Origin of the sequence: Duganella sp. FT27W (assembly GCF_009295655.1) — a bacterium.
GTDB classification, from domain to species: domain Bacteria; phylum Pseudomonadota; class Gammaproteobacteria; order Burkholderiales; family Burkholderiaceae_D; genus Rugamonas; species Rugamonas zoogloeoides.
In genome coordinates, this window is record NZ_WHIV01000002.1 from 564,145 (window position 1) to 621,815 (window position 57,671).

Annotated in this window: 48 protein-coding genes (2 of these 48 only partly in view); 16 read left to right on the forward strand and 32 right to left on the reverse strand. The window is 64.3% G+C overall.

Going from position 1 to position 57,671, the window contains the following annotated elements; translation table 11 throughout:
* The 5 genes from F8197_RS08695 to rpsF all read right to left on the reverse strand — a co-directional run.
* Positions 1-1,167 carry the 5' portion of a replicative DNA helicase gene (locus F8197_RS08695; RefSeq protein WP_019922637.1) on the reverse strand. The gene continues 219 nt to the left of window position 1, outside the view, so only the first 1,167 of its 1,386 coding nucleotides appear in the window; its start codon is at positions 1,165-1,167; its stop codon lies beyond the left edge, outside the window.
* Positions 1,168-1,285: 118 nt separating this feature from the next.
* Positions 1,286-1,738, reverse strand: coding sequence for a 50S ribosomal protein L9 (rplI, locus tag F8197_RS08700; RefSeq protein ID WP_019922638.1), 453 nt, complete (start codon positions 1,736-1,738; stop codon positions 1,286-1,288).
* Positions 1,739-1,772: 34 nt separating this feature from the next.
* Entirely contained in the window at positions 1,773-2,063 is a 291-nt protein-coding gene (gene rpsR, locus F8197_RS08705) for a 30S ribosomal protein S18 (protein ID WP_019922639.1), read from the reverse strand.
* Positions 2,064-2,078: 15 nt separating this feature from the next.
* Entirely contained in the window at positions 2,079-2,384 is a 306-nt protein-coding gene (gene priB / locus F8197_RS08710; RefSeq protein ID WP_056141885.1) for a primosomal replication protein N, read from the reverse strand.
* A gap of 18 nt (positions 2,385-2,402) precedes the next feature.
* Entirely contained in the window at positions 2,403-2,792 is a 390-nt protein-coding gene (rpsF, locus tag F8197_RS08715; RefSeq protein ID WP_019922641.1) for a 30S ribosomal protein S6, read from the reverse strand.
* Between the two features lie 155 nt (positions 2,793-2,947).
* On the opposite strand from rpsF, the gene F8197_RS08720 reads away from it, so the two are divergent.
* Together F8197_RS08720 and lexA are read left to right on the forward strand one after the other, a co-directional pair.
* Positions 2,948-3,763 carry a DUF5695 domain-containing protein gene (locus tag F8197_RS08720; protein ID WP_152881549.1) on the forward strand — a complete coding sequence of 272 codons (816 nt, stop codon included), beginning with the start codon at positions 2,948-2,950 and terminating at the stop codon, positions 3,761-3,763.
* A gap of 151 nt (positions 3,764-3,914) precedes the next feature.
* The gene (gene lexA, locus F8197_RS08725) at positions 3,915-4,553 is read left to right on the forward strand and encodes a transcriptional repressor LexA (protein WP_056140332.1); all 639 of its coding nucleotides are present in this window, start codon (positions 3,915-3,917) and stop codon (positions 4,551-4,553) included.
* Positions 4,554-4,584: 31 nt separating this feature from the next.
* Here the strand turns inward: lexA and F8197_RS08730 are convergent, their stop codons facing one another.
* From F8197_RS08730 to F8197_RS08785, 12 genes are all read right to left on the reverse strand, one after another.
* Positions 4,585-5,829 (reverse strand): cystathionine gamma-synthase family protein, encoded by a 1,245-nt coding sequence (locus F8197_RS08730; protein ID WP_152881550.1) that lies wholly within the window; start codon positions 5,827-5,829, stop codon positions 4,585-4,587.
* 6 nt (positions 5,830-5,835) lie between these two features.
* On the reverse strand, positions 5,836-7,362 hold the full coding sequence (gene purF, locus F8197_RS08735) for an amidophosphoribosyltransferase (RefSeq protein ID WP_019922644.1): 1,527 nt from the start codon (positions 7,360-7,362) through the stop codon (positions 5,836-5,838).
* Positions 7,363-7,425: 63 nt separating this feature from the next.
* On the reverse strand, positions 7,426-7,914 hold the full coding sequence (locus F8197_RS08740; RefSeq protein ID WP_056140341.1) for a CvpA family protein: 489 nt from the start codon (positions 7,912-7,914) through the stop codon (positions 7,426-7,428).
* A 28-nt stretch (positions 7,915-7,942) separates the two neighbouring features.
* The gene (locus F8197_RS08745; protein WP_152881552.1) at positions 7,943-9,085 is read right to left on the reverse strand and encodes an SPOR domain-containing protein; all 1,143 of its coding nucleotides are present in this window, start codon (positions 9,083-9,085) and stop codon (positions 7,943-7,945) included.
* Between the two features lie 22 nt (positions 9,086-9,107).
* On the reverse strand, positions 9,108-10,397 hold the full coding sequence (gene folC, locus F8197_RS08750) for a bifunctional tetrahydrofolate synthase/dihydrofolate synthase (protein WP_056140347.1): 1,290 nt from the start codon (positions 10,395-10,397) through the stop codon (positions 9,108-9,110).
* Between the two features lie 89 nt (positions 10,398-10,486).
* Positions 10,487-11,359 carry an acetyl-CoA carboxylase, carboxyltransferase subunit beta gene (gene accD / locus F8197_RS08755; RefSeq protein WP_152881553.1) on the reverse strand — a complete coding sequence of 291 codons (873 nt, stop codon included), beginning with the start codon at positions 11,357-11,359 and terminating at the stop codon, positions 10,487-10,489.
* A 167-nt stretch (positions 11,360-11,526) separates the two neighbouring features.
* Positions 11,527-12,324 (reverse strand): tryptophan synthase subunit alpha, encoded by a 798-nt coding sequence (gene trpA, locus F8197_RS08760; protein WP_152881554.1) that lies wholly within the window; start codon positions 12,322-12,324, stop codon positions 11,527-11,529.
* Positions 12,325-12,430: 106 nt separating this feature from the next.
* Positions 12,431-13,678, reverse strand: a complete 1,248-nt coding sequence (trpB, locus tag F8197_RS08765) for a tryptophan synthase subunit beta (RefSeq protein ID WP_152881555.1) — start codon at positions 13,676-13,678, stop codon at positions 12,431-12,433.
* On the reverse strand, positions 13,662-14,366 hold the full coding sequence (locus tag F8197_RS08770; protein ID WP_152881556.1) for a phosphoribosylanthranilate isomerase: 705 nt from the start codon (positions 14,364-14,366) through the stop codon (positions 13,662-13,664). Before F8197_RS08770 ends, trpB begins: the two co-directional genes overlap by 17 nt.
* A 10-nt stretch (positions 14,367-14,376) precedes the next feature.
* Positions 14,377-15,180 carry a tRNA pseudouridine(38-40) synthase TruA gene (gene truA, locus F8197_RS08775; RefSeq protein WP_152881557.1) on the reverse strand — a complete coding sequence of 268 codons (804 nt, stop codon included), beginning with the start codon at positions 15,178-15,180 and terminating at the stop codon, positions 14,377-14,379.
* A 348-nt stretch (positions 15,181-15,528) separates the two neighbouring features.
* Positions 15,529-18,195 (reverse strand): FimV/HubP family polar landmark protein, encoded by a 2,667-nt coding sequence (locus F8197_RS08780; RefSeq protein ID WP_304506163.1) that lies wholly within the window; start codon positions 18,193-18,195, stop codon positions 15,529-15,531.
* Between the two features lie 273 nt (positions 18,196-18,468).
* Positions 18,469-19,491 carry a hypothetical protein gene (locus F8197_RS08785; RefSeq protein WP_152881558.1) on the reverse strand — a complete coding sequence of 341 codons (1,023 nt, stop codon included), beginning with the start codon at positions 19,489-19,491 and terminating at the stop codon, positions 18,469-18,471.
* Between the two features lie 394 nt (positions 19,492-19,885).
* On the opposite strand from F8197_RS08785, the gene F8197_RS08790 reads away from it, so the two are divergent.
* The 3 genes from F8197_RS08790 to F8197_RS08800 are packed head-to-tail and all read left to right on the forward strand — an operon-like array spanning position 19,886 to position 21,517.
* A complete protein-coding gene (locus F8197_RS08790; protein WP_152881559.1) occupies positions 19,886-20,410 on the forward strand; it encodes a phage tail protein in 525 nt (174 codons plus the stop codon).
* A gap of 53 nt (positions 20,411-20,463) precedes the next feature.
* Positions 20,464-20,955 (forward strand): phage tail protein, encoded by a 492-nt coding sequence (locus tag F8197_RS08795; protein ID WP_152881560.1) that lies wholly within the window; start codon positions 20,464-20,466, stop codon positions 20,953-20,955.
* Positions 20,956-20,965: 10 nt separating this feature from the next.
* The gene (locus tag F8197_RS08800) at positions 20,966-21,517 is read left to right on the forward strand and encodes a phage tail protein (protein ID WP_152881561.1); all 552 of its coding nucleotides are present in this window, start codon (positions 20,966-20,968) and stop codon (positions 21,515-21,517) included.
* A gap of 60 nt (positions 21,518-21,577) precedes the next feature.
* On the opposite strand, the gene F8197_RS08805 is transcribed toward F8197_RS08800, so the two are convergent.
* On the reverse strand, positions 21,578-23,767 hold the full coding sequence (locus tag F8197_RS08805) for an HlyD family efflux transporter periplasmic adaptor subunit (protein ID WP_152881562.1): 2,190 nt from the start codon (positions 23,765-23,767) through the stop codon (positions 21,578-21,580).
* Positions 23,764-24,249, reverse strand: coding sequence for a GNAT family N-acetyltransferase (locus F8197_RS08810; protein WP_152881563.1), 486 nt, complete (start codon positions 24,247-24,249; stop codon positions 23,764-23,766). The genes F8197_RS08805 and F8197_RS08810 overlap by 4 nt, the downstream gene beginning before the upstream one ends.
* 423 nt (positions 24,250-24,672) lie before the next feature.
* Here F8197_RS08810 and F8197_RS08815 point away from each other — a divergent pair, with 423 nt between their 5' ends.
* Genes F8197_RS08815 through F8197_RS08835 form a run of 4 tightly spaced genes read left to right on the forward strand, consistent with a single transcriptional unit; the run spans position 24,673 to position 39,909 of the window.
* Positions 24,673-35,739: an Ig-like domain-containing protein gene (locus F8197_RS08815; protein ID WP_193333378.1), complete on the forward strand. Its 11,067-nt coding sequence runs from the start codon at positions 24,673-24,675 to the stop codon at positions 35,737-35,739.
* A gap of 56 nt (positions 35,740-35,795) precedes the next feature.
* The gene (locus tag F8197_RS08820) at positions 35,796-37,730 is read left to right on the forward strand and encodes a TolC family protein (RefSeq protein WP_193333379.1); all 1,935 of its coding nucleotides are present in this window, start codon (positions 35,796-35,798) and stop codon (positions 37,728-37,730) included.
* A gap of 35 nt (positions 37,731-37,765) precedes the next feature.
* The gene (locus F8197_RS08830) at positions 37,766-38,533 is read left to right on the forward strand and encodes an efflux RND transporter periplasmic adaptor subunit (protein WP_193333380.1); all 768 of its coding nucleotides are present in this window, start codon (positions 37,766-37,768) and stop codon (positions 38,531-38,533) included.
* A 32-nt stretch (positions 38,534-38,565) separates the two neighbouring features.
* Entirely contained in the window at positions 38,566-39,909 is a 1,344-nt protein-coding gene (locus tag F8197_RS08835; protein ID WP_152881568.1) for an HlyD family efflux transporter periplasmic adaptor subunit, read from the forward strand.
* Between the two features lie 69 nt (positions 39,910-39,978).
* On the opposite strand, the gene asd is transcribed toward F8197_RS08835, so the two are convergent.
* The 7 genes from asd to F8197_RS08870 all read right to left on the reverse strand — a co-directional run bounded on the left by asd (position 39,979) and on the right by F8197_RS08870 (position 47,387).
* Positions 39,979-41,106: an aspartate-semialdehyde dehydrogenase gene (gene asd / locus F8197_RS08840; protein ID WP_152881569.1), complete on the reverse strand. Its 1,128-nt coding sequence runs from the start codon at positions 41,104-41,106 to the stop codon at positions 39,979-39,981.
* 25 nt (positions 41,107-41,131) lie between these two features.
* Positions 41,132-42,202 carry a 3-isopropylmalate dehydrogenase gene (gene leuB, locus F8197_RS08845; RefSeq protein ID WP_152881570.1) on the reverse strand — a complete coding sequence of 357 codons (1,071 nt, stop codon included), beginning with the start codon at positions 42,200-42,202 and terminating at the stop codon, positions 41,132-41,134.
* A 13-nt stretch (positions 42,203-42,215) separates the two neighbouring features.
* The gene (leuD, locus tag F8197_RS08850; protein ID WP_152881571.1) at positions 42,216-42,863 is read right to left on the reverse strand and encodes a 3-isopropylmalate dehydratase small subunit; all 648 of its coding nucleotides are present in this window, start codon (positions 42,861-42,863) and stop codon (positions 42,216-42,218) included.
* Positions 42,864-42,894: 31 nt separating this feature from the next.
* A complete protein-coding gene (locus F8197_RS08855) occupies positions 42,895-43,026 on the reverse strand; it encodes an entericidin A/B family lipoprotein (protein ID WP_019922671.1) in 132 nt (43 codons plus the stop codon).
* A gap of 17 nt (positions 43,027-43,043) precedes the next feature.
* A complete protein-coding gene (leuC, locus tag F8197_RS08860) occupies positions 43,044-44,447 on the reverse strand; it encodes a 3-isopropylmalate dehydratase large subunit (protein WP_152881572.1) in 1,404 nt (467 codons plus the stop codon).
* 202 nt (positions 44,448-44,649) lie between these two features.
* A complete protein-coding gene (locus F8197_RS08865; RefSeq protein ID WP_152881573.1) occupies positions 44,650-46,554 on the reverse strand; it encodes a chemotaxis protein CheA in 1,905 nt (634 codons plus the stop codon).
* On the reverse strand, positions 46,554-47,387 hold the full coding sequence (locus tag F8197_RS08870) for a protein phosphatase CheZ (RefSeq protein WP_152881574.1): 834 nt from the start codon (positions 47,385-47,387) through the stop codon (positions 46,554-46,556). The genes F8197_RS08865 and F8197_RS08870 overlap by 1 nt, the downstream gene beginning before the upstream one ends.
* A gap of 362 nt (positions 47,388-47,749) precedes the next feature.
* Between F8197_RS08870 and F8197_RS08875 the strand changes: the two genes are divergently transcribed.
* The 6 genes from F8197_RS08875 (at position 47,750) to F8197_RS08900 (ending at position 52,229) form a co-directional block, all read left to right on the forward strand.
* A complete protein-coding gene (locus F8197_RS08875) occupies positions 47,750-48,220 on the forward strand; it encodes a universal stress protein (protein ID WP_056140383.1) in 471 nt (156 codons plus the stop codon).
* A 91-nt stretch (positions 48,221-48,311) separates the two neighbouring features.
* On the forward strand, positions 48,312-48,956 hold the full coding sequence (locus tag F8197_RS08880; protein WP_026637433.1) for a response regulator transcription factor: 645 nt from the start codon (positions 48,312-48,314) through the stop codon (positions 48,954-48,956).
* 280 nt (positions 48,957-49,236) lie between these two features.
* On the forward strand, positions 49,237-50,031 hold the full coding sequence (locus F8197_RS08885; protein ID WP_019922677.1) for a Crp/Fnr family transcriptional regulator: 795 nt from the start codon (positions 49,237-49,239) through the stop codon (positions 50,029-50,031).
* A gap of 217 nt (positions 50,032-50,248) precedes the next feature.
* Positions 50,249-50,422, forward strand: a complete 174-nt coding sequence (gene hemP, locus F8197_RS08890) for a hemin uptake protein HemP (RefSeq protein WP_373922135.1) — start codon at positions 50,249-50,251, stop codon at positions 50,420-50,422.
* A gap of 114 nt (positions 50,423-50,536) precedes the next feature.
* Positions 50,537-50,875: a hypothetical protein gene (locus F8197_RS08895; protein WP_019922679.1), complete on the forward strand. Its 339-nt coding sequence runs from the start codon at positions 50,537-50,539 to the stop codon at positions 50,873-50,875.
* Between the two features lie 16 nt (positions 50,876-50,891).
* Positions 50,892-52,229, forward strand: a complete 1,338-nt coding sequence (locus tag F8197_RS08900; RefSeq protein WP_152881575.1) for a DUF2325 domain-containing protein — start codon at positions 50,892-50,894, stop codon at positions 52,227-52,229.
* Between the two features lie 62 nt (positions 52,230-52,291).
* Here the strand turns inward: F8197_RS08900 and F8197_RS08905 are convergent, their stop codons facing one another.
* From F8197_RS08905 to F8197_RS08925, 5 genes are read right to left on the reverse strand one after another with little or no spacing between them, the layout of a single operon-like run.
* Complete coding sequence (locus F8197_RS08905; RefSeq protein WP_152881576.1) at positions 52,292-53,656, reverse strand: sulfite reductase subunit alpha; 1,365 nt, start codon at positions 53,654-53,656, stop codon at positions 52,292-52,294.
* A complete protein-coding gene (locus F8197_RS08910) occupies positions 53,653-54,690 on the reverse strand; it encodes an FAD:protein FMN transferase (RefSeq protein WP_193333381.1) in 1,038 nt (345 codons plus the stop codon). Before F8197_RS08910 ends, F8197_RS08905 begins: the two co-directional genes overlap by 4 nt.
* Before the next feature lie 5 nt (positions 54,691-54,695).
* Positions 54,696-55,520, reverse strand: coding sequence for a DUF4198 domain-containing protein (locus tag F8197_RS08915; protein ID WP_152881577.1), 825 nt, complete (start codon positions 55,518-55,520; stop codon positions 54,696-54,698).
* Positions 55,521-55,532: 12 nt separating this feature from the next.
* Positions 55,533-56,048 carry a DUF2271 domain-containing protein gene (locus F8197_RS08920; protein ID WP_019922684.1) on the reverse strand — a complete coding sequence of 172 codons (516 nt, stop codon included), beginning with the start codon at positions 56,046-56,048 and terminating at the stop codon, positions 55,533-55,535.
* 27 nt (positions 56,049-56,075) lie between these two features.
* The gene (locus F8197_RS08925; RefSeq protein ID WP_152881578.1) at positions 56,076-56,750 is read right to left on the reverse strand and encodes a PepSY-associated TM helix domain-containing protein; all 675 of its coding nucleotides are present in this window, start codon (positions 56,748-56,750) and stop codon (positions 56,076-56,078) included.
* Positions 56,751-56,936: 186 nt separating this feature from the next.
* Here F8197_RS08925 and F8197_RS08930 point away from each other — a divergent pair, with 186 nt between their 5' ends.
* Positions 56,937-57,434 (forward strand): pyridoxamine 5'-phosphate oxidase family protein, encoded by a 498-nt coding sequence (locus tag F8197_RS08930; RefSeq protein ID WP_152881579.1) that lies wholly within the window; start codon positions 56,937-56,939, stop codon positions 57,432-57,434.
* A 16-nt stretch (positions 57,435-57,450) separates the two neighbouring features.
* Here F8197_RS08930 and pdeM read toward each other — a convergent pair whose 3' ends face one another.
* On the reverse strand, positions 57,451-57,671 hold the 3' end of the coding sequence (gene pdeM / locus F8197_RS08935) for a ligase-associated DNA damage response endonuclease PdeM (protein ID WP_152881580.1). Its footprint extends 475 nt past the window's final position; only the last 221 of its 696 coding nucleotides appear in the window; its start codon lies off the right edge, out of view; the stop codon is at positions 57,451-57,453.

The following is a 57,671-nucleotide window of genomic DNA, read 5'->3' on the forward strand; positions in this document are numbered from 1 at the left end:
GTCGGACATGATGGGGCGTTTGTTGGGGCGTTGTTCCAGCGAGCGGTTCAGCTGCGACAGCGCGATCACCGGGCAGCCGAGTTCCTTGGCCAGGCCCTTGAGCGAGCGCGAGATCTCGGAAATTTCAGCGGTACGGTTGTCGCCCTGCTTGGAACCCTGCATCAGTTGCAGGTAATCGACGATGATCAGGCCGAGCTTGCCGCACTGGCGCGCCAGGCGGCGCGCGCGGGCGCGCATCTCGATCGGGTTCAGTGCCGGGGTTTCGTCGATGAACAACTGGGCGTCGTTCATCTTCTGGATTGCATGCGTCAGGCGCGGCCAGTCTTCGTCGTTGAGGCGGCCGGTACGCAGGCGGTGCTGGTCGAGCTGGCCAACCGAACCGAGCATACGCATGGCCAGCTGGGCGCCGCCCATCTCCATCGAGAAGATTGCCACCGGCAAGCCGGCTTCGATCGCGACGTTCTCGCCGATGTTGACCGAGAACGCGGTTTTACCCATCGATGGACGACCGGCGACGATCACCAGGTCGCCGCCCTGCAGGCCCGACGTCATACGGTCGAGGTCGATAAAGCCGGTCGGCACGCCGGTAATCTCGGACTGGTTGTCGCGCGAATACAGTTCGTCGATGCGCTCGACCACTTGCGTGAGCAGCGGCTGCACTGCGAGCCAGCCAGCGGCGCCACGGGCGCCCTGCTCGGCAATGGCGAAAATCTTCGATTCGGCCTCGTCGAGCATCTGCTTGACTTCCTTGCCTTGCGGGCTGAACGCCTGGCCCGAGATTTCGTCGGCTACGGTGATCAGCTGGCGCAGGATCGAGCGATCGCGCACGATCTCGGCATAGCGGCGGATGTTCGCTGCCGATGGCGTATTTTGCGCCATGGCGTTCAGGTACATCAGGCCGCCGACGTCGTCGGCCTTGCCCAGTTGCGTCAGCGTTTCGAACACGGTGATCACGTCGGCCGGCTTGGACGCGTTGATCATCTTGACGATCTGTTCGAAGATGATGCGATGATCGTAACGGTAGAAATCGTCCGGGTTCATCATGTCGGCGATACGGTCGAACGCGGCGTTATCGCGCAGCAGGCCGCCAATGACGGACTGTTCTGCTTCGATGGAATGCGGCGGGACGCGGAGCGAATCGACTTGCGGATCGGAGGGGGCGTTCATGGCGCGAATTATACCTGCTTAGGCAGTGCAACAAAAAAAACGGGGCGAAAAAAAGCCGGGCGAGCCCGGCTTTTTTTCATGGTATTGCTTACTTGACAGGCCGAAGCCCGATCAAGTCTTAGGCAGCTTCGCCCACAACAGCAACGGTCACTTCAGCGATCACGTCGGTGTGCAGAGCAACGCTCACTGGGAACTCGCCGGTGGTCTTCAGAGGACCGGTTGGCAGGCGCACAGCCGATTTCTCGACAGCGAAACCAACTTTGGTCAGCGCTTCAGCGATGTCGAAATTGGTGACCGAGCCGAACAGACGGCCGTCAACACCAGCTTTTTGCGAAACGGTCACGGTCATGCCGTTCAGTTTCTCGCCTTGAGCTTGAGCAGCAGCCAGTTTAGCGGCAGCAGCTTTTTCCAGTTCAGCGCGCTTGACTTCGAATTCCGCAACGGCAGCAGCGGTAGCGCGGCGAGCCATTTTTTGCGGGATCAGGAAGTTACGTGCGTAACCGTCTTTGACTTTAACGACTTCACCCAGGTTGCCCAGGTTAACGACTTTTTCCAACAGAATGATTTGCATAGTTCTTCTCCAGATGCTTGTCTAAACTACGCAATTAAGCGTGGTGCAGATCGGTGTATGGCAGCAGGGCCAGATAACGGGCGCGCTTGATCGCGGTGTCCACTTGACGCTGGTAGTGCGCCTTGGTGCCGGTCAGACGTGCTGGCATGATCTTGCCATTTTCCTGGACGAAGTCTTTCAGGGTGTCTACGTCTTTGTAGTCCACTTGCTCAACGCCAGCGGCGGTGAAGCGGCAGAACTTCTTGCGCTTGAACAGTGGGTTTTGTTGCTTACGCTTTTCTTTAAGCTTGAGCTTGTTTTTGTCGAACTTTTTACCGAATGCCATGTGAGGCTCCTGTATTTAAATTGAGCTGTCCGTGACAGCACTAAAATCAATGATGTGAAACACCAGGCTTTTGCTATTGCGCGTCTTCTTGTTCAGGAAACCGGTGAACTGGTACACCCCGCCCAGCGGCGCCGCGTTGAACTTGCCTGAAATCTCGCCTGCGGCAACCGCAGAAATTTCAAACTCGCTCAACCGGGCGATTCCCGCCTCCATTTGCTGCGACCGATGCTGGAGTACAGCATTGATGATCGGCATGCCTGCCGGGGTGTAACGCAAGGCGTCACGTTCGGCAATGAGGGCAGTGAACTGGAGCTGGTTCAGCTCGGTTCCTTGAAACAATTAGGCTGCGGCAGGAGCTGGAGCAGCTGCTGGGGCTTCGGTGCGATGCGATTTGGCAGCATCTTCACGTTGTACCGACTTCATCATTGGCGAAGGAGCGGTTTCCGCTTTCTTCAGCTTGACGGTCAGGTGACGCAGCACGGCATCATTGAATTTGAATGCGGTTTCCAGCTCGACCAGGGTCTCGTTGTCGCATTCGATGTTCAGGCAGATGTAGTGTGCTTTGGCCAGTTTCTGGATCGAGTAAGCCATCTGACGACGGCCCCAATCTTCAACACGGTGCACGGAGCCACCGCGGGTCGTTACAGTGGTTTTGTAACGTTCGATCATCGCGGGCACTTGCTCGCTCTGGTCCGGGTGGACGATAAATACGATTTCGTAGTGACGCATGAAAACTCCCTTAAGGACTTGTGAATATAGCCCACCCTGGCGTCAAGACAGGTGTGGGAAGAGGTAAGCCCGCGACTATAGCAGCTTTTTCAGCGGAACGCCAGCATGGTGTTGCCGGTGCTACAGTGCGATTTTCTTGTCCTGGGAACACGATCATGAAGCATCTGATTGCACTTGCAGCGCTGCCCGCCCTGCTGTTCTCTCCGCCCGGTCTGGCTGCTGCACCGCACGAAGCGGCGCCCATCAAGACCCGCGCCTACAGCACCCCTGCCCTGCTGTTCGCGCTGCGCACCGACACCCAGACCCTGGCGCGCCTCACGCCCGTGCTCGACCCCAGCTTCGATTTCGTGCCCGGCCCGCGCGAAGATGCGCGCCAGGGCAATGGCTACCGCCACCTGGGCGACTTGGCCCTGACCGTCCGCACCGGCGATGGCGCGCAGCGCTCCTACACCTCGTTCGAGGCGCGCCGGCCGATCCGCATACTGCCCGCAGGCCGGGCGCTGGCCGCTGCCGACATCAGCGCCAGCATGGGCGCCGAGATGGGCGCCAGCGCACCGCTGGCGGTGGAACGGCGCTGGCTCAACGAACGCGGCACGCTGGTGCTGCGCTTTACGCTGATCAACCGGGGCCGGCAACCGGTGCAGGTGGTGTCCGCCAGCATGCCGATTGTGTTCGAGCAGCATGGTTTCGGCGCCACTGCCGAGGAACGGCAGGCCAGCAGCAGCACCGTCAAGCCGCGCCCGGGCGCGCTGGGCTCGGTGGAAGTGGCGCGCGCGAACGGCCAGGCACCGGCGCTGCGGCTGCAACCGGACGGCCGCACCCGGCTCGATAGCTGGCAAGACATGCCAAGCGGGCAACTGCAGGGCGAACAGTACGCCAGCTGGGTCACCAGCGGGTTTACCCTCAAACCGGGCGCCAAACGTGACATCGGCGTGCGATTCGTGATCCAGCCGCAAGGGGCAACGCGCTGATTTCTCATAGGGGAGCGCGACAAACTCCCCTGTGCAACAACTTTTTTCACATTATTTCGCTCAAAGCAAGAAATTCCCTTGCATTGGCGGTCATACTGTACAAAAATACAGACTGTCTATATACACAGCCCATTTTTTACTGACCACGCCCATGATCAAGCTCACCGCACGCCAGGAACAAATTCTCAATCTGATCAAGGACGCCATCGAAAACACCGGCTTCCCGCCCACGCGCGCCGAGATTGCCAACGAACTGGGCTTCAAGTCGGCCAACGCCGCCGAGGAACATTTGCAGGCGCTGGCGCGCAAGGGCGCGATCGAAATCGCTGCCGGCACCTCGCGCGGCATCCGCCTGCTCGGTGTGCATGCCGAACCCTCGACGTCCAAAATGCCTGCCGCGCTGATGATGTCGCTGCCGCTGATCGGCCGCGTGGCTGCCGGTTCGCCGATTCTGGCGCAGGAAAACCTGGAAGCGAGCTACAACGTCGATCCGGCCATGTTCTCGGCCAAGCCCGACTACCTGCTCAAGGTGCGCGGCGAATCGATGCGCGACGCCGGCATCATGGATGGCGATTTGCTGGCCGTGAAAAAAATCGACAGCGCCAAGAATGGCCAGATCGTGGTGGCGCGTATCGGCAACGAGGTAACGGTCAAGCGCTATCGCAAGACGGGGTCGCTGGTGGAACTGCTGCCGGAAAACCCGGAGTTCAAGATCATCAAGGTCGATCCCGAGGCGGACGAGTTTGCACTGGAAGGCCTGGCAGTAGGCCTGATGCGCACCTGGCACTAAAAAATATGGACCGCCGCGGCGGTCCATTGTTTTAACAACCTTCCAGCGCGCAGCTGAAGTCTTCCAGCAGGTCGTCCTCATCCTCGATGCCGACCGACACCCGTATCAGCGACTCCGCAATCCCCATCGATGCACGCCGTTCGGCGCCCATTTCAAAGAAGATCGTGTGCGCCACCGGGATGATCAGGGTGCGCGTGTCACCAAGGTTCGACGCCGGGATCGCCAGCTTGAGGCGATTGAGGAAGTCGAAGCAATCGATGCCATCTTTCAGCTCAAAGCTCAGCAGCGAACCGTGCTTGCGGAACAGCTCGGCGCTGATGCCATGCTGGGGATGCGACGCCAGGCCCGGGTAGTACACCGCCGCCACCCGCTCGTCCGATTCCAGCAATGTGGCCAGCGCCAGCGCGTTGCTGCTGGTGCGTTCCATGCGCAGCGCCAGGGTTTCGGCGCCGACGGCAATGTGGTGCGCCGCCTCGGGCGCCAAGGACGAGCCGAAGTCGCGCAGCGCCTTGGCGCGGATTTGCGCCAGGCCCCATTGCACCGGCTGCGCCTTTTTATAGTTCTCGTAGATGTTGGGGAACCGGGTCCAGTCGTACGCGCCGGTGTCGGTCAGGCTGCCGCCGAGTGCATTGCCGTGGCCGCCGATCGACTTGGTCAGCGCATTGACCACCAGGCCGGCACCGACCGATTTCGGCCGGAACAAATACGGCGTGGTCATGGTGTTATCGACCACGTACAGGATGCCGCGCGCCTGGCACAGTTCACCAATGCGCTTGAGGTCCGCCACCTGCGTGCGCGGGTTGGCGATGGTTTCGACAAACACCACGCGGGTGTTGTCGGTGATCGCCGCCTCGACATTGGCAACATCGGTGGCATCGACAAACGACACGCCCACGCCCTGCGCCATGGTGGTTTGCCACAGGCTGTTGGTGTTACCGAACAAGAACGACGACGACACCACGTGGTCGCCGGTGCGCAGCAGCGCCTGGAACACGGCGCCGATCGCGCCCATGCCGGTAGCGAAGCAGATCGTGCCCACGCCCTGCTCCATCTTGTTCACCTTGTCTTCCAGCGCGGCGATGGTCGGGTTGCCCTGGCGACCGTACCGGAAGCCCGGCTCCTTGCCCTGGAATACCGAGGCCAGCTGGCGCGCATCGGCATAACCGAACGCGACCGACGTATGGATCGGCTTGTGCAGCGAACCGTGCTCGATGCCCTTCTGGCGGTCGTTGTGCAGGATGGTGGTGGTGAAACCGTAGTTTTTCTTGTCTGTCATGGACGATCAGCCCTCGGCGGCGGCCAGGTTCAGGTTCAGCTGCGAACGGCCCGCGTCTTCCGGCTTGGCGGCCTTGGTCGGGTTGTTGCGCTCGTTTTCGAGCTTGTCCAGGTACTCGCGGCTGACGTCGCCGGTGATGTACACGCCGTCGAAGCACGACGCTTCAAAGCTGGTCAGCGCCGGGTTGACGTCGGAAATGGCTTGCTTGAGCGCATCGATGTCCTGGTACACCAGGGCGTCGGCGGTGATCTCGCGGCACACTTCTTCCACCGTGCGGCCGTGGGCGATCAGCTCGTCGCGGGTAGGCATGTCGATGCCGTAAACGTTCGGGTAGATCACCGGTGGCGCGGCTGATGCGAAGATCACTTTCTTGGCACCCGAGTCGCGTGCCATCTGCACGATCTCGCGGCTGGTGGTGCCGCGCACGATGGAGTCATCGACCAGCAGCACAACCTTGTCCTTGAACTCGTCAGGAATCGCGTTCAGCTTCTGGCGCACGGATTTCTTGCGTGCCGCCTGGCCTGGCATGATGAAGGTACGGCCGATGTAGCGGTTTTTAATGAAACCTTCGCGGTATTCCTTGCCCAGTGCCAGCGCCAGCTGGATTGCTGCCGGACGCGACGAATCGGGAATCGGCATGACGACGTCGATATCGTCGGCCAGGCCTTCGCGCACGATTTTCTTGGCCAGGTACTCGCCCATTTTCAGGCGGGTGCTGTACACCGAAGCGCCATCGATGACGGAGTCGGGACGGGCCAGGTACACGAATTCGAACACGCACGGATTGAGCGACGGATTGTCGGCGCACTGGCGCGTGTGCAGTTGCTTGTCGTTGTCGATGAACACTGTTTCGCCGGGCGCGATGTCGCGCACGAAGCGGAAGCCCATGCCTTCGAGCGCCACCGATTCGGAGGCGATCAGGTATTCGTTGCCCTGCTCGGTTTCATTGATGCCCAGGCACAGCGGACGGATGCCGTACGGATCGCGGAAGGCCAGCAAACCGACGCCGGCGATTTGCGCCACGGCAGCATAGCCGCCGCGCACGCGGCGCATCAGCACGGTAACCGCCTGGAAAATGGTTTCGGCATCGATCGAGATATCGACCGTGGCCTTCTGGATTTCGTGTGCTAGCACGTTGAGCAACACTTCCGAATCGGAATCGGTGTTGATGTGGCGGCGATCGTTCTTGAACATCTCTTCCTTGAGCTGTTCCCAGTTGGTCAGGTTGCCGTTGTGGGCCAGGGTGATGCCGAACGGTGCGTTGACGTAGAACGGCTGCGCTTCTTCCTCGCTTGACGAACCGGCGGTCGGGTAACGGCAGTGGCCGATGCCCGAGTTGCCTTGCAGCGTACGCATATTGCGGGTACGGAACACGTCGCGCACCAGGCCGTTGGCCTTGTGCATGGCGAACATGCTGCTGTGATTGGTAGCGATACCTGCCGCGTCCTGGCCGCGATGCTGCAACAGCAGCAGTGCGTCATACAGCAGTTGGTTGACAGGTTGATGGGAGACGACGCCGACGATGCCACACATGTTGATGCTCCTGGACTGGACTTGCAGATTTAAAAACGTTGATTCAATTCACAAATTTAAACTTCAAAAATTCACATGCTGCGCCATCGCAGCAGGAAGGTAGTCCTTGACCACGCGCGCCCCCAGCTCGCAGTACGGGCTGAGCAGCGCATTCTTCCAGAGTTCTTCTTGCGGCAATGCCGTCATCCCACCCAAGATGACGGCGGCCAGCACGATTACAAGGCCACGGCCCAGGCCGAACACGGCGCCGAGCAGGCGGTCGAACAGGCTCAGGCCGCCGGCGTCGAGCAAGGCGCCCAGCACCATCGATAGCAAACCCATCAGGATCCGCGCGCCGATGAACAGGGCGATGAACGCCAGGATCAGCCGCAGCACTTCCCCGGGCACAACTTCGGGCAGCATGACCGCCAGTTGCGCCGCATAGGCGTTGGCCACCACGAATGCCACGATCCAGCCCACCAGCGACAGCACTTCCTTGACCAGTCCGCGCACCATGCTGATCACGACCGACGCGGCCAGCACGAAGATCACCAGGTAGTCGAAGATGGTCACGACAGACGTCCCGGACGGTGCAAACAGGTCAGACGGTTTCCAGGCGGCCAGCCAGGCCCATGCTTTGCAGCTTGGCGCGGACTTTTTCCGCCTCTTCCTTGCTGCTGAACGGCCCCACGCGCACGCGCGTGACCTCGCCCGACGGCGCTTTTTGCGTGTACGAATTGATGCCGGCCTGCTTGAGGCGCTCGCGCAGTTCGCTGACCTTGGCCTGGTCGCTCAGGGCTGCCACTTGCAGTACGAATTTCTGGCCGGATTCGGCTGCAACGTTGGACGCACCAGGGGGCTTGGCGGTTTTGCCTTCCAGGATGGCCAGGGCGCGCGCATCCTGCGCCTGTTTGCTCTCGGCGGCGGGCTTGGCGGCAGCTTTGGCTTCGGCGGCTTTGATGTCGGCAGCACGCGATTCGGCCAGCTTGCGGTCGGCTTCGGCGCGGGCATCCGCCTTGGCTTTGGCTTCCTCGCGGGCCTTGGTCCTGGCGTCGGCTTCCTCGCGTGCCTTGGTCCTGGCGTCGGCTTCCGCCTTGGCGTCGGCCTTGGCTCCCGCCTTGGCGTCGGCCAGCTTGCGCTCGGCTTCGCGCCTTCGCTCCTGCTCGGCGCGGCGGTCGGCTTCCTGCTTGTTGCGAGCGTCGGCCTCGGCCTTGGCGCGCGCTTCACTGGCGGCCACCGAGCGGTCCAGCTCGTCGGAATGCGCCTGGGCTTGCGCCGACAGGCCGGTCTCGGGCTTGGCGCCCGGCTTGGCCGCTACCGCAGCAGGCTTGGCGTCCTCGACAATTTCTTCGCTGTTGTCGAGCGTATCGCTGTCGGGAATGGTGGCGGCGCGACGCTCGCCGCCAACGGCCGGGGCGCCGGCAGAACGTTCTTTCGAGGGAATTTTGATATCGATGTCGGACGCCAGCGGCTTGGGCTCGGAGTCGAGCAGCATCGGCAAACCGACCGCCACGGCCAGCGCCAGGGCGATGGCGCCGACCAGGCGGCGGCGCGCGCGTTTCTTTTCAGGCAAGACTGGATCGTCCGCTTCGCGGTCGCGCGAGCGTCGGCGCGGACCATCGGTGGACGAAGCGCGCTTGGACCGGGCACGCTCGAGCGCGGCCTGGTCATCGGCACTGGTGTAATAGCCGCTGTCCTGGGCGGATTCTTGCTTGTTTTTGCCGAATTTCGAGAACAAGCCCATGCGTGATTTCAGTCCTGTGTGTTCAATGGAATGAGGATTTTCGCGCTGCCATGACGCCGGCAACGGTGAGGAAAGATCCAAAGACCACAATTCTATCATTCTCCCCGGCCCGGCTGACCGCATTTGCGTACGCTGCTGCCGGATCGTCGAAGATATTGATGGTCCGTTCGGCCTTGTCTTCCTGCACCAGTTGCACCTTGGCCGCCAGTTCCGACGCCGTGGCCGAGCGCGGCGACGGCAAGGTGGCCAGGCACCAGTGATCGACATGCTCGGACATGGCGGCGATCACGCCATCGATATCCTTGTCCTGCATGGAGCCGAATACGGCGAAGGTGTAAGGGTGAAAGCCCATGTTGCCGAGGTTCTGGTTCAGCGCCGAGGCCGCGTGCGGATTGTGGGCCACGTCGAGGATCACGGTCGGACGGCCCGGCAGCACCTGGAAGCGGCCCGGCAGTTCCACCGTCACCAGGCCGGTGCGCACTTCCTGCGCGCCCACCGGCAATTCGATGCGCAGTGCCTCGAGCGCGGCCAGCGCGGCGCAGGCGTTGAGAATCTGGTTGGCGCCGCGCAGGCTCGGGTACGCCAGCGAATTGCGGCGCTGCGAGCGGCCGCCGTAGTTCCACTGCTGCTTGTCGCCCGAATAATTGAAGTCGCGGCCCATCAGCCACAGGTCGGCGCCGATTGCCTCGGCATGGTCGATCAGTGTTTGCGGCGGCACCGGATCGGAGCAGATCGCTACCTTGCCGGCGCGGAAGATGCCGGCCTTTTCGAAGCCGATCGCCTCGCGCGTGTCGCCCAGGTAGTCGGTGTGGTCGATATCGACGCTGGTGACTATCGACACATCGGCATCGACGATGTTGACCGCATCGAGGCGGCCACCGAGGCCCACTTCCAGGATCACCACGTCCATGCCAGCGCCGGCCAGCAGACGCATGATGGCCAGGGTGGTGAATTCGAAGTACGTGAGCGTGGTGTCGCCGCGTGCAGCCTCGACCGCGTTGAACGCTTCGACCAGCGCCTCATCAGTGGCCAGTTCGCCATTGACGCGGGCGCGCTCGTTAAAATCGAGGAAGTGCGGCTTGATGTACAGGCCCACCTTGTAGCCGGCGCGCAGCAATACCGATTCGAGCATGGCGCAGGTGGAACCCTTGCCGTTGGTGCCGGCCACCATGATCACCGGGCAGGTAAATGCCAGTTGCAGGCGCTGCTTGACGGCAAGCACGCGGTCAAGGCCCATGTTGATGACGGTTTCGGCATGGCGCGATTCGAGCAGCGCAAGCCAGGCAGGCAAGGTGGTGGGGAGATTGGACATGTGGGGCTCAGAAATAAGAAACGGCGCGCAGGATCATATCCGATTGCGCGCCGCGTGGTGGGAACCTCGCAAACCGTAGCGAGGTCCCTTTAGGCTATTACTTCTACCGGTTGATTTTGCAGGAGAGCCAGCAAGCGGGCGATTTCTTCGCGCATCTTGCGGCGGTCGACGATCATGTCGATCGCACCCTTGGTGACCAGGAACTCGGAGCGCTGGAAGCCTTCCGGCAGTTTCTCGCGCACGGTGTTCTCGATCACGCGCGGACCGGCAAAGCCGATCAGCGCTTTCGGCTCGGCCATTACCACGTCACCCATGAAGGCGAACGAGGCGGACACGCCGCCCATGGTCGGGTCGGTCAGCACGCTGATGAATGGCAGTTTTTTCTCGGACAGCTTGGTCAGCATCGAGGTAGTCTTGGCCATTTGCATCAGCGACAGCAGGCCTTCCTGCATGCGGGCGCCGCCGGTGGCGGTGATGCAGATGAACGGCACTTTCTGTTCCAGCGCCGCTTGCGCGCCGCGCACGAAGCGCTCGCCCACTACGGAGCCCATGGAACCGCCCATGAAGTCGAACTCGAAGCACGCCACGACAACCGGCATGCTGAGGATGGCGCCGCCCATGACGATCATGGCGTCGGTTTCGCCGGTGGCTTCCATGGCCTGCTTGAGGCGGTCAGGATATTTTTTGCTGTCCTTGAACTTCAGGGTATCGACCGGCAGCGTGTCCATGCCGATTTCGTAACGGCCACCGGCGTCGAGCAGGCTGTCGAGCCGCTCGCGGGCGCGGATGCGCATGTGGTGGTCGCACTTGGGGCAAACGTGCAGGTTCGACTCCAGGTCGGTGCGGTACAAAACCGATTCGCACGACGGGCATTTGACCCACAGCCCTTCGGGCATGGTTTTGCGCGCGGCAACGTCGGTGCGCTGGATACGCGGGGGCAGCAGTTTCTCTAACCAACTCATAATTTCTCCTTGCAGCTTACTCGTGGCCGAAGTGTAGCCGTTTCTGGCGACCCTGTCGAACATTGCAATACATTAATTTTAGACTTTCGTCATGGGTGCAATACGCCTTTAGAAGGAAATACCCACGAGATTGGCCGCCATATTCGATGGCGGCCAATGGGCCACAATCAGGCGTCCAGCGCAGTCCGGATACCGCCCACGAAAGTTTGCACCGCTGCTACCGCGCCTTCGGCGCCGTGCTGTTCGATTTCCTGGATGATGCGGCTGCCGATCACCACGGCGTCGGCCACTTCGGCCACGGCGCGGGCGGTGGCGCCGTCGCGGATGCCGAAGCCCACGCCGATCGGCAGCGAGACGTGTTCACGGATTGCAGCCAGGCGCTGCGCCACTTCCACGGTGTCGATATTGCCGGCGCCGGTCACGCCTTTGAGCGAAACGTAATAACTGAAGCCGCCGCCAACACGCGCCACCTGCCGGATGCGTTCCTCGGTCGAGGTGGGCGCCAGCAGGAAGATCAGGTCCAGTTCGGCGGCGCGCATGGCGGCGGCGAAGTCTTCGCACTCTTCCGGCGGATAATCGACCACGATGGCGCCGTCGGCGCCCACCGCCTGCGAATTGGCGATGAAGGCATCGGGGCCGATGCGTTCGATCGGATTGGCGTAGCCCATCAGCACCACCGGCGTGGTCTGGTTGGTCTTGCGGAACTCGGCCACGTAATTAAAGACGTCGCGGATGCCGACGCCATGCGCCAGCGCGCGCTCGCAGGCGCGCTGGATCACCGGGCCTTCGGCCATCGGGTCGGAGAACGGTACGCCGAGTTCGATGATATCGGCGCCACCGGCCACCAGCGCGTGCATCAGGGGGACCGTGAGCGCGGGGCCGGGGTCGCCAGCGGTAATAAAGGTGACCAGGGCGGTCTTGTTTTGCGCTTTCAGCGCGGCAAAAGTAGTAGCGATGCGGGACATGAATTGTTCTTTCGACGATAACGGTAACGGGACGTTCTAACCCGCACGGCAAACTGGAGTCGGCCCCATGCGGGGTCAGCCCCAGCGCTTGCGGGTGCGGAGCGGATCAGCTGAAATTGAGCCCCATCCGCTCCGCCACCGTATGCATATCCTTGTCGCCCCGGCCCGACAGGTTGGCCAGGATGATCTTGTCCTTCGGCAGGGTAGCGGCCAGCTTCACCGCGTACGCCAGCGCATGCGACGATTCCAGCGCGGGAATGATGCCCTCGATATGGCAGCAATCGTGGAACGCCTGCAAGGCCTCGTCGTCCGTGATCGAGACGTACTCGGCACGGCCAATGTCTTTCAGATAAGCGTGCTCGGGCCCGACGCCCGGGTAGTCGAGGCCGGCGGAGACCGAGTGGGTCTCGATGATCTGGCCGTTCTCGTCCTGCAGCAAATAGGTGCGATTACCGTGCAACACGCCCGGATAGCCCTTGGTCAGCGAGGCCGCGTGCTTGTTGCCGTCGAGGCCCTCGCCCGCCGCTTCCACGCCGATCAGGCGCACCTGTTTCTGGTCGATATACGGGTAGAAAATGCCCATGGCGTTCGAACCGCCACCGATGCAGGCGGTCACCACGTCCGGCTGGCGGCCCGTCATTTCCGGCATCTGCACCAGGCACTCCTCGCCGATCACCGACTGGAAGTCGCGCACCAGCATCGGGTACGGGTGCGGACCGGCCACGGTACCGATGATGTAAAACGTGTTCTCAATGTTGGTGACCCAGTCGCGCATCGCTTCGTTGAGCGCGTCCTTGAGGGTTTTCGAACCGGACTCCACCGGCACCACGGTCGCACCGAGCAGCTTCATGCGATAAACGTTTTGCGCCTGGCGCTTGACGTCTTCGCTGCCCATGTACACCACGCATTCGAGACCGAAACGGGCGCAAATGGTGGCCGTGGCCACGCCATGCTGGCCGGCGCCGGTCTCGGCAATGATGCGCTTCTTGCCCATGCGGCGCGCCAGCAGCGCCTGGCCGATCACGTTGTTGATCTTGTGGGCGCCGGTGTGGTTCAGGTCTTCGCGCTTGAAATAGATTTGCGCGCCGCCGCCGATCTCGGACCAGCGCTTGGCGTGGTAGATCGGCGAGGGACGGCCGACGAAGTGCTTGAGCTCGTAACGGAATTCTTCGAGGAATTCCTGGTCTTTGCTATAGCGTTCGTAGGCGGCATTGAGCTCGGCCAGTGCGTAGGTCAGGGTTTCGGCCACGAACGAGCCGCCGTACGGGCCGAAGTGGCCGGTGGCGTTGGGGAAGTCGTAGTCGGTGGCGTGGAACAGGGGCGCTGCTGCACCAATCTCAGGCAAGGCTTTCATGGGGGTGTTCTTTCAGGGTTGCTCTGTCGAGCTGGTCATCTCCGGCCCGCACTGCCGCAATAAAATCGGCGATCTTGCGGGCGTCCTTGATCCCCTTCGCTGCTTCGACACCGCTGCTGATGTCGACCGCGTAGGGGCGTACGCTCACCACCGCATCAGTGGCGTTGTGTACGCTCAAGCCACCACTCAAAACGACCCGAGGCGCGAGCTCTTTTGGAACGAGAGACCAATCAAAACCCTTTCCTGCGCCACCATAAGCATCCACATATGTATCCAGCAACAGGCTGGTGAACAAGGGACTGGCGGCACGGCATAGCTGCTCGTATTCTAGCAAATCGGCGGGCGCGGTGTCAGGTTTCACCCGGAACACGCGCAGGAACTGTCGCCCGGACGCTGCAGCGATCGCTGCCGACTCGGCGATGCTCTCGTCGCCATGCAGCTGCACCAGCGACACCGGCGCCACCTTGACCACGGCCGCAACCTGTTCCGGCGTGGCGTTGACGAACAGGCCGGTGCAGGTGACGAACGGCGGCACGGCCGCGATCAGCGCGGCAGCCTGCTCGGGCGTGACGTAGCGCGGGCTGTTCGGATAGAACACGAAACCGATGGCGTCGGCGCCCAGGGCGACTGCCGCCTGCACGTCTTCCACGCGGGTCAGCCCGCAAATTTTGATACGGGTACGATGCATGGCGTTTCCTTTAGAACCAGGGCAGCGGCGAGGTGGTCTCGAGCGGCAGTTCCCACTTGGGGTCGTAATCGATTTTGGCCAGGTACAGGCCATCGGGCATGAAGGTGGGCGCGGCAGCGTGGCGGTCTTTCGACTCCAGCAACTCGCCGAGCCACTCGGGCCGCTGGCGCTTGGAGCCGATGTACACGAGCGAACCGACCAGGTTGCGCACCATGTGGTGCAGGAAGGCGTTGGCGGTAATGGTAAACACCACCAGCTCACCGTGACGCTGGATGCGGATGTCGTGCATCAGCTTGACGGGCGACTTGGCCTGGCACTGGGCCGCGCGAAACGCCGTGAAGTCGTGCCAGCCCAGCAGCGGCGGCACGGCCTGCTGCATCAGTTCCACATCGAGCGGACGGAAATAAAAGCCGGCGCGTCCTTCGAGCAATGGCGAGCGGGTGGGATTGTTGTACAGCACGTAATGATAAGTGCGGGCGCGCGCACTAAAGCGGGCATGGAAGAAATCGTTGACGCCCGGGTCGCCCGGCAGTTCCTTGGCCCAGCGCACCGCGATCGATGGCGGCAGGAAGGCATTCACGCCGCGCAGCCAGGCATTGGGGTCGCGCGACAGGTCGGTGTCGAAGTGGACGACTTGTTCGAGCGCATGGACGCCGGTATCGGTGCGGCCGGCGCAGGTGGTGGCCAGCGGCACCCTGGCAAATTTCTCCAGGGCCCGTTCGAGCTGGTCCTGCACCGTGTGGCCGCTTTCCTGTTTCTGGTAGCCGTGCCAGGCGGTGCCGTCGTACTGCAGGCCGATTGCGATCCGTTTCAATTGCTGCCCAATCTGAATTTCCGAATCGGCCATTATATCGCTTGCACCGCCGCGCCTGGAGCGCCTGATAAAACCTCCAGCGCAAGGCGCAGCGACGAAGACAGTACGAACGTACGGCGAGGAGCTGCAACGCCGCCGGTGCTTAGCGGCTCGAGCGCCTGATAAAACCTCCAGCGCAAGGCGCAGCGACGAAGACAGTACGAACGTACGGCGAGGAGCTGCAACGCCGCCGGTGCTTAGCGGCTGGAGCGCCTGATAAAACCTCCAGCGCAAGGCGCAGCGACGAAGACAGTACGAACGTACGGCGAGGAGCTGCAACGCCGCGCTGGAGGATTTTATCAGGCGCGCTTAGACTAACTGCTCCTTCATGGCAGTGGCCTTGGCCACCTGCTCATCGCTGCCACCGCGCAGCACTTCGTCGAGCAGTTCGCGGGCGCCTTCCTTGTCGCCGATTTCCTGGTAGGCGACCGCGAGGTCGAGCTTGGTATCCATTTCCATGTGCAACGCCGACATTGGTTCGGCACGGCCAGCATCGGCACTTGCGACTGGTTCTACCGGCTCAGGCTGGCTGCTCAGGTCGAAATCGATGCCGGAGAGGTCGAACTCGGGTGCAGCGTCCTTGTCAGCCAGGGCTGGCGCTGGCGCCGGGGCCGGCTCTGCTGGCGGCACGGCCAGGGCCGGCACGTCGGGAATGGTGAAGTCGGCAGCGTCGAAGTCGAGCGGTACGCGGGTGGCATCGGCGTCGGCTGCCGCAGGCGCCTTGTCCAACGCGGCCGGCTGGGCCGGTTCGGCTGGCAGGTCGAGGCTGAAGTCCATGCTCGGATCGTACGCTGGCTCCTCGGCCGGCGCCGGCGCAGGCTTGTCGAGCGACAGGTTGAAATTGTCATCCTGCAGGAACGGCGCGGTATCGGCCGGCACTTTGCCGAATGGATCCTGCGCATACGGGTCGGGCGCGGCAAAGTCGAGGTCGCCCAGGCCGAAATCGGCAGCATTCGCTTGTGCAGCCACCGAAGCCGGCGAGACGGCCGCATCCGCCGCCTGCGGCAACGCGGTTTCCAGGTCGTCGTTGAAACCGGGGTCGTAGGCGGCCGGCGCAGTATCATACGCATCAGCACCGCCTGCGGTTGCGCCAAATGCGGTCACCTCGGCCGGTGCATCGCCATCGGTGTCTTCATGATCGTAGGCGGCATAGCCCGCAGCGGCCGTGGCAGCCGCCACTACGCCGGCCGTGGCGGCCAGCGGCGCGGCGCCGAAGCCGTCGGCGCTGTCGGCATCCGGGCTGGCGTACAGCGGGTTGCCTGGTTCGAGTTCGCGGCCCATGCGCGCGGCTTGCGCCCATTCGTCGCCCTGCCCGCGCGTGAGCGAATACAGTTCCGACGCCTGGCTCTCGAAGGTGCGGGCGTCGTGGCGGTTGGCGTAGATTTCCAGCAGTTTCAGGCGCACGGCATGGCGCTCGGGATGGTTGCGCAGCGCTTCCTTGAGAATTTCCTCGGCTTGCGCATCGCGGCCATAGGCGATGTACACATCGGCTTCGGCCACCGGATCGACTTCGTTGTTGTCGAGCTGGCTGGCCGACGGCGCGAAGTGGGTGTCGAAGGCGCTATTGTCGGCGCCGACCACCGGCTCCACCGCCGCCGCATCTGTCGCAACACCGGCGGCCACACCACCTGCAACAGCAGCGGCTGGCGCGGCCGGCGCCGGATCCCAGGCTGGCGCGGCATCGAGACCATCGGGACCGGATTCGTCGCGCGGCACCACGAACTTGCGGCGGCGACGCGCGGCAATGGCAGCCAGCGCCGCCACCACGGCCACCAGCAGACCGGCCACCAGCAGGCCCACCATTTGCGAATTGGCCATCAGCTTGTCGAACAGGCCCGGTTCTTCAAGCTTACGCGGCGGAATCACTGGCGCCATCCGGGTTGGCGCCGGCACGGACGCGGCCGGCTCAGCGGCGGTTGGTGCAGCCGGCGCGACCGGGGCCGTGGCGGCCGACTTGCTCTTGACCTCCATCAGCTTCTCGAGGTCGTTGACGTTCTTTTCCAGTTCCTGCACCCGCGACGAGGCGTCCTCGACCTGCTTCTGTTTGGCGATCTTGTCTTCGACGGCGGCGCCGGTCTTGCCTTCGCCCGGCTTGTCGGCCGTGGCCTTTGACAGGGTGAGCTTGTCGCGCGCGGCGTTGACGGCGTTCGGCTTTTCCTCGACCTTGGCGGTAATCTTGCCCGACGAGCTCTGGCCAGTGCCGGCATCCTTGGACGGCGTGCTGTTGGCGACCTGGCCTGCCAGACGGGCGCGGTAGGCGTTGAAGTCGCGCGCATGCGCCACCACCACGCTGCGGGCACTGGACTCGCCATCGCCGTCGGCGGCACGGATGGCGCCGGCATCAGGCACGGCCAGGATCTGACCGGACTTCAGGCGGTTCATATTATTGCCCATGAACGCTTCCGGGTTAGCGCGGTACAGCGCCACCAGCATCACGTCGAGCGAGACATCGACTGGCTTGACCTGGCTGGCGATGGCGCTCAGGGTATCGCCGCGCTTGACGGTGATTTCGTCGACAGTGGCCTTGGCCGCCGGTTTGGCGGCTGGTTTGGCGTCAGCGGCAGCGGGCGCCCTGGCTGCGACCGGCGCAGTGGCCGGCGCCGTGGTAGTAGTGGGTGTGCGGGCCGGCCCCAGGTCCACCGGCGCGGCCACCTGCGGCGACTGTGCGCCGCGCATTTCGGGTGGATCGAGCAGGAAGGTGTATTCGCGCACCATGCGCCCGCCATTCCAGTTCAATTCGAGCAGCAGGTCGACAAACGGTTCGTTGAGCGGCTGGCTGGACGACACGCGCACCACCTGGCGGCCGCTGCGCTGTTCGACCTCGAAGCGCAGCGCCGAGAGCGCCGGGTTGAAATCGATGTTGGCGGTGCGGAAGGCGTCGGCCGGCGCCAGCCGCACCGACAGGCCGCTGGCCTCCTCGGGGGTGACGGCGCTCAGCTCGATTTCGGCGCGCAGCGGCTGGCCCAGTGCGGACAATACAGTGAGTTTGCCGAGTCCAGCAGCGTTAGCCGATATCAACACTGCGCTGGCAACGGCGCCGACAAGGGTTTTCAACGCGAATGAGACGATGCTGGAGCGAGTGTTTACGGACATAGTGGCGGGCGACAATTGGTTGTTAGAGGGAAAATGTTACTTTCCCAGATATATCAACATAACATCATGGTCCCACCGAGGCAAGCGTCGCACGCCGATACCCCGCCTCCAGCGCCGCCGCGCGCGGTAAAAACATCATTTACCGGCGCCACCGGGTCAAGCCGTCTCCTGGGTGGCCTCCTGCACCTCCCAGGCCAGCCCCGGCGCCGGGCCCAGCCGATACGAAAATGCCAGCGTCACTCCGCCCTGCAACTGCGGCTTTCCGGGCAATTGCAGTGGAAGGTTCAGGCTGCTTTCATAGTCGCGCAGGGCGATCCCGTCATACACCTCGATGCGCGTGAGCAGCCGTGGGCCGTCGCCCAGCACCTCGGGCAGGCGGATGGTGGCCGCCGGCAGCGTTGGGCCGTCCAGCGCCTGCCAGTCCAAAATGGCGGCGGCATTGATTTCAAAAATGCGGCCCCAGTCGGCGCACGGCTGTTCCTGGCTGCGGCCGGGCGCACCCAGGTGGACGGCGATGGCGGCCGGCACCAGCGTGGCCTGCGGCGCCTGGATATACAGGTTGCGCATGATCGACACCTGCGGCTCCTTGCCCAGCGCCGTGTTCATGGTTTCGCTGACGATGACATCGACCGGTGCGCCAGGCGCAATGCGCCAGGTGGCGGCGTCGGTACAAACGAACTGCGCCACGTGGGCGCCATAACCGAAGCCCTCGATCAACGCGCGCGCATCGTCGAGCGCGTCGGCGTGGACTTCCAGCAGCGTGAACTGTACCTGGTCCGGTGTGAACAGCGCCATCAGTGGCAGGGCCAGCAGTGCGAACGGACCGCAGCCCGCGTACAACACTGCAACCGGCCGCTGCGGCGTCATGGCGGCACGAATGGCCTGCGCCAGTCCCTGGATGAAAGCGGCAGTGCGAAACGGCTCGCGCGCACACAGGGCTGCTTGCATCGGAGAAATGGCCTTGCCACTTGGCAGGATACTGGTGCCCACACTCATGTGGACCGAACCGTCCATGCACAGCCGCGTATGCCGTTCGACCAAGGCGCGCAGTTCGCCCGTTTCGCCGATCAGCGACGCGAGCGAACGTGTCGGATCGGCCAGCGCACCGGCGATGCGCACCAGCTCGGCGTGCGTGTTGAGGGAAGTGGAGGAAGCGGCCGGTTCAAAAGTCGTCGTCATAAAAAAACCTGCCCACAGACTTGGTAGCAGGCAGCCATTGGTTGGCAGAGGGGAAATGTTACTTTCCCAGATATATCAACATAACACCATGCCCTCACCAAGGCAAGCCTTGCATATGGAAATCACCAGGAAGGATATTAACTTCTGGTAAATATTAATAATATTTTCATCCGGCACACTCCCGAATACTTAATATGACGGGCTTGTTACTCCCAACATTGAATCAATAAATCACCCTGCCATAACTACCATATCCCTATCAAAAGCGCTGCATCAAAAAGACGATTGTTACGAAAAAAAATGCAGGATTTTTCTCTTTACTTCCAGTGAAATATTTCCGAAAATAACTAAAGATCTTTCTATGTTTTTCTGTTTTTCACCAAGGGGGAACTGTATGTCGGAATGTTATCTGGGCGAGATTCGCATGTTTGCGGGTGCCTATGCGCCGGAAGGATGGATGTTATGTAATGGGCAATTATTAAGTATTGCCGGGAATCAGGCGTTGTATACGCTGCTCGGTACCGTCTATGGTGGCGATGGCGTCACCACGTTTGCCTTGCCAGACTTGCGTGGCCGGGTGCCGCTGCACAAAGTCGCGAATTATCAATCCATGAACTATCCGCTGGGCAACCAGATTGGCGTCGAGGCCGTCACATTGACCACCAGCCAGATGCCGGCCCATACCCACGTGGCGATGGCGCAGTCAGGGCCGGGCAACTCGTCCACTCCTCTCAACAATTACTGGGCGGCCACTGCAGCCACCAACATCTACGCGCCGGCCAGCGGCACTGCACTGGGGTCCATGGCGCCGACCGACATAGTGTCCGCAGGCGGTTCGCAACCGCATGAGAACATGATGCCGTATCTGTGCATTTCATACATTATTTCCACCATCGGGATATTCCCCACCCAGAATTGAGCAGCCGGAACGGGCAAATTTAATACCCAACTTATCACTCAGGAGTTGATTCAATGGATCCATTTTTGGCCGAGATACGACTGTTTGCCTTCGGCATCACCCCAAAGGGCTGGATGCCTTGCGAAGGACAGTTACTGCAGATTAGTACCAACGTTGCGCTGTTTTCGCTGCTCAGTAATCAATATGGCGGCGACGGCAAGGTCACGTTCGCCCTGCCCGATCTGCGCGGGCGCGTACCGCTGGGATATACCAGCGTGTACCCGCAAGGCACCGCTGGCGGTGAGGCGCAACATAGCTTGACCATTGCTGAAATGCCCACCCATAACCACCTGGTTAACGCGTCCAGCAACGCTGTGTCGACCGCAACCCCGATTGGCAGCACCTGGGCCAGTTTCGACAACGGCTACAGCGCCACCCAGAATGCGTCGCTCTCGCCGCTGGCGATCGCGGTGACCGGCGGCAGCCTCCCACACCAGAATATGCAGCCATCAATGGCGCTGAATTTCTGCATCGCCGTGTCCGGCTTGTACCCACCCCGCCCTTAAGGAAAAAACCATGGCAGATCCATTTTACGGAGAGATTCGTCTGTTTACCGGGACCTTCGTGCCGGCCGACTGGGCCGCTTGCGATGGCACCTTGCTGCAGATCCAGCAATATCAGGCGCTATACGCGGTCATCGGTATCACCTACGGCGGCGATGGCAAGACAACCTTCGCCTTGCCCAACCTGAATGGCAGGGTCCCCGTGCACCAGGGCCAGGGCCCCGGCCTCACGCCCCGCCAAGTCGGTAAAGACGGTGGTTCGGCAACAGTTACGCTGACCCAAATGACCATGCCGAACCATACCCACACACCCGTGGCGCTGGACGCGGAGGGTACCGCCAATACGCCGACCAACGCGGTCTGGGCGCAATTGGTCGATCACGGCGGCTTCGAACCGGAGGCACTGGATCAATACACCGTTCCCGGCAGCGGCACGCCCGTCGCCACCATGGCGCCAGCGGCGCTGATGCCGACCGGCGGCAACCAGGCCCACAATAATATGCAGCCCTATTTGCCACTACGCTATATCATCTGCCTGTACGGCGAATTCCCCATGCGTCCATAAGCGACGCAAGACAAGCCGTAGCGTATCTTTCGCTACGGCTTTCAAGCTCCTTCCCGAGTCCTACAAACCGCTTTCCCGTACCAGCACCCCCGCCACCTTGCGCGCGCCCTGCCACAGCAGGCTGCTGCGTTCCCCTTCGATATGGGCCACCACCGGCGCCAGGCTGGCCGCCCCACCCCGCATTTTTTCCGACTCCAGTTGCAAGGTCACGCGATACCAGGCCTCGTTGGCCAGCGATTCGCCGTGCTGGCCCGCGCGCGCGGCGATCGGTCCACCGTGGACCGAGGACAACATGGGCTCGGGCAAAGCCCGGCTGGCGGTACGATCGATGCCGATCACGGTGGCGGTCATGGCCGCGCCATCGTGGCGGTGTTCGATCAGCCGCGCATGCGCGCCCGGCTTGATGCGGGCGATATCGGATTCATGCACGAATACCTGCGCCAGCGCCACCTGGTTGCCCACCACCCGCGCCAGCACATGGCCGCGCCCCACCCAGCCGCCCGGGTACAGGCCGGGGTCGAGATCGCGCACCACGCCGGCGTGCGGCGCGGTCACCGTCAGGCGCCCCGCTTCGGCATCGTGCAGCGCATATTCGGCGCGCACCGCCGCCAGTTCCTGCTCCAGCACGCGCGAACGCTCGTACAGCGCGGGGTTATCGATGGCGCCGTTGATCTGCCGCACCAGCCCGTCGATGCGGCTTTGCAATTGCAGCATCTGGCTATCGACCGCCGGCGCCGCCAGCACGAACAGCGGTGCACCGCTTTGCACGGCCTGGCCTTCGCGCGCCAGCACCTGCTCGATGCGTGCGGCCATGGGCGGGAACAGCTGGCTGTGCTTGTCCGCCTGCCAGTAGCCGTCCGCCACTACGTCGGTACGCCACGGCACGGCCAGCAAGCCGAACAGGACCAACAGCACGAGACCGCTGCGCCATGCATTGCCGGTCCAGCGCTGGCGCAGCGACCACCAGGCGCGCATTTCATTCCATAAAGGGCGCAGCACGAACCAGCTTATTTCCACCGCAAACAAGATTACTCCCAACGCTTTGAAAAAGAAAAAATACACGGCGGCGGCGATGCCGGTGAACATAATCAGCCGGTACAGCCAGGTGGCATACGCATACAGCGTGAGCCAGCCCGCACGTGCCGCCAGTTGCGGCTCGGGAAATGGCGCGCGCACGCCCAGCACGGCACGGCGCAGGCGCCAGCGCGCGATGGCAAAGCTGCGCTCGGACAAATTGGGCACGTCGAGCAGATCCATCAGCAGGTAATAGCCGTCGAACCGCATGAAGGGATTGAGGTTGATCGCCAGTGTACTGATCCAGGTGACCGCCGCCAAGATGTACAGCGCGCTCTTGAAACTGCCCTCCGGCGCCAGGCTCCACAGCAACGCTGCGATGCCCGCCAACAACAATTCCGCTACCACGCCGGCGCCGCCGATGGCCAGCCGGGCGCGCCGCGAGGTCAGCTTCCACGCCTCGGAGGTGTCGGTGTATAGCAACGGCCACATCATCATCATGGCCACGCCCATGGCCGGCACCCGCACCCCGTAATACTTGCAGGTGTAGGCGTGCGCCAGTTCGTGCAGCACCTTGGCCAGCGCCAGCGCCACGCCGTAATACAGCGCACCCTGCCACGAGAAAAAGTACAGGAAGGTGCTGGAGAATGCCGGCCACTGGTCGAGCACGCGCCATATACCGAGCAGCGACAACAGCCCGCACGTGGCGAAAAACGCCGGCCGGAACAACGGCAGCACCCACTTGCCGGTGCGGTCGAGAAATCCATCGGGCCGCACCAGCGGCACGCGGAAGAACAGGTAATGGTGCAGCAGCCAGGTCAGCAGCTTGGGCTGGCGACCAGCCGCCACTTTTTGCAGGTGGCTGCGCAGTTGCGGATGCTCGGTGCGCAGCAGTTCGTTCATTTGCAGGAAGCGCTGCACCTCGAGCACATCCTCGGGCGCCGGCGCCAGCGCGGTGTCGTGGGCCACCGCAGCGCACAGCTCGCCGGCCTGCATGCCGCCGCGCCAGCGCGACAGCAATTCGAATTCCAGCCAGCCGAGACGGAAAAAGCGGTTGCGCACGGCGTCGTACACATGCCAGTGCGGCGCGCCGTCCAACCCCGGGGGCGCCGGCTGCAAGGCCAGGTCTTCGCGCAGCGGGGCCAGGTATTCATGTGCGAGGTCGGCGTCCTGCCCGGCGCTGGCGACTGCCGGGCCGGCAGTGTGCGCGATGGTGGCGTGCTCGGCCAGATTCATGGGCGCCACCGCATGCGGGCGTCGAGCCCGTCGTCGGACACCACATCAAACCCCAGCCGCTCGTACAGACGGCGCGCGCCGGTATTGGCCAGCCTCACGGTCAGGTGCAGTTCACAGCCGCCCTCGGCAGCACGCTGCTGCAACTGCACCAGCGTGCTGCCTGCACAGCCCTGGCCGCGCGCCTGCGGCAATACGCTGAGATCGACCAGCCGTAGGCCGTCGGCATCCGCATGCACGACCGCCCGCCCTACCGGTGCGCCGGCGTGCTCGATCACCAGGTATTCGGCGCCGGGATAGCTGGCCTGGTAAGACAGTCCCTGGGCTTTTTGCTGCATTGCAATCATCGGGGCGATCATCGGCCGCAACGCGGGGTCGGCAGCCAGGGCTTGCAGGTCGTCGCGGGTGGACAGGTAGAGCGCATCGAGAAATTCCTGGTCCGACAGTGCAGCCGAACGCAATAACACTGCGGCTGTCAATGGCATGGCAGACAAACTAACAGAATGTTCATTATTAAAAAGATACTCCCAGATGACCGTCAATATTATGTCGTGGGCGGTGTGGACAATGCAGCTAGCAGTGAAGATTCTCACCAATTATCACTATTTGTCGACGTGTGAGGGGAATCTGATGCGTGCGCGAGACATTATTTTCGTTCGTGTTGAGTTGTGTCGTCAAGAAAGAAACAACGTTAAAAAATATACGGCGGAGACTGGCTAATATTGCCGTGCAGCAGCTACAATAATTTCCAAAAAAAATGCAACACACAGATCCGAACTGGTGACTTTTGGTGAGTATTATTATTTATATATCACCATAAGTTGATGGCATTACCCTTTTTGACATCGATGTCTTGCGCCGACCCGACCACGCATCCCAACAAACGGCGCGACATCAAGGAAACCGCGATGACCCGATACGACGACCGCAGCCCAGCCCTCCCTTCCACCGCAGCCCCTGCCCGCACCACCACGACGCGCTTGCGGCCCACGCGCAGCCTGCTGGCGCTGGAAACCCGGATCGTCTTCGACGGCGCCGCGCCCGCCGCCGCGCTGGCCGATCCGCATGACGCAGCAGCCGGCCTGATGCACAAGGCGATCGCCGGCCAAGCAGTCGAGGCGGCCCGCGCTCCTGCGCCCGCCCCCGCTGCCGTCGTCGCCCCTGCCGGCGAACGGGCGCCGCTGCCCGCTGTGGCGCCTGACCGCGCCGCCACCGAGCCGGTCGCGGGCGATGCTGCGCCCGTCACCACCATCGTATTCATCGACGCCTCGGTCGCCAATCCGTCCTCGCTGCTGGCCGGGCTCAAGCCCGGCACCGAAGTCGTCATGCTCGACAAGAACAGCGACGGCGTGCAGCAAATCGCCGATGCGCTGAAAGGCCGCCATGGCCTCGACAGCATCCAGATTATTTCGGAAGGCAACAGCGGCCGGGTCTTGCTCGGCTCAGCAACCTTGGCTGACAGCAATATTGACACGTATAAAACGGCGCTGGCCGAGTGGGGCAGCGCGCTGCGCACCGGCGGCGACATTTTGTTGTTTGGCTGCAACGTCGCTGACACCGCCACCGGCGAACATTTCGTCAACCGGCTCGCGGAACTGACCGGCGCCGATGTGGCAGCCTCCACCGACGCCACCGGCGCGGCGGCCCTCGGCGGCAACTGGGTCCTGGAAAAACACACGGGAGCGATCGAAGCCGACCGGGCCATCAGCGAACGTGCGATGGCAGACTACGACAGCTTGCTGTTGACCGGCAACGGCACGGCCGACGGCACCTATGATTTTGCCGGCACCCTCGGCCCGGCAGACGCGGTCGCCGCCGGCTACAAGTCGCTGTGGGACAAGCTGCTGGTCAGCAGCAACCTGATCGCGGGCCCCGGCACCAATGTGCGCGCCGGTACCAGCACGGCAGGCGGGACCGTCGTCGCCGACTTCAGGGCCGAGAACACGACGGTCATGAAGTCGTTCACATTCCAGGACTTTTCGATCAGCGGCTTCAACAGTACCGGAAATGGCCGAGCGTTCGACGAACTGCGCCTGGTCGTGAAAGATACCGCGGGCGGTACCTTGCTCGACGTGTCCATCCCTAACGGTACGACCTTGAACGTCAACAAGACGCCAACCACGCTCAGTTCGATATTTAACAACGGCAACGAGTGGTCGTTAGCCAATGCCTTCTCGGTCACCGTCACGGCCAGCCTGACGGTGTCCAGCAACATCGGCGGCTACACCGGCGGCAACTCGACAGCCATCATCTTCGAATCGATGAAGATGTCCAATATTGTCGGCACTAGCGCACCGGCCAACGTCGCGCCCGTCTTTGTGGGAACCAACACGGCGTTGCCTGCCACCCAGAACGGCACCGCCATCGACGTCAAGCCCGTGCTGCACGTGAGCGACAGCGACAGCGGCCAGACCCTGACCTGGTCCACCGCCAGCGGCGGCGCACCGTCGAACGGCACGCTGAACTTCAGCGGCGCGACTGGCGCCTCTGGCGGCGCCGACATCACCCCGGGCGGCACCATCACCTATACCCCGAACGCCGGTTACGCCGGCACCGACACGTTTACCATCCAGGTGAGCGACGGCACGTCCACCACCACCCGCGTCGTCACCGTCAATGTCGCGCCGGCCACTGCCGGCACGCCCGACCTGGCGGACGCTTCCGACACCGGCAGCAGCAACACCGACAACCGCACCAATGCCGGCAGCCTGACGTTCTCGGGTACCAGCGGCGCCGGCGACAGCACCAGCACCGTGCGGGTGTTCCTGGATACGAACAACAACGGCACTTACGACGCGGGCGAAGCCACCGCCACGGCCACTGTCAACAATGGCGCCTGGACCGTCTCGGGCGTCTCGACCAGCGGCCTGGTCGACGGCGCCTACAATGCGTATGCGATCATTACCTCGGCTACCGGCGCCGTTGCCGGCAGCCGCAGCGCGGGGCTGGCCGTCACCATCGACAAGACAGCGCCTGGCGCCCCCACCAACCCGATCATCATGGCGGCTGCGTCCGACAGCGGCAGCTCCAACTCCGACGGCCGCACCAACGTCACCAATCCGCTGATCCGCATCAGCCTGGCCGGCACTGGCGCCGTCGCCGGCGACTCGCTGGAGCTGCTGCTCGGCGGCAATTCCTTCGGCACGCCGGTGCTGGCCACGCTCAGCGCCACCAACATCAGCAACGGCTACATCGACATGACACTCGTCAGCGGCAGCCTGGGCGCCGACGGCACCAAGGTGCTGACCTCGCGCGTCACCGACATTGCCGGCAACGTGGGTACAGCCGGTCCGTCGTTCACCATCGTGCTCGACACCACCGCCCCGGCAGCACCGCCCGCCCCTACGCTTGATCCCGCCAGCGACAGCGGCAGCTCGAATTCGGACCGCATCACCAGCGTTACCACGCCGGTCATCAACGGCACGGCGGAGAGCGGCAGCACCGTCACCCTGTACGACAGCGACGGCACCACCGTGCTCGGTACGGCAGTGGCCACCGGCGGCGTGTGGAGCATCACCAGCAGCACGCTGGCCGATGGCGTGCACAACCTGACCGTCAAGGCGCAGGATGTCGCCGGCAATGTCAGCTCGGCGTCCAGCGCGTTGCAAATCACAGTTGCCACCGCCGGCGTGGCGCCGACCGGCCTGGCGCTGGCGGCCGCATCCGACAGCGGCGTCTCGAATACGGACCGCCTCACCAACGTCACCACGCCGACCATCACCGGCACCGCGCTGGCCGGCAGCATCGTCACCCTGTACGACACCGACGGCACCACCGTGCTCGGTACGGCCACGGCCACCGGCGGCACCTGGAGCATCACCACCACGGTCGCACTGGCCGAGGGGGTGCACAACCTGACCGCCAAGGCGGTGGATGTGGTGGGCAATACCAGCGGCGCTTCCAGCGTGCTGGCCATTACCATCGACACGACCGTACCGGGCACGCCGACCACCGTGCCGGTGCTGGCGCCGGGCTCCGACAGTGGCAGCTCGAACAGCGACCGCGTCACCAGCGTCACCAACCCGACCGTGCGCGTGAGCCTGACCGGCGCAAATGCCGTGGCCGGCGAGCAGGCTGAACTGCTGCTGGCTGGCAACGCGCTGGGCACACCCGCGCGCACCACGCTGAGCGCGCTCGACATCGCCAACGGCTATGTCGATATCACTGTCACCGCCGGCGACCTCGGTGTTGACGGCAGCAAGGTTCTTGCCGCCCGCATCATCGACGCGGCGGGCAACGTGGGCACCGCCAGCGGCACGCTGACCATCACCCTCGACACCACCGCACCGATCGCGCCGGCAGCACCCGTACTGGCGGCAGCGTCCGACAGCGGCGCTTCGAACAGCGATGGCATCACCCGCATCACCACCCCGGTTGTCGCCGGCACCGCCGAAGCCGGCAGCCTGGTCACCTTGTACGACACCGACGGCACCACCGTGCTGGGCACGGCCGTCGCCACCGGCGGCGTCTGGAGCATCACCAGCAGCACGCTGACCAACGGCGCCCACAGCTTGACGGTCAAGGCCACCGACACGGCTGGCAACACCAGCGCCGCATCGGGCGCGCTGACGATCACCATCGACGCCACCGCACCAAGCGCACCACCGGCACCGGTCATGGCCGCAGCATCCGACAGCGGCGCCTCGAACAGCGATGGCATCACCCGCATCACCACCCCGGTCTTCAGCGGCACCGCTGAAGCGGGCAGCCTGGTCACCTTGTACGACACCGACGGCACCACCGTGTTGGGTACGGCAGTAGCGACCGGCGGCGTCTGGAGCATCACCAGCAGCACGCTGGCGAACGGCGCCCACAGCCTGACCGTCAAGGCCACCGACACCGCCGGCAACACCAGCGCCGCCTCGAACGCGCTGGCGATCACCATCGACACCACCGCGCCAAGCGCACCGCCGGCACCGGTACTGGCGGCAGTATCCGACAGCGGCGCCTCGAACAGCGACGGCATCACCCGCATCACCACCCCGGTCATCACCGGCACCGCCGAAGCGGGCAGCACGATCCTGCTGTACGACACCAACGGCACCACCGTGCTTGGTAGCGCAGTGGCCACCGGCGGCGTGTGGAGCATCACCACCACCACGCTGACGGCTGGCGCCCATAGCCTGACCGTCAAGGCCATCGATGCCGCCGGCAACACCAGCGCCGCCTCGGGCGCGCTGGCGATCACCATCGACACCACGGCGCCGATCGCACCGGCCGCACCAGTACTGGCAGCAGCATCCGACAGTGGCGCATCCAATTCGGACGGCATCACCCGCATCACCACTCCGGTCGTCGCCGGCACCGCCGAAGCGGGCAGCCTGGTCACCTTGTACGACACCGACGGCACCACCGTGCTGGGCACGGCAGTGGCCACCGGCGGCGTCTGGAGCATCACCAGCAGCACGCTGACCAACGGTGCACACAGCCTGACCGTCAAATCGACCGACAACGCCGGCAACACCAGCGCCGCCTCGGGCGCGCTGACGATCACCATCGATACCACCGCGCCAAGCGCACCACCGGCACCGGTCATGGCCGCAGCGTCCGACAGCGGCGCCTCGAACAGCGATGGCATCACCCGCATTACCACCCCGGTCTTCAGCGGCACCGCTGAAGCAGGCAGCCTGGTTACCCTGTACGACACCGACGGCACCACCGTGCTGGGTACGGCAGTAGCGACCGGCGGTGTGTGGAGCATCACCAGCAGCACGCTGGCGCCTGGCGCCCACAGCCTGACCATCAAGGCCACCGATATCGCCGGCAACACCAGCGCCGCATCCGGCCCGCTGACGATCACCATCGACACCACGGCGCCGAGTGCACCACCGGCACCGGTACTGGCCCCGGTGTCCGACAGCGGCGCGTCCAACTCGGATGGCATCACCCGCATCACCACCCCGGTCATCACCGGCACCGCCGAAGCGGGCAGCACGGTCCTGCTGTACGACACCAACGGCACCACCGTGCTTGGTAGCGCAGTAGCGACCGGCGGCGTCTGGAGCATCACCACCACCACGCTGACGGCTGGCGCCCATAGCCTGACCGTCAAGGCCATCGATGCCGCCGGCAACACCAGCGCCGCCTCGGGCGCGCTGGCGATCACCATCGACACCACGGTGCCGATCGCACCGGCCGCACCCGTACTGGCGGCAGCGTCCGACAGCGGCGCATCCAATTCGGATGGCATCACCCGCATCACCACCCCGGTCGTCGCCGGCACCGCCGAAGCGGGCAGCCTGGTCACCCTGTACGATACCGACGGCACCACCGTGCTGGGCACGGCAGTCGCTACCGGCGGCGTCTGGAGCATCACCAGCAGCACGCTGACCAACGGCGCCCACAGCCTGACCGTCAAATCGACCGACACCGCCGGCAATACCAGCGCCGCCTCGGGTGCGCTGACGATCACCATCGACACCACCGCACCAAGTGCACCACCGGCACCGGTCATGGCCGCAGCATCCGACAGCGGCGCCTCGAACAGCGATGGCATTACCCGCATTACCACTCCGGTCTTCAGCGGAACCGCCGAAGCCGGCAGCCTGGTGACCTTGTACGACACCGACGGCACCACCGTGCTGGGCACGGCAGTGGCCACCGGCGGCGTGTGGAGCATCACCAGCAGCACGCTGGCGCCTGGTGCCCACAGCCTGACCATCAAGGCCACCGATATCGCCGGCAACACCAGCGCCGCATCCGGCCCGCTGACGATCACCATCGACACCACGGCGCCGAGTGCACCACCAGCACCGGTACTGGCCCCGGTGTCCGACAGCGGCGCGTCCAACTCGGATGGCATCACCCGCATCACCACCCCGGTCATCACCGGCACCGCCGAAGCGGGCAGCACGGTCCTGCTGTACGACACCAACGGCACCACCGTGCTTGGTAGCGCAGTAGCGACCGGCGGCGTCTGGAGCATCACCACCACCACGCTGACGGCCGGCGCCCATAGTCTGACCGTCAAGGCCATCGATGCCGCCGGCAACACCAGCGCCGCATCCGGCGCGCTGGCGATCACCATCGACACCACGGCGCCGATCGCACCGGCCGCACCAGTACTGGCAGCAGCGTCCGACAGCGGCGCCTCGAACAGCGATCGCGTCACCAACGTCACCACGCCGGTCTTTACCGGCACCGCCGAAGCAGGCAGCCTGGTGACCCTGTACGACACCGACGGCACCACCGTGCTGGGCACGACCGTGGCGACCGGCGGCGTCTGGAGCATCACCAGCAGCGCGCTGGGCCAGGGCGCGCACAGCCTGACCATCAAGGCCACCGACACCGCCGGCAACACCAGCGCGGCATCGGGCGCCGTGTCGATCACCATCGACACCACGGCGCCGGCAGCGCCAGCCGCCCCGGTGTTGGCGCGGGCATCCGACAGCGGCGCCTCGAACACCGATGGCGTCACCAGCGTCACCACGCCAACGGTCAGCGGTACGGCCGAAGCGGGCAGCCTGGTCACCCTGTACGATACCGACGGCACCACCGTGCTGGGTACGGCCGTCGCTACCGGCGGCGTGTGGAGCATCACCAGCAGCACGCTGTCCCAGGGTGCCCACAACCTGACCATCAAGGCCACCGATATCGCCGGCAACACCAGCGCCGCATCCGGCCCGCTGACGATCACCATCGACACCACGGCGCCGAGCGCACCACCGGCACCGGTACTGGCCGCAGCGTCCGACAGCGGCGCCTCGAACAGCGATGGCATCACCCGCATCACCGCGCCAGTCATCACCGGCACTGCCGAAGCGGGCAGCCTGGTCACCCTGTACGATACCGACGGCACAACCGTGCTGGGCACGTCCGTGGCGACCGGCGGCGTCTGGAGCATCACCAGCAGCACGCTGGCCGCCGGTGCCCACAGCCTGACCATCAAGGCCACCGATATCGCCGGCAACACCAGCGCGGCATCCGGCCCGCTGACGATCATCATCGACACCACCGCGCCAACCGCACCGGCCGTGCCGGTCCTGTCCGCAGCGTCCGACAGCGGCGCCTCGAACGCGGACGGCGTCACTCGCATCACCACGCCAACGGTCAGCGGCACCGCCGAAGCGGGCAGCACGGTCACCTTGTACGATACCGATGGCACCACCGTGCTGGGTACCACCGTCGCTACCGGTGGTGTGTGGAGCATCACCAGCAGCGCGCTGGGCCAGGGCGCGCACAGCTTGAGCGTCAAGGCCACCGACACCGCCGGCAACACCAGCGCGGCATCGGGCGCCGTGTCGATCACCATCGACACCACGGCGCCGGCAGCGCCGGCCGCCCCGGTATTGGCGCCTGCTTCCGATAGCGGTGCGTCGAATTCGGACGGCGTCACCAGCGTCACCACCCCGGTCATCACCGGCACCGCCGAAGCGGGCAGCCTGGTCACTCTGTATGACACCGACGGCACCACCGTGCTGGGCACGGCAGTAGCGACTGGCGGCGTCTGGAGTATCACCAGCAGCACGCTAGCCCAGGGTGCGCACAGCCTGACCATCAAGGCCACCGATATCGCCGGCAATACCAGCGCCGCATCCGGCCCGCTGACGATCACCATCGACACCACGGCGCCGACCGCGCCAAACGCGCCGGTCCTGTCCGCTGGAAGCGACAATGGCGTGTCCAATAGCGACAGCATCACCGGCATCAACCGCCCTACCGTCAACGGCCGCGCCGAAGCCGGCAGCACCGTCACCCTGTACGACACCGATGGCGTGACCGTGTTGGGCACCACCACCGCCGACGTCAACGGCGACTGGCGCATCACCAGCAGCCTGCTGGCCGACGGCGTCCACAGCCTGAGCGTCAAAGCCACCGATGCTTCCGGCAACACCAGCGGCGCCAGCGCGCCGCTGGCGGTCACCATCGACACCGCTGCACCAGCCGCGCCAGCAACGCCGGTACTGGCGCCCGCCAGCGACAGCGGCGCCTCGAACAGCGACAGCCTTACCAGCGTCACGCGTCCGACCATCACCGGCCGCGCCGAGGCGGGCAGCACCGTCACCTTGTACGATACCGACGGCGTCACCGTGCTGGGCACCGCAGTGGCCGCCACCGAGGGCAGCTGGAGCATCACCAGCAGCCTGCTGGCCGATGGCGTCCACAGCTTGACCGTCAAGGCCACCGACACGGCCGGCAACACCGGCTCGGCCAGCCCGGCCCTGAACGTCACCATCGACACCGCCATGCCAGTCACGCCGGCAGTACCGGTACTGGCGCCCACCAGCGACAGCGGCGCTTCCAGTAGCGACGGCATCACCAGCGTCACCACGCCGACCATCACCGGCCGCGCCCAGCCGGGCACCACCGTCACGCTGTTCGACACCGATGGTGTCAGCGTGCTCGGCAGCACCGTGGTCGGCGCTGGCGGCACCTGGAGCATCACCAGCCGCGTGCTGGCGGACGGCAACCACCAGCTGACCACCCGGACCACCAGCATCACCGGCATCGTCAGCAACGCCAGTGCAGCGCTGACCGTCAGCATCGACACCGCCGCACCGGCAGCGCCTGCCACGCCAGTGCTGACCCCGGCCAGCGACAGCGGCGCCTCGAACGCCGACAGCATCACCAGCGTCACCCGCCCGACCATCACCGGCCGCGCCGAAGCAGGCAGTACCGTGACGCTGTACGACACCGACGGCATCACCGTGCTGGGCACGGCGGTCGCCGGCGCCAACGGCAACTGGAGCATCACCAGCAGCACGCTGGCCGATGGCGTGCACAGCTTGAGCGTCAAAGCCAGCGATGCCGCCGGCAACACCAGCGGCGCCAGCGCGCCACTGGCGATCACCATCGACACCGTTGCACCGGCCACCCCAGCGACGCCAGTACTGGCCCCTGCCAGCGACAGCGGCGCCTCGAACAGCGATGGCGTCACCAGCGTCACCCGTCCGACCATCACCGGCCGCGCCGAAGCGGGCAGCACCGTCACCTTGTACGACACCGACGGCGTTACCGTGCTGGGCACGACCGTGGTGGGCGCCAACGGCAACTGGAGCATCACCAGCAGCCTGCTGGCCGATGGCGTCCACAGCCTGACCATCAAGGCTACCGACACGGCCGGCAACACCAGCGCCGCCAGCCCGGCCCTGGCCATCACCATCGACACGGCCGTACCAGGCACGCCAGCCGTGCCGGTACTGGCGCCGGCCAGCGACAACGGCGCGTCCAACAGCGACGGCATCACCAGCGTCACCACGCCGACCATCACCGGCCGCGCCCAGCCAGGCACCACCGTCACGCTGTACGACACCGATGGTGTCAGCGTGCTCGGCAGCACCGTGGTGGGCGCCGGCGGCACCTGGAGCATCACCAGCCGCGCGCTGACCGACGGCAATCATCAGCTGACTACCCGCACCACGAGCACCACCGGCATCGTCAGCAACGCCAGCGCCGCGCTGACCGTCACCATCGACACCGCTGCGCCGGCCACGCCAGCGACGCCGGTACTGGCCCCGGCCAGCGACAGCGGCGCCTCGAACAGCGATGGCATCACCAACGTGGCGCGTCCGACCATTACCGGCCGCGGCGAACCGGGCGCCACTGCCATCCTGTACGACACCGATGGCGTGACCGTGCTGGGCCGCGCCACCGTGGACGCCAGCGGCGCCTGGAGCATCACCAGCAGCCTGCTGGCCGACGGTACCCATCGCCTCACGACCCGGGTCGTTGACGCCGCCGGCAACGCCAGCGCGGCCTCGCCTGCCCTCACCGTGGTCGTCGATGCCACCGCGCCTGCCGCCGCCGGCACCCCGCGCCTGGATGATGGCAATAGCACCACCACGCTGGTCACCACGCCGCAACTGTCCGGCGTTGCCGAACCAAACAGCACCGTCGTGGTATCGAGCGACGGCGTGGAAGCAGTCCGGGTCGTGGCCGATGCCAACGGCAACTGGACCGTGACCTTGCAACTGTCGCTGGGCGCGCACAGCATTACCGCCCGCGCCATCGATGCTGCCGGCAACGTCGGCGCCACCTCGGCACCGCTGGCGCTCACCGTGCTGGCGCCAACGCCACCGGTGGCCACGACAGTGCAGGTCGTCACACCGGTGGTTCCGGCGGCGACGACGGCGCCGCAAACGACCGCACCAAATACGCCACCGATCCGCGACGCAGCAGCGGGCATCACCGGCACTTCGCCCATTTCCGCTGCGGTCAACCAGGTGTCGACAACGCAATTGACCAGCACCAGCACCAGCCTCACCGACAGCACTGCGGCCACCACCAGCACCACCGCACCGGTCACGGGCACCGCCCCGGTAGCGGCACCTGCCACGGTGACGGCTCCGGTTGCTGCTCCGGCGCCGGCCCCGGCCACGACCGCCGCCGCCCCGGTGGTCGCAGCAACGCCGGCCGCCGCCGCGCAACTGGCCAGCGGCGCGGCATTGGTACTGAACCGCGACATCGGCCTGGTAACGGTGGCGGTCGAGGCGCAGCAAGGCCTGACGTACGCCATCCCGCGCGACACCTTTGTCAGCGCCAACGGCGTGCCGCCGACCCTGACCGCCACTCTGGCCGACGGCTCGCCGTTGCCGGCCTGGGTCCGCTTCGATGCGGTCACAGGCACCTTCAGCGGCGTTCCACCACGCGGCGTCACGGTGTCGCTCGACATCGTGGTCACCGCCAGCGATGGCGCGGGCAATACGGCCAAGGCAGAGTTCTCGCTCAAGGGCGATAGCGTGGTCAAGGACTTCAAGCCGCCGCAAGCGGCGCTGCACGGCAAGCACCTGCTGCAAGCGCTGGGCCTGCACCGCGCGGCAGCGGCTGTCGATGACGGTGGCGCTGCCGCCAATACCGGTGCGACCGGCGACGATGGCGAAGGCAGCGAAGGCGGCAACGCCGTCCTGGCCGATGCCAATGTCGACGCCGAAGCCGCCACCACCCAGGCCGGCGCCCTGAGTACCCAATTGTCGCGCGAAGCACAGCGCTTCCTGCAGGAAGCCAACGCCACGCTGCGCCACCTGACCCGTCTGTAAAACTGATGCGCAACCATAACAACATGAACCAGCTTAACCACCAAGGAGCTTCACCGATGACCATCGCCACCACCGCTGCCAACGCGCCCGGCGCCACCGGAGCCGCACGCTCCACCACCTTGCGCCGCCTGCCGATGGCGCTGATGCTCGCTGCCGCGCTGAGCGCGTGCAACATCATGCCGGAACCGATTGGCGCCGCCGAGCGCAACGCCCGCGCCAAGGACGACGTGGAAACCCTGTTCAAGGACGTGGAACCGGTCACCGGCGAAATCACGCTGCACGAGGCCTTTGCCCGCGCGCTCAAGTACAACTACGACTACCGCCTGCGCTCGATGGAGCAAAGCATGGCTTCCGACCAGCTCGATCTGGCCAAGTACGACATGCTGCCGCGCCTGACACTGGCGGCAGGCTACAGCTCGCGCAGCAATGACGCCGGCTCGCGTTCGGTCGATCTCGGCAGCGGCGTGGAAAGTAACCTGTTCTCGGGCGCCCAGGAACGCACCCGCAACACCCAGAACGCGGTACTGGCCTGGAACGTACTGGACTTCGGCGTCAGTTACGTGCGCGCCCAGCAGCAGGCCGTGTCGGTGATGATCTCGGAAGAGCGCAAGCGCAAGGTCGTGCAGAACATTTCGCAGGACGTGCGCCAGGCCTTCTGGCGCGCCTATGTGGCGCAGCAGACCCTGCCGCGCATGGACGACCTGCTCAACCGCGTCAAGGAAGCGATGCTGCGCAGCGAGCGCATGGAAACCGAACGCATGCTGCCGCCGCTGCAAGCGCTGGCCTACCAGCGCGCCCTGCTCGACATGCACCAGCAGATCGTGGCGCGCCGCCAGGAACTGATCCTGGCCAAGTCGGAACTGAACGCGCTGATCAACCTGCGCCCAGGCAGCAACATCGTGCTGTCGGCCGGCCAGGAAGAAGAAGCGACCGCCAAACTGCAACCGTTCGACGACCTCAATGCGCTCGACCAGGCAGCACTGAACAACCGTCCGGAACTGCGCGAGGAAGACTACCGCAAGAAAATCTCGGTACTCGAAGGCCGCAAGGCACTGATGGCCTTCCTGCCGGGCCTGGAACTGAACGTGTCGAGCAACCGCGACAGCAACAAATTCCTGCTCAACAACACCTGGGGCGAAGCCGGCAGCAGCGTGTCGCTGAACCTGATGCGCGCCTTCGCCTACCCGGCCGCCAAGCGCGCCCAGGAAGCGCAACAGAAAGTGGACGATACCCGTCGCATCGCCCTGACCATGGCCGTCATGACGCAGGTCCGTATCGCTGCCCAGCGCTTCCAGGAAGCCCGCACCGACTACGCAGTCAGCAGCCAGACCGCCCAGGTCGATGCCCGCATCGAACAGCACACGCTGTCGGCCACCAAGGCCAGCACCGAGTCCAGCATGGAACTGCTGCGCACCGAGGTGCGAGCCGCCCTGTCCGAGATGCAGCGCTACGTGGCGCTGGCCAACCTGCAAATCGCCTATGCACGGGTCGCCAACTCGGTCGGCGCCGACCTGCTGCCGGCCCAGCCGCAAAGCGAAAGCGTGGCGGTGTTTACCAAGCAGCTGGCGCAAGCCGATGCCGACTGGCGCAAGACCAACTTCCACACCGCCGACGTGGCCGCGCCGCCACCGCCGGTAGCGATCGGCACCATCAGCTCGCCGGCCGGTAGCGGCCTCGACCTGGGCGCCCTGCTGCACCAGGAATTGAACGCCAACGGCGCCCTGGTCAGCCTGGCCGGCGCCAATATTCCAGTGGTATCTGCCACCGCCACCGTGGGCCAGCCCAACGGCGGCCTGCGCACGGTCGAACTGACCTGGCTGGTACAGCGCGATGGGGTTACACTAGGCACCTTCAGCTACCGTTCGGCGATACCGGACAGCGTGAGCTCGGCTTGGCCGGTGTTCGGCAAGGCAGCGGCAGAATCGGCCGCCACCAAGATCACCAGCCTGCTGCGCAGCGAAGCAAAACCTCCACTGCAGGCGAAAAACTGATGATGTCGTTGCACCGTTCTTTGGTAACACTGTTCTTGTCTACCCTGGGTGCCAGCGCGCTGGCTGCGGCGCCAGCCGTGCCGGCTGTTCCGGCGGCGGCCAAGCCGGCCGCGGCGCCGGCAGCTGCGCCGGCAGCCGCCAAGACCATCCGCGTGCTGGTGGCGGCCGACCAGGAAAGCGTGCTGGCCTCGCAGATGGCCGGCCGCATCGACCTGGTCAACGTCAAGCTGGGCAGCACGATTACCGCCGGCCAGGTCCTGCTGAAATTTAACTGCGACGAGCAGGATGCGCACCTGAAAATGGCCAATGCCGAGTTCTACAGTGCCCAGCAGACCTACGAATCGAAGGTCAAGCTGCAAGCGATGCAATCGGTGGCCGAGATCGACGTCCAGCAAAGCGCCGCGCTGGCGCAAAAGGCCAAGGCCCAGATCCAGCTGTACCAGGCGCAACTGCGCCAGTGCACCATCGTCGCGCCGTTCGCCGGCCGCGTCACCCGCTTGCTGGCCAAGCAGTATGCCAGCGTCAACATCGGCCAGCCGCTGATCGAGATCGTCAACGACCGCAAGCTCAAGGTGCAGCTGAACGTGCCGTCGCTGTGGCTGTCGTGGCTCAAGGTCGGCCAGCCGTTCTCGCTGAAGATCGATGAAACCGGCAATGCCTACAACGCCAAGGTGCAGCGCATCAACGGCCGCGTGGATGCTGTCAGCCAGTCGATCGAAATCGAGGGCGAGGTCACCGGCAATACCGCCAACCTGCTGCCGGGCATGAGCGGCGTCGCCAGCTTCCCGGCGGCCGCCCGCTAATCGCCAACTTCGTCGCTTCACCAGGAAACACCTTGTCCGATTCACCGATCAATCTCCAAAGTATTGGCGCCCTGCTCCAGATCGAGCAGGACGTGCGCACCGCCACCAGCGAGGGCGCGGTGGAATTCATCGCAGTCAACGACACCTGGCGCATCCTGCCATTCCGCCAGGCCGTGCTGTGGCGGCCGGACCCGGCCGGCCAGCCGGCGCTGCGGCTGGTGTCCGGCCTGGCCGATCCGCCGGCCGACTCGCCCTATCGCCAGTGGATGAACCAGGCCCTGCGCCAGCTGGCGCCCAGGCTCGACGGCGGCCACGCACTGCACGTGTCGCGCGACATGCTCGACGCTGCGCTGCACGCGGGCTGGGATGAGTGGATGGGGCAAAGTGTTCTGATGGTGGCGCTGCCCACACCGGCCGGCGGCACCGTGGGCGGCTTGTGGATGGTGCTGGAGACTGTGGCCGACGAGGCGCAAACCGCGCTAGCCGAGCGGCTGGCGGTGGTGTACGGCCAGGCGCTGTGGGCTTGGCGCGAACGGCCGTCGAGCTGGCGCGGCGCCTTGTCGCGCGTGAAGGCGAAGCCGAAGCGCCTGCTGCTGGCGGCGCTGATCGTGGCCTGCATCCCGATGCGGCTGACGGTACTGGCGCCCGCCGAGATCATCGGCAAGGACGCCAAACTGATCGCCGCGCCGCAAGATGGCGTGGTCGCGCGCTTCTTTGTCACGCCGAACCAGGTGGTGGCCGCCGGCGCGCCGCTGTTTGCACTGGAGGACACCGGTGCGCGCAACCGCAACGAAGTGGCGGCCAAGTCCGAGGCGGTGGCTGCCGCCGAATACCTGCGCGCCACGCAAAAGTCGTTCAACGACGGCGCCAGCAAGGCCGACCTGTCGGCGCTGAACGCAAAGCTCGAAGAAAAGGCCGCTGAGGCCCAGTATGTGAAGGACATGCTGGAACGCATCCAGGTGCGCGCCCCCGAGGCCGGCATTGCCGTGTTCTCGGACCAGAACGACTGGCTCGGTAAACCGGTGCAAACCGGCGAGCGCATCATCCTGCTGGCCGATCCGGCCAAGGTGCAGATCGCCATCCGCCTGCCGGTGGACGACGCGCTGAGCCTCGAACCTGGCGCGGACGTCAAGCTGTACCTGAACGTGGCGCCGCTGGGCACGGTGGCCGGCGTACTGACCCAGTCCAGCTACGAGCCGACCGTGGGCAGCGAAGGCGTGGTGGCGTACAGCCTGAAGGCCGACCTGGCGCCGGGCGAAGCCGTCCAGCGTATCGGCCTCAAGGGCACAGCCAAGCTCTACGGCGGCTGGGCGCCGCTGATCTACCACGTGCTGCGCAAGCCGCTGGCGGTAGCGCGGCGAACGCTCGGGATATAAAAAAAGGCTGCCGGTCTGGCAGCCTTTTTTTCAGCTTGACGAACGAATTGCGAAACTTACGTGCAAAACTTACGCGTCGAGCACGATGCGCAGCATGCGACGCAACGGTTCGGCCGCGCCCCACAGCAGCTGGTCGCCCACGGTAAACGCCGACAGGTAGTCCGGACCCATGCTCATCTTGCGCAGGCGGCCGACGGGTATCGTCAGGCTGCCGGTCACAGCCGCTGGCGACAGGTCCTTGACCGACGCTTCACGCGTGTTCGGCACAACCTTGGCCCACTGGTTGGCGGACGCGATGATGTCGGTGATCTCGTCGAGCGGCACGTCCTTTTTCAGCTTGATGGTCAGCGCCTGCGAGTGGCAACGCATGGCGCCGATGCGCACGCACAGGCCATCGACCGGGATCGCAGTCGAACCGAAGTCCGCGCCCAGGCCCAGGATCTTGTTGGTCTCGGCGCCGGCTTTCCACTCTTCCTTCGACTGGCCGTTGCCCAGGTCCTTGTCGATCCACGGGATCAGGTTGCCGGCCAGCGGCGCGCCGAACTGCTTGATCTCGTCAGCCGACAAGCCGTGCTGGGTGGCCAGCACCTGGCGGTCGATTTCCAGGATAGCCGAGGCCGGATCGTCGAGCAGCGGCTTGACCGCGCCGTTGATGGTGCCGAACTGGGTGAGCAGCTCGCGCATGTGCTGGGCGCCGCCGCCCGAGGCGGCCTGGTACGTCATCGACGTCATCCAGTCCACCAGGCCGTGCTGGAACAGGCCGCCCAGGCCGATCAGCATGCACGACACGGTGCAATTGCCGCCGATGTAGTTTTTCACGCCCTTGCCAAGCGCGTCCTTGATCACGTGCATATTGACCGGATCGAGCACGATCACCGCGTCTTTTTCCATGCGCAGGGTCGATGCCGCATCGATCCAGTAGCCGTTCCAGCCGGCTGCGCGCAGTTTCGGGAACACGTCGCTGGTGTAGTCGCCGCCCTGGCACGAGATGATGATCTCGCACTTTTTCAGTTCGTCGATATCGGTGGCGCTTTTCAGCTTGGTTTCATTTTTCGCCATCGCCGGAGCGTTGCCGCCCGGGTTCGACGTCGTGAAAAATACCGGCTCGATATGGGCGAAATCGCCCTCTTCCTGCATGCGTTGCATCAGGACCGAACCCACCATACCGCGCCAACCTACGAGACCTACGAGTTTCATTTGCTCTTCCTTGTCTATTAATTTTTTAAGCCAACGCTTTGACGACCGCGTTGCCCATCTCTTCCGTGCCGACCTTGGTCGTACCGGGTTCGAAGATGTCGGCGGTGCGCAGGCCCTGCGCCAGCACCGACTTGACGGCGGTCTCGATGCGGTCGGCCTGCTCGTTCTTGTTGAACGTGTAGCGCAACATCATCGCCGCCGACAGGATGGTCGCCAGCGGATTGGCGATGCCCTTGCCGGCGATGTCCGGCGCCGAGCCGTGCGACGGTTCGTACAGGCCCTTGTTGTTGGCGTCGAGCGAGGCCGATGGCAGCATGCCGATCGAACCGGTCAGCATCGCTGCGCAGTCGCTCAGGATGTCGCCGAACATGTTGCCGGTGACGATGACGTCGAATTTCTTCGGCGCGCGCACCAGTTGCATGGCGGCGTTATCGACATACATGTGGTCGAGCGCGACGTCCGGGTATTCCTTGTGGACGTCGGTGACGATGTCTTTCCAGAACTGGAAGGTTTCCAGCACATTGGCCTTGTCCACGCTGGTTAAGCGCTTGTCACGCTTTTGCGCAGCCTGGAACGCCACGTGGGCGATGCGGCGGATTTCGCCTTCGGCGTAGCGCATGGTGTCGAAACCTTCGCGCTGGCCCTTGAACGGACCGTCCGGGCATTCGCGCACGCCGCGCGGCTGACCGAAATAAATGTCGCCGGTCAGTTCGCGCACGATCAGGATATCGAGGCCCGAGACCACTTCAGGTTTCAGGGTGGAGGCGCCGGCCAGTTCCGGGTACAGGATGGCGGGACGCAGGTTGCCGAACAGGCCCAGCTGCTTGCGCAGGCCGAGAATGGCTTGCTCGGGGCGCAGTGCGCGCTCGAGCGTGTCGTACTTGTAGTCGCCGACCGCGCCGAACAGCACGGCGTCGGCCGCTTTGGCCAGCGCCAGCGTGCCATCGGGCAGCGGGTGGCCGTGGGCCGCGTAGCCGGCGCCGCCGACCGGAGCGGTTTCGAGCTCGAACGATTCCCCGAGCACGTTGAGGACTTTGACGGCCTGGGCGATGATTTCCGGGCCGATGCCGTCGCCCGGGAGGATTGCGATTTTCATGATCTGATCTTGATTAAATGACGTTGGCCAACCAGGGTTGGGTTGCCAGATGGCGCTCTTCGAAGCCGCGGATAACGTCGGCGTGACGCAGGGTCAGGCCGATATCGTCGAGCCCGTTCATCAGGCAGTACTTGCGGAAGGCGTCGATCTCGAAGGGATAGGAGACGCTGCCGTTGCTGGTGGAAATGCGTTGCTGTTCAAGGTCCACCACCAGGCGGTAACCGGGGAAGGCCTTGACTTCATTGAACAGATGATCGATCTGCGCTTCGGGTAATACGATCGGCAGCAAGCCGCTCTTGTAGCAGTTGTTGAAGAAGATGTCGGCAAACGACGAGGCGATGATCGCGCGGAAGCCATACTGGTCCAGCGCCCACGGCGCGTGCTCGCGCGACGAGCCGCAACCGAAGTTTTTGCGGGTCAGCAAAATCGACGCGCCCTGGTAACGCTGTTCGTTCAGCACGAAGTCGGGATTCAGCGGACGGTTGCTGTTGTCCATGCCCGGCTCGCCGTGGTCGAGATAACGCCATTCGTCGAACAGGTTGGGGCCGAAGCCGGTGCGGTGGATCGACTTCAAAAACTGCTTGGGGATGATGGCGTCGGTATCGACGTTGGCGCGGTCCAGCGGCGCGACCAGGCCCTCATAAATGGTAAATTTTTCCATGATCTCGTTCGGTAATATGCGGCTGATTGGCTTATTTTTTGGTCGAAGCGCCTTCGAGCGACTCGCCAACCTTTTTGACGTCCTTGCCGAAACCGTTGACGGTGTTGCAGCCGGTGAGGACCAGGGCCATGGCAATGGCGGACAGCGCGAATAATTTTTTCATGTTGGGCTCCAGGCAGGTCAGCGCAGTGCGCGTACGTCAACGAAGTGGCCGGCAATGCCAGCAGCAGCGGCCATCGCCGGCGACACCAGGTGGGTGCGCCCGCCCTGGCCCTGGCGGCCTTCGAAGTTGCGGTTCGAGGTGGAAGCGCAGCGTTCGCCCGGCTCCAGGCGGTCGGCGTTCATCGCCAGGCACATCGAGCAGCCCGGTTCGCGCCACTCGAAACCGGCATCCTTGAAGATGCGGTCCAAGCCTTCGCGCTCGGCTTGCTCTTTCACCAGTCCGGAGCCCGGCACGACCATCGCCAGCTTGACGTTGGACGCCCGCTGCTTGCCGCGCACCACGTGGGCGGCGGCGCGCAAGTCTTCGATGCGCGAGTTGGTGCACGAACCGATAAACACCTTGTCGATGCGGATGTCCTCGATCGCCGTGTTGGGCTTGAGGTTCATGTACACCAGCGCTTTTTCCATGGCGTCGCGCTTGACGCTGTCTTTTTCCTGGTCGGGATCGGGCACGCGGCCGTCGATCGCCACCACCATCTCGGGCGAGGTGCCCCAGGTGACCTGCGGTTTGATCTGGGCGGCGTCCAAAGTGACCACCAGGTCGAATTTCGCGCCGGGGTCCGAGTGCAAGGTGCGCCAGTAGGCCACGGCCAGGTCCCAGTGCGGACCGGCCGGCGAGAACGGCCGGCCTTTGACGTAATCGATGGTGGTGTCGTCCACGCCGATGATGCCGGCGCGCGCGCCCGCTTCGATCGCCATGTTACAGACGGTCATGCGGCCTTCCATCGACAGCGACCGGATGGTGGAGCCGCCGAACTCGATACAGTAACCGGTGCCGCCGGCCGTGCCGATCTTGCCGATGATGGCCAGCACGATGTCCTTGGCGGTGACGCCGGCCGGCAGCGCGCCGTCCACCTGCACCAGCATGGCTTTCGATTTCTTTTGCAGCAGGGTTTGCGTGGCCAGCACGTGCTCGACTTCGGACGTGCCGATGCCGTGCGCCAGCGCGCCGAACGCGCCGTGAGTGGACGTGTGCGAGTCGCCGCAGACGACCGTCATGCCCGGCAGGGTGGCACCCTGCTCCGGTCCGATCACGTGGACGATGCCCTGGCGCTTGTCGTTCATGTTGAAGTACGTGAGGCCGAAGGCCTTGGCGTTCTTGTCCAGCGTTTCCACTTGCAGGCGCGAGACCGGATCGGCGATGCCATCCACGCGCGCGGTAGTCGGCACGTTGTGGTCGGCCACGGCCAGGTTGGCCGAGACGCGCCATGGTGCGCGGCCGGCTTCGCGCAGGCCGTCGAAGGCTTGCGGGCTGGTCACTTCGTGCACGAGGTGGCGGTCGATGTAGAGAATCGTGGTGCCGTCTTCTTCGGCCTTGACCACGTGCGAGTCCCAGAGTTTGTCGTAAAGCGTCTTCATCATGATGTGTGCTGCTACAGCCTGTGTGAGTGATGCTGTTTGATTATGCCATAGTGTGCAAATGGAAAGCAGCCGCCGGAGGCTGGCCTCGTGAGCCCGCGCGGTTCCGCCTGTTCCTGCACTGCCTGTGACTCCTGAAAAAATTCTGTAAAAAAAAAGCCTGCGTGGACGCAGGCTTTTGATGTTGCTGGCTTGGTCTACCGACTCAAGCCGCCATGCGTACACTACCTCGACAACCATCCATTAGGAACGATAGGCCTACCACCAGTACCAGTTCGCCTTCGGCCGAACGTGCGGTACCGGTAATGCCCTCGACGGTAATCGCGGTCATCGGTTTAATTACCAGGTCGGCAGTGCCGTCCACCGCTTCCACGGCCAGGATGTATGGCTGTGGTGCAGCGACAACAATACCGACCTTCTCGCGGCAGCTCTCATACCCCAGCGAGTCGGCCAGCGAGCGTACCGGCAGTGGCCGGCCCTGGTCCTTGAGGACCGGGGCGCCGCCCACTTCCATGAACACTTCCGGCAATTCCACCACGCGTTGCACCACCGCCATCGGCAGCGCCAGCGCTGCACCGGAGGTGGACACCAGCATGGTCGGCACGATCGACAACTCGATCGGCAGGCGGATCGAGAACTTGGTGCCCTTGCCGAGGCCGGACTCGATGTTGATCGCGCCACGGTTTTTCTCGACAGCGGTTTTCACCACGTCCATGCCCACGCCACGGCCCGACACGCTCGACGCCACTTCCTTGGTCGAGAAGCCAGGCAGGAACACCAGCTGGTAGCACTCCTCGGTGGTCAGGTTGGCCGATTCGCTGATCAGCCCCTTTTGCTGCGCCTTGGCGCGCAGCATCACCGGGTCCATGCCCTTGCCGTCGTCCTGCAGCACGATCATCACGCTGTTGGCTTCCTGCCACGCCTTGAGCGAAATATACGACTTGGCAGGCTTGCCGGCAGCTAAGCGATCGGCCGGCGACTCCACGCCGTGATCGAGCGAATTGCGCAACATGTGCACCAGCGGATCATACAGGCTGTCCACGACCACGCGATCGACTTCGGTCTCCGCGCCTTCGATGGTCAGTTCCACTTCCTTGCCCAGATCCTTGGCCAGCTCGCGCACCAGGCGCGGGAACTTCTGGAACAAACGTCCGACCGGCTGCATCCGCGTGGCCAGCGTGGCGCGCTGCAACTCGGTCGAGTAGCGCGACGCCCGCTCCAGCGTTTCTGCCAGCGTGGCCATCAAAGTCTGTGCCTGGCCCTCGAATTTGAACTGCATCAGGCGCTCGAGCAGCACGGCCGCCTGGTTGGCAGCCTGCACCGATTCGCCCGCCACTTCGAGCAAGGCATCCAGTTTAACAGCATCGATGCGAATCGACTCTTCTTTGGCGGGGGCGCTCTGCGGACGTTCGTCGCGTTTCTCTGGCGCTTCGCGGCGCGCGGCAACTACCGGCACCACTTCAGCGGTGGCGGCGACCGGCGCTGCAACAGCTGCTGGCGCGGCAACGGCAGCCGGTGCGGCAGCTACAGCCGGGCCTGCAACGGCTGCTGCCGGACGGGTATAACTACCGGCCGGCATCACTGCTTCGTACATGGCTTCCCAGTCGAGGCCGTCCGGCGACGCGGTGGCCACAGGGGCCACGGCTGCCGGCGCAGCAGCGACCGGCGCGGCGACCGGCGCCGGTGCCGGTGCTGCGACCGGGGCGGCAACAGGCGTGCTGTCGGCCTTGCCGGCGATGGCGTCATTGAGCAGGCTTTCGAGGTCTTGCGGCAAGGCCGGCAGGCTGCCCGGCTCGGCGCCGTTATTCAGTTCGGCCAGCTGGTCGGCCACGAAACCGGACGCTTGCAGCGCCGCTTCGATCGCCAGCGGCGTGACAGGCGCAGCGCCGGTGCGCAGAGCGTCGAACAGGTTTTCGGTCAGGTGGCAAGCCGTCACCATCGCCGGCAGGCCCATGAAACCGGCGCCACCTTTAATGGTGTGGAAGGAACGGAACACCGCGTTAAGGGTTTCCTTGTTGTCAGGATCGCGTTCGAGCGCCAGCAGGTGCTCTTCCACGTTGACCGCAAGATCCATCGCCTCAACGACGAAATCCTTGAGCATATCGTCCATTAGAACCCCAGATCGGCAAGCAGATCGTCCACGCTGTCCTGGCTCAGCGCCACGGTCGGCGTCGATGGACCAGTCATCAAGGTCACTTCTTTCTGGGCGATTTTCTCGCGCACGTCAGGTGGTGCGTTATCGCGCAGCAGTTGCGCCAGTTCCGCCTCGACGGTCTTGGTGATGATCACCACTTTCTTGATCAGCTGGCCGGTGATGTCCTGGAAGTCCTGCGCCATCATGATTTCGAGAAGGCGGGCCTTCTCGGTTTCGGTAGCGGCCGAGACGGCGGCGGCGAACGCTTGCGAATCGCCGGCCAGTTGCTTGAACTGGTCCAGGCTCAGCTTGCCCGCGAACAGGTCGGCCCAGCGGTTTTCCATGTCTTTCGACTGCTTCGACAGCGTGTCCTGGTCGGGCATGGCTTCGTCGAGGGTGTTGAGCACCTTATTGGCGGCCTGCTCGGTCAGCGTAGCGACGTATTCGAGGCGGTCCTGGGCGTCGTTGATCTGCGACGACGCTTCGGTCAGCGCCTTGTCGTAGCCCAGTTCGCGCAGCGAGTCGTGCAACAGGCGCACGATGCCGCCCAGGCGTTCGAACATGGGCTTGTCGGTTTCATCGCCCTCGCCGCCTTCGGCAGCCGGTGCGGCTGCGACGGGTGCGGCGGCCACAGGGGCCGGCGCCGGCGCGCTCATGGCGACACCGGAAGACACCTGGTCGAACAGGCTTTCCAGGTCGTCTTCGGCTGCTGCGGGAGCCGGGGCTGGCGCTGGAGCAGGCGCGGCTTTCTTGCTTTGGGCGGACACTTCTTCAAATAAGGCGTCGAAATCGTCAGCGGCGTTGGTCATAATCCGTGCTTCTCCATAATTTGTAAAATTGCTGCCCCACGATGATGATGCACGGCAATAAAACACTATCGCGAGTGTAGCAGGGCCGCGCCGGATGTGCCAAACCCGCCACGGCGATTACCGGGACGACGTCACATTCCGTTGTATTTGGAGATACTATCACCGGATGTCAGCTCAACGGGCAGCTTGTGACACAAAATTAATGCTTGAGTGCAAAAAAAGAAGCCTCAGCCAACACCTTTAAACATTCGATGCGCCAAGTAAGATCGTTATGTTTGAGAATCATCAACTCTTTCCATACTAGCAATAATGTAAATCGCGTCTACAATGAAACTCATGCTGTCTCTTTCCGGGAGCTTGCCATGTACCGAAAAATCCTGATCACCACCGACGGATCTTCCGTCTCCAGCAAGACCGCCTGCGCCGGCGTCACGTTTGCCGAGCAACTGGGCGCCGAAGTGCTGGTCCTGTTTGTCGCCCCCGCCTACCAGTATCCGATTTACGTGGAAATCATTCCGCCCAGCTATCCGAGCGAGGAAGAATACCGTGCCGCCCTGCTGCGCGCTGGCGAGGAGCATGTGCGCGACGTGGTGCAAGCGTGTGCGCGACGCAACATTACATGTACCGCGCTGACCACATTTGCCGAAAGCGCCGCGACGGAAATCGTCGCCGCCGGCGTCAAGCATGGGTGCGACCTGATCTTCATCGGTTCGCACGGACGCAGCGGCTGGGGTCAGTTGCTGCTGGGCAGTGTAACCAACAAGGTGTTGTCACAATCACGCATTCCGGTACTGGTACACCGCCTGATCGCCGAGCCCGAGTACAAAAAATAGGCCACCGTGTAATTTTTTGTAGTAGCATCACAAGATTACTTCAATCGCAATACTTTTTACTTTCCAACACTTCGCGCGTGAGCGGCCCACGATGATCCGAATAGTTATTGCCGACGACCACACGATCATGCGCGAAGGACTAAAGCGCATTCTCGACGGCGCGCCCGACATCGACATCGTCGGCGAAGCGATCGACGGCTTCGAGGTGCTGAGCCACGTGCGCCAGGGCGGCTTCGACCTGCTCATGCTCGATTTGTCGATGCCGGGGCGCAGCGGGGTCGATCTGATCCGCCAGATCAAGGCCGAAGCGCCCAAGCTGGCCATCCTGATTCTCACCATGCACGAGGAAGAGCAATACGCGGTGCGGGCCATCCGCGCCGGGGCCCAGGGCTATCTGACCAAGGAAAGCGCCGGCACCCAGCTGGTCGGCGCGATCCGCAAGGTCGCTTCCGGCCGGCCCTATATCAGCACCGAGGTGGCCGAGCAACTGGCGCTCAACATCATGATGCCCAACGAGAGCCTGTTGCATAAACAGCTGTCCGACCGCGAATTCGAAGTGTTTTCCTTGCTGGTGGCAGGCAAGTCGATCACCGAGATCGCCAACGGCTTGCACTTGAGCGTCAAAACCGTCAGCACCCATAAAACCCGCATCATGCAAAAGATGGGGATGACATCGCTATCCGAAATGGTTCAATATGCCGTTGCGCATCGCCTGCTGTCGCCGTTCAAAACCTGATCACTCCCCCTTCCGGTAGGATTTCTCCTACAAACCTGCGCACGCTCCTACGCTCATATTCAGCCATTGCTGATATCCAGCCCCGGCCCCTGTTGGCATACTGAAATCACTGTTTCATGCTGCACGGCTACAAGAGTGCCGTGCGAGCCGCTCACCGCTGCTTCAGCCACACCGGGCGGCCTTCCTTCCACTGTTTCGAATGTGCACACAGGAGCTCACCATGCTGTCAACGCAAGCGTCTGAAATTCGCCCGGTCACGACGACCCTGCAATCGTCGTCGATGGAAGCCGGCCGCCAGCGTCAGGGGCGCCTTTGGTCCAACCTCAAGGAAGTGTGCGATTTGCTGCACATTCCGTCGGCGGTGTCGGTCACGACCGAGGAATTGTTGTTCCAGCACGTGCAGTTCAAAACCGGCCAGCGCATCCACACCATCGGCCAGCCGTTCGACACCTTGTACATCGTCAACTCCGGCTTCCTGAAAACCGTGCTGATCGACGAATTCGGCAACGAGCAGGTGCTGAGCTTCCCGATGAAGGGCGACATGCTTGGCGTCGATGGCATCCACACCCGCCATTACTCGTCGGAGGCGGTGGCGCTGTCCGATTGCGACCTGATCCTGCTGCCGTTCAAAAAGCTGACCGCGCTCGGCCGCGTGCACCTGGAACTGGAAAACATGATGTACGGCGTCATGAGCCGCGAGCTGGTGCGCGAACAGGCCATGATCGGCATGCTGGGCGCCCTGTCCGCCGAGGCGCGCGTGGCGCGCTTCCTGGTCACGCTGGCCGACCGCTTCGCCCATATGGGTTATTCGGCCAAGCTGTTCAACCTGCGCATGACGCGCCACGAGATCGGCAGCTACCTGGGCCTTACGCTGGAAACCGTGAGCCGCACGCTGTCGGCCTTCAACGAAATCGGCCTGATCAGCGTGGACCAGCGCACCATCGGCATCAAGGATGCCGAAGCGCTGAAAACCCTGCGCCGCCTGCCCCCCTCGCGCACCCGCGCCAAGCAGCTGGCGGCGGCCAAGAGCAAAAACGAAGCAGCCACCCCGGCGCAATTGCTGGCCGCAATGTGAACATGTAGCACGTACCGCGCTCTAACCCAGCCTTGCGCCCGGCCTCCAAGCCGGGCTTTTTTTTTGTTGTCTTGGTTTTTTTATCATTTGGCCGAGTTTGCACAAAATAGCGCTTGCATTCCGTCCCGCCTTCTACAATAATGAATGCAAATACGAATCATTCTTATTTAAAGGAGAAATGACGATGCCTACCGCCCTGCCCATGACCCAACCCGTAATGAATGTCCGTCCTGCTCCCGCCGTCGTTTCGGTGGTCTCGGCCGTATCGCCAATCAAGCGTATCAGCAGCGCCGGCCTGATGGATGGTGGCCGCGAACTCGAAATCGAACATGCGGGGCGCGTGTACCGCCTGCGCGTCACCCAGCTCAACAAGCTGATCCTGACGGCATAAGATCACTGTGCGTGAAACCGGGCGCGCCACCGTGTGCGCCCACTCTCCCCTTCGAGTTTGCCAGCCAACGTGCATAGCCAGCTGAACTCTCTTTTTCCGCTCCAGGAGCGTTTGATGGCCATAGACCTAGACCGTAGCAATCCGATTTTCCTCGCGCCGTCGCAGGGCGGCCATCATCCCGAGCTGATGCTCTCGGCGGTGCTGCACCTGATGTCGCACTACACGGCCGGCAACGACCACGACGGCGGCTGCGTCAAGCTGGCCTCGGTAATCGAACGCCACCTGAAAGCGCTGGCCAGCCTGCCCGACCTGGCGCCGGTGCTGCGCGCCACCTGCCAGCAACTGCATGAACAGTGGGCAACAGTCGTCGAACGCAACCTGCAGGAGCAGGACAAGACCAATTTCCTCAGCCGCATCATGGCACGTGCCCGCAGCACGCCTGCCACGGCCTGACGCGGAGCTCATCACCATGTGCGAGAAACACGATCCCCTGGCGGCGATTATTGCCGCCGCCATGCCGCAAATGGCCGGCCGTCCTGCGGCCGGCACCCAGACCGGCGGGCCGCTCACGGCCCGGCCTACTACGCAAGCTGAGCCGGTGCAGCAGCCCCAGCAGGTGCTGCGTCCCGTCAAACCGGTGATCCACAACGTCGCCAGCGCCAACGCCGAGGCCCAAGCCTCGCGCCGCCGGCGCCTGTGGGAGCTGGGCCATGCCTGCCACTGCCCGCTGGTCGGGGTCGGTTTCCCGCTGGGCGTGCTGCGCAAGCTGGTGGACAAGGTCACCAACGGCAAGGTGCTGGCCGACGACTACGAAGTGCACGTCGGTGCGGTGACGGAATGCGCCACCCGCAACCGCCTGTCCGAGGCGCTGCAAAAGGAACTGGAACGCCGCTATGCCCCGGTGCTGCTGCGCTTCCGCGCCGCCAAGACCACCGAGCAGGTGGCCGACCTGTGGCGCGCCGCCGTCGCTGCCGGCGATGTGGCCGGCGCCTTCTGGGCCGGCCTCACCCACCCGCGTTGCAGCCCCGAGGTGGAAGAGCAGATGTGCCGCGACCTGCACATGGTGCAGCACCAGGCCGGCGCCTGCGTGCGCGCCGACATCACCAAGTTCAACGCCACCTTGCTGGAGAACACCCGCCTGGCGCAGGAACTGGCCAAGTCGCAACAGCGCGCCGCCGCCCTGCTGGCGGAAAAAAGCGCCGATGCCGAAAAACACGCGTCGCAATTGATGCAGCTGCGCGCCCAAGTGGTGGGCAAGGACAGCCTGGTCGATTCGCTGCGTACCGAGCTCGAGCAATTGCGCGAATCGATCCCGGGACTGGAAACCCGCGCCCGGCTGGCCGACCGCCTGCAGCAAATGGACGAGCGCGAGCGCGCCATGCGCCAGCAGATCGCCGATCTGCGGCTGGAACTGGCGCGCGCAGTGGAAGCGCCGGCGCCGATGCCAATCCAGGAAGAAACCCGGCAGGTGGTCGAGCATGTCATGAAAATGCCGCTGCGCCTGAGCGAGCGCGCCGTGCTGTGCGTGGGCGGACGCAGCGGCAACGTCGCCACCTACCGCGAGCTGATCGAGCGCGAAGGCGCACAGTTCTCGCATCACGACGGCGGCCTGGAAGACAACGCCAACCGCCTCGACGCCAGCCTGGCCGCCGCCGACCTGGTGATCTGCCAGACCGGCTGCATCAGCCACAGCGCCTACTGGCGGGTCAAGGATTATTGCAAGCGCAACGGCAAGCGCTGCGTGTTCATCGACAACCCCAGCATCTCGAGCCTGGCGCGCGGACTGGAACAGGCCAGCGCGGACTGATCCAGGCGCACGACAAAAAACAAGCCACCGGCAATCACACCGGTGGTTTTTTTTATCAGTTCCTAGTACACGTCGCGCCGGTAGCGGCCCGTCGCTGCCAGCGCATCGAGCGCTTCCCGGCCCAATGCCTCGGCCAGTGCGGCATCGACGCCGGCAGCCATGCCGTCGAGGCTACCGCACACATAGATTGCCGCGCCATCGGCTACCCACGCGCGCAACTTGTCGGCGCGGGCCGGCAGCAGGTCCTGCACGTAGCGCTCGGCGCCGCCGTCGCGCGACCAGGCCATGTCGAACTCGAGCAGGCCGGCCTGGCGCAGCGCCTCCAGTTCTTCGTGGTAGTGGAAATCGTGGGCGCTGTTGCGTTCGCCGAACAGCAGCCAGTTGCCGCCCTGCCCGGCCTGGGCGCGCGCGCGCAGGTGGCCACGCAAGCCGGCAATGCCGCTGCCGTTGCCGATCAGGATCAGGCGCCGGCTGGCGTTGCCCTCCAGGCGGAAGCGGCGGTGCGCGCGCAATCGCAGCGACACCGTCTCGCCCACCTGCGCCTGTTGCGTGAGCCAGCCCGACGCCACGCCATGGCTGCCGTCGGCATGGCTGTGCAGGCGCACCAGCAGGTGTGCGCGGCCGTCGGCCGGGATCGAGGCGATCGAATATTCGCGCGGCCGGTCGGGCTCGGCCGGGGCCGAGATCTGCACCAGGTCGCCCGACTGCCAATCGGCCGCATGCAACGCGCCCGGCTGGCTCAGTTCGAGGTGATAGACGGGGGCGCCGGCGCTGCCCGGGTTGAGCAGCCGGCGCTCGGACAAGGTCCACGACTGGTACGACGGCGCACTCCAGTCGGGCGCATCGCTGGTACCGGCCAGGTGGCTCAAATGCTGGCGCCACAGGCCGATGGCGGCATCGGCGCTGCGATCGACCTCGATGCGTGGAAACAGGCTTTGCGCGCCCTGCGCTTGCAGCCAGCCGTCAAGCGCGCGGCCGAAGCCGCAAAACTGGTGGTAGGCGCTGTCGCCCAGCGCCAGCACCGCGTAATGCAGTTGCGGCAGCGGCAGCCGGGTCGTCATCAGGCGCCCGGCAAACGCGGCCGCGCCGTCGGGGGCGTCGCCCTCGCCATAGGTGCTGACCAGGAACAGCACGCGCTCGGCGCGTTGCAGGTCCTCGGCTTGCAGGTCGGACAATTCGCTCAGTTGCGCCGGAATGCCGGCCAGGCGCAGCGTGGCCAGGGTCTGGCCCGCCAGTGCTTCGGCGTTGCCGGTCTGGCTGGCGTAGGCAACGATCCAGCCCGGTGCGGCGGCGGCCTCGGCCTTGGCGCGGGCGGCCGCCAGGCGTCTGCCGCGCTCGCGCAAATACGGTATCAGGCATACCAGGCCATAGGCGGCGGCCGAGGCGGCCACCAGCATCAATCGGTTGGGGTCGTTGGTCCAGATCATTCGTCCAGCATGCTGCGTAAATGGGTGCTCAGGTATTCGTGGTAGGTGACATGGCCGTGTTCGATGATGCGTTCGACGAAGCGCGCTGCCAGCCCTTGCCGTTCCGCCAGCGCCAGGCCGTCCACGCGGCCCAGCACGGTCAAGGCGGTGGACCAGGCATCGGCCGCCATGCACTGCGCATGAATCACCGTCACCGAGGCCAGGCCGTTCGAGATCGGCAGGCCGCTGCGCGGGTCGATGGTGTGGGCGTAGCGCACGCCGTCACGCTCGAAGTAGCGGCGATAGTCGCCCGAGGTGGCCACGGCCAGTCCGTGCAGCGCCAGTACCAGCTCGTCGTTGCTACCCTGCTGCCCCTGCTCCACTTGCTCCAGCGCCACCCACCATGGCTGGCCGTCCGGCTTGACACCGGCGCCGCGCAACTCGCCCCCCACTTCCACCACGAAGTGGGCAATACCCTGGCTTTTCAGGTAATAAGCCAGGCGATCGACCCCATAGCCCTTGGCCACGGCCGACAGGTCGAGTTCGATGCCGCCGGGCTGGAAGGCGCGCCGCGCCGGCGCCGGCGCCAACTGCATGTCCTTGCGCGCGGCGGCCAGTTGGGCGCGCGCGGTGGCAATGGCGTCAAGCGTGGGGGCAATAAAATCCGGTTGGTCGAACCTGCCGTGCGGGCCGAAACCCCACAGGTTGACCAGCGTGCCGGCGCACGGGTCGCAGGCGCCGCCGCTGGCGCGCGCCACGTCCAGTGCAAACGACAGCACATCGAAAAAGGCGGGCGGCAAGTCGTGCCAGCTACCCGCCGGGGCGCGGTTGAAACGCCCGAGATTGGAATCGCTTTCCCAGTGGCTCATTTCAGCCACCACGGAATTGAGCTGCTGTTGCAGCCCCTGTTGCAGATGGGACACCGTAACAGTCGGCGCGGCCACCAGCCGCACCGACCAGCTGGTGCCCATGCTGCGCCCCGCGAAATCGCGGAGCACACCGCCTGCGGGCGCCGAGTCGTCCGAAATATGATGAGGCAGAATAACCCGGCGCATCACCCTTATTCCGGCAGGATTTCGATGGTGGCGGCGTAGCTGGCGCGACGCGCAGGCATCTGCGGCGGCTGGCCCGGCTTGGACGGCGTGGCTGCCGGCCAGCTGCTGCTTACCATGTACATGCCGGCGGCCGGCAGTTCGAACGTCAGCTCGCCGTTGGCATCGGTGTTCTTGCGGATTTCGCCCAGCGTGCCGCGATAGCGCACGCCGCCCGGGATCAGGCTCACGCCTTGGTTGGCGGCCGGCTTGCCGTCCAGCAGGAAGCGCCAGGTGGCTTTTTCGCCCGCGCGCAGGTCGTTCGGGTGGGTGACCGGCACCAGTTCCAGGCCCACGCCGGTTGGCTTGAACACCGCCAGGTCGGGTTCGCCGGTGGTGACGAAGGTTTCCAGGCGGCTCTGGGTACGCGACACTTTCAGTTCGGCGGCATCGGCCGGCACGTCCTTGGCGAAGGTTTCTTCGGTGCCACGGAAGCGTTTCATTTCGCCGGCCTTGTCCTTGTAGCTGGCGAACACATTTTGCGAGACCAAGGCAACCTTGTAGGTGCCCGGTTTTGGCAGCTTGAGGTCGAAACTGTTGCGCAGCTTGCCGTTGGCGACGTTCTGCATTTCCACCTTGCCGCCGTCCGGGCCGGTGATGGTGATGCCGTCGAGCTTGAGCGGCACGTGATCGACATCGAACAGGCCTTCGGACACGGCGGCGTCGATGGTGACCCAGTTGTCGCGGCTCTCGACGATGGTGGACGTGGGCAGCAGCCACGGCTTGTGGGCGTGTGCGGTCATCGTTGCGCCAGCCAGTGCCAGCGCAATCAGGGTCTTGTTGAATTTGTTCATGGGGTTTTCCGCTTATGGTTTCAGTTGGACCACGACCGCGCCCAGTTCTTCCTTGCCCTGGCCGGTGGCCTTCTGCGCCGACTTCGGCGGCCATTGCAGCGGTACTTTGACCACTTCGCGACCGCCCGCTTCGCGCGAGGCTTCCACGAACAAGGTGTACTGGCCGGCCGGCAGCTTGTCCAGGCCTGCCTTGGCGGCCGGGAAGGTCAGCGAAATTTCGCCGGGCGCCTTGGTCGCGCCGCTGACGCCGTCGAGCGGCATGGCCAGGTCGCGGCCGGTCTTACGCCACCATTGGCGCATGTCCTTGAGCCACTTGGTGCCGGCGTTATCCTTCTTGCCCGTGTCGTACAAAACGGCCAGGTTGGTGACCACTTTCTGGTCGGCGTTTTCCAACCAGGCGGCGATGTACGGGCGGTGGTATTCGGCGACGTTCAGTTGTGGCACATCGATTTTCAGGGCCAGCTCGGCGCCCATGGCCGAAGCACTGGCCAGTGGCAGACTCAGGGCGATGGAATAACGTAATTTCATGGAAGTCCTGGGGGGTTGTAGATACAGTTAGTGGATAAACAGCAAAGCAATGACAACAGGAATCAAAACACCGAGGCCCACCATCGGCCAGGTGAACGGCCGCTTGGCCGCGTGGAACTTCAAAATCAGCAAACCGGTAATGCAAAACACCAGGCACATGACGGCAAAGATGTCGATGAACCAGTTCCAGGCCGTGCCCGTGTTGCGGCCCTTGTGGACATCGTTGAGCCAGGAAATCCAGCCGCGGTCGGTCTTCTCGAACTCGGCGGCACCGCCTTCGAGCTCGATGCGCACCCAGGCGTCGCCGCCGGCACGCGGCATGGCCAGATAAATCTCGTCGGCCGACCATTCGGCCACGCGCCCGCCGGCCTGCACTTTCCAGGTGTCCTTCAGCCATTGTTCGGCGGCTTGCGGCAGCGGTTCCTTGGCGCCGTCATGCTCTTCGGCATAGGTGCGCAATTGCGCTACCAGCGCGGCCGGCGCCGTGGCTTCGAGCCGGGTGATGGTGGGCTTGGCCTCGATTTGCGATGCGTGGTTGAGCGTGATGCCGGTGATGGAAAACAGAAACATGCCCAGCAGGCACAACGCCGAACTGATCCAGTGCCACTGGTGCAGGTGCTTGAGCCATACCGCGCGACTGGCTTGGGCGGCACTGGTGGCACTGGTGGCACTGGTGGCAGGGCTGGCGGGTGGTGCGCTCAAGGGTAATCCTTCAGGAAATTTAACGTGCCAAGATACACACAAACAGAAATGATAATAATTATCATTTAGGATGTCAATCAACCCGATGTAACTGCTATGTAAAGTTAGGTGTGTACGCTAACGGACATGCCCGCCGATACGGCCTACGCTGAGGCATACACCCTATATTTTCCGTGGAGGCGCATCATGCCGCTGTACTCGCAAGACCAGATCCAGACCATCGCCGACAAGATCAAGGACGTGCGGTTTGGCATGTTTACCACCTGTGACGCCGATCAGATGCTCACCAGCCGGCCACTGACCACCCAGCAGATCGACAACGAAGGCAACCTCTGGTTCTTCACCAGCGACGAAGCCGCGTTCACGCTCGACCTGCCCACGCATCCCGACATCAATATCAGCTTTTCCGACCCCGAGCGCCAGCTCTACCTGTCGATTTCCGGACAGGCGTTCCTGGTCAAGGACCAGGCCAAGGCGCGCGAACTGTGGACCCCGGCGGCGCGCAGCTGGTTTCCCAAGGGCGTGGAAGACCCGCACCTGACCCTGATCCGGGTGCGTATCCAGTCCGCCGAATACTGGGATGCGGGCTCGAGCAGGATGAAGCAACTGGTGCAGTTGGCCAAGACCGCCCTCACCGGCCGTTCGGCGATCCACATGGGCCGCTCGACCACGATTTGCCTGTAACGATTTCTTTGCCTCGCTAGCGGCCATCGCGGCGCGGCGAGGCTGGCACCTCCACCACGGCGTCGCCGCTGGTGACAAACAACCGCTCTCCCGCTTCCGGCACCACCGCATGGCCGCCGGTAAACGCGCCAAAGGCCGGCAGCACGATGCGCTGGCCGTTGGCCATGAAGCATGGCAGCAGCACCGACTCCCAACCCGAACGCAAGCGATAGACCGGATGCACGTGGCCGGCCATCA

What these genes read in the sequence shown, in the direction of transcription:
- trpA (WP_152881554.1), bottom strand. Translation starts at nt 12,324, where the DNA reads ATGTCCCGCATCGCTACTACTTTTGCCGCGCTGAAAGCGCAAAACAAG.
- purF (WP_019922644.1), bottom strand. Translation starts at nt 7,362, where the DNA reads ATGTGTGGCATCGTCGGCGTCGTCTCCCATCAACCTGTCAACCAACTG.
- accD (WP_152881553.1), bottom strand. Translation starts at nt 11,359, where the DNA reads ATGAGTTGGTTAGAGAAACTGCTGCCCCCGCGTATCCAGCGCACCGAC.
- F8197_RS08930 (WP_152881579.1), top strand. Translation starts at nt 56,937, where the DNA reads ATGCCGCTGTACTCGCAAGACCAGATCCAGACCATCGCCGACAAGATC.
- F8197_RS08885 (WP_019922677.1), top strand. Translation starts at nt 49,237, where the DNA reads ATGGAAGCCGGCCGCCAGCGTCAGGGGCGCCTTTGGTCCAACCTCAAG.
- lexA (WP_056140332.1), top strand. Translation starts at nt 3,915, where the DNA reads ATGATCAAGCTCACCGCACGCCAGGAACAAATTCTCAATCTGATCAAG.
- asd (WP_152881569.1), bottom strand. Translation starts at nt 41,106, where the DNA reads ATGAAACTCGTAGGTCTCGTAGGTTGGCGCGGTATGGTGGGTTCGGTC.
- F8197_RS08875 (WP_056140383.1), top strand. Translation starts at nt 47,750, where the DNA reads ATGTACCGAAAAATCCTGATCACCACCGACGGATCTTCCGTCTCCAGC.
- F8197_RS08895 (WP_019922679.1), top strand. Translation starts at nt 50,537, where the DNA reads ATGGCCATAGACCTAGACCGTAGCAATCCGATTTTCCTCGCGCCGTCG.
- F8197_RS08770 (WP_152881556.1), bottom strand. Translation starts at nt 14,366, where the DNA reads ATGCATCGTACCCGTATCAAAATTTGCGGGCTGACCCGCGTGGAAGAC.
- leuC (WP_152881572.1), bottom strand. Translation starts at nt 44,447, where the DNA reads ATGATGAAGACGCTTTACGACAAACTCTGGGACTCGCACGTGGTCAAG.
- F8197_RS08865 (WP_152881573.1), bottom strand. Translation starts at nt 46,554, where the DNA reads ATGGACGATATGCTCAAGGATTTCGTCGTTGAGGCGATGGATCTTGCG.
- trpB (WP_152881555.1), bottom strand. Translation starts at nt 13,678, where the DNA reads ATGAAAGCCTTGCCTGAGATTGGTGCAGCAGCGCCCCTGTTCCACGCC.
- F8197_RS08820 (WP_193333379.1), top strand. Translation starts at nt 35,796, where the DNA reads ATGACCATCGCCACCACCGCTGCCAACGCGCCCGGCGCCACCGGAGCC.
- F8197_RS08905 (WP_152881576.1), bottom strand. Translation starts at nt 53,656, where the DNA reads ATGATCTGGACCAACGACCCCAACCGATTGATGCTGGTGGCCGCCTCG.
- F8197_RS08870 (WP_152881574.1), bottom strand. Translation starts at nt 47,387, where the DNA reads ATGACCAACGCCGCTGACGATTTCGACGCCTTATTTGAAGAAGTGTCC.
- F8197_RS08910 (WP_193333381.1), bottom strand. Translation starts at nt 54,690, where the DNA reads ATGCGCCGGGTTATTCTGCCTCATCATATTTCGGACGACTCGGCGCCC.
- F8197_RS08920 (WP_019922684.1), bottom strand. Translation starts at nt 56,048, where the DNA reads ATGAAATTACGTTATTCCATCGCCCTGAGTCTGCCACTGGCCAGTGCT.
- rpsF (WP_019922641.1), bottom strand. Translation starts at nt 2,792, where the DNA reads ATGCGTCACTACGAAATCGTATTTATCGTCCACCCGGACCAGAGCGAG.
- F8197_RS08855 (WP_019922671.1), bottom strand. Translation starts at nt 43,026, where the DNA reads ATGAAAAAATTATTCGCGCTGTCCGCCATTGCCATGGCCCTGGTCCTC.
- F8197_RS08880 (WP_026637433.1), top strand. Translation starts at nt 48,312, where the DNA reads ATGATCCGAATAGTTATTGCCGACGACCACACGATCATGCGCGAAGGA.
- F8197_RS08745 (WP_152881552.1), bottom strand. Translation starts at nt 9,085, where the DNA reads ATGGGCTTGTTCTCGAAATTCGGCAAAAACAAGCAAGAATCCGCCCAG.
- folC (WP_056140347.1), bottom strand. Translation starts at nt 10,397, where the DNA reads ATGTCCAATCTCCCCACCACCTTGCCTGCCTGGCTTGCGCTGCTCGAA.
- F8197_RS08900 (WP_152881575.1), top strand. Translation starts at nt 50,892, where the DNA reads ATGTGCGAGAAACACGATCCCCTGGCGGCGATTATTGCCGCCGCCATG.
- F8197_RS08720 (WP_152881549.1), top strand. Translation starts at nt 2,948, where the DNA reads ATGAAGCATCTGATTGCACTTGCAGCGCTGCCCGCCCTGCTGTTCTCT.
- F8197_RS08805 (WP_152881562.1), bottom strand. Translation starts at nt 23,767, where the DNA reads ATGAATCTGGCCGAGCACGCCACCATCGCGCACACTGCCGGCCCGGCA.
- F8197_RS08915 (WP_152881577.1), bottom strand. Translation starts at nt 55,520, where the DNA reads ATGAACAAATTCAACAAGACCCTGATTGCGCTGGCACTGGCTGGCGCA.
- leuD (WP_152881571.1), bottom strand. Translation starts at nt 42,863, where the DNA reads ATGGAAAAATTTACCATTTATGAGGGCCTGGTCGCGCCGCTGGACCGC.
- F8197_RS08795 (WP_152881560.1), top strand. Translation starts at nt 20,464, where the DNA reads ATGGATCCATTTTTGGCCGAGATACGACTGTTTGCCTTCGGCATCACC.
- hemP (WP_373922135.1), top strand. Translation starts at nt 50,249, where the DNA reads ATGAATGTCCGTCCTGCTCCCGCCGTCGTTTCGGTGGTCTCGGCCGTA.
- F8197_RS08730 (WP_152881550.1), bottom strand. Translation starts at nt 5,829, where the DNA reads ATGACAGACAAGAAAAACTACGGTTTCACCACCACCATCCTGCACAAC.
- leuB (WP_152881570.1), bottom strand. Translation starts at nt 42,202, where the DNA reads ATGAAAATCGCAATCCTCCCGGGCGACGGCATCGGCCCGGAAATCATC.
- rpsR (WP_019922639.1), bottom strand. Translation starts at nt 2,063, where the DNA reads ATGGCATTCGGTAAAAAGTTCGACAAAAACAAGCTCAAGCTTAAAGAA.
- rplI (WP_019922638.1), bottom strand. Translation starts at nt 1,738, where the DNA reads ATGCAAATCATTCTGTTGGAAAAAGTCGTTAACCTGGGCAACCTGGGT.
- F8197_RS08785 (WP_152881558.1), bottom strand. Translation starts at nt 19,491, where the DNA reads ATGACGACGACTTTTGAACCGGCCGCTTCCTCCACTTCCCTCAACACG.
- F8197_RS08815 (WP_193333378.1), top strand. Translation starts at nt 24,673, where the DNA reads ATGACCCGATACGACGACCGCAGCCCAGCCCTCCCTTCCACCGCAGCC.
- F8197_RS08790 (WP_152881559.1), top strand. Translation starts at nt 19,886, where the DNA reads ATGTCGGAATGTTATCTGGGCGAGATTCGCATGTTTGCGGGTGCCTAT.
- F8197_RS08800 (WP_152881561.1), top strand. Translation starts at nt 20,966, where the DNA reads ATGGCAGATCCATTTTACGGAGAGATTCGTCTGTTTACCGGGACCTTC.
- F8197_RS08810 (WP_152881563.1), bottom strand. Translation starts at nt 24,249, where the DNA reads ATGCCATTGACAGCCGCAGTGTTATTGCGTTCGGCTGCACTGTCGGAC.